Below are 57,671 nucleotides of genomic sequence, written 5' to 3'. Positions count from 1 at the left end.
TCACCCTGGAGCACCTGCTCGTCCGCCCCTTGCGGCTGCTGCCCATCGCGGTCGACGGCGAGCTGCGCCCGCAGGCGGGCGGGACGCGGCTCACGCTGCGGCTGCGCGAGCTGTACGGACGGGTGGCGGACGCCGGTCCCGCCACGGTCGACGTCGAGCTGATCCACCGCCACGGCGACCGGCCGAGCCTGCGCAGGACGGCCGCGTTCAGCGCCGAGCGCCCCGGCGAGACCTGGGTCGCGACGGTCCTGCTCGACCTCGGCTCGCTGGACGGCGGCGTGTGGGACGTACGGCTGCGGCTCCACTTCGACGACGGGACGGCCCGCGACACGACCGCGCAGGCCGTCGCAGGGCCCGGCCTCCTTCGCCGCACGGTGGTGCCGAGCAGGCGGCGCGGGCTGCTCCTCGTCCAGCCGTACCGCACCCAGGCCGGGAACCTCTCGGTGCGGCTCGCCCCCGGTGTGCGGGGCGTGGCCGGGGTCGCGAAGCGGCGGCTGACCCGGCTGATCCGCTGACGCGACCCTCACGCCGCCTCTGCGACACTGCACGTCCACGAACACACTCGCGACAAGACGGGACAAGACGACCCATGACCTGGCTGATCACCGGCGGCGCCGGATACATCGGGGCGCATGTCGTCCGTGCCATGACGCAGGCGGGCGAGCAGGTGGTGGTCTACGACGACCTGTCCAGCGGCATCGTCGAACGCCTCCCCGAGGGCGTACCGCTGGTCGTCGGCTCGGTCCTGGACGGCGACCTGCTCGCGCGCACCTTCGAGGAGCACGCGGTCACCGGCATCGTGCACCTGGCCGGCAAGAAGCAGGTCGGCGAGTCGGTGGAGCGCCCGCTGCACTACTACCGCGAGAACGTGGAGGGCCTGCGCGTCCTGCTCGACGCGGCGGTCGCCTCGGGCATCGCCCACGTCGTCTTCTCCTCCTCCGCCTCGGTGTACGGCATGCCCGACGTCGACCTCGTCACCGAGGAGACGCCGTGCCTGCCCATGAGCCCGTACGGCGAGACGAAGCTGGCCGGCGAGTGGCTGATCCGCGCGGTGGGCCGGGCGCACGGCGTGTCCACGGCGTCCCTGCGCTACTTCAACGTGGCGGGCGCCGCCTCGCCCGAGCTCGCGGACACCGGCGTCTTCAACCTCGTCCCGATGGTCTTCGAGAAGCTCACCGCCGGCGAGGCCCCCCGCATCTTCGGCGCGGACTACGACACCCCCGACGGCACCTGCGTACGCGACTACATCCACGTCGTCGACATCGCCGAGGCCCATGTGGCGACGGCCCGCAGGCTCGCGTCCGCCGCGCCCGGCACCGACCTGACCCTCAACATCGGCCGCGGCGAGGGCGTTTCGGTCCGCGAGATGACGGACCTGATCAACGAGGTCACGGGGTACGACATCCCCGCCGAGGTCACGGACCGCCGCCCCGGCGACCCGGCCCGTGTGGTGGCCGCCGCCGACCGCATCGCCACGGAGCTCGGCTGGTCCGCCAAGCACGACGTGCGCGAGATGGTCGCGTCGGCGTGGGCGGGCTGGGTGCGGCTGCATCCGGAGGCGGCGCGCGTCTGAGGTCCTTCGTGCGCGGCCTCCTGGGGGTGCAGCAGGCTCCACCCCCCGTTCGGGACCGTACTCCCTCGCCCCTGTGACCTGGCATTTCTAGCGTTCTCAGGGACAGTCACCGCGGGTGTGACGGCCACGGAGAGGGCGTACGGATGTTCAGGCGACGGGGTTCAGGGGCGGTGACCGCCGAGCGGGTGGCCACGCCCGACGCGCTCACGCTCGACGGGGTCGGCAGGTCCTACCGGCGGGGCGTGACCGCGCTCGAACCCGTCGACCTCGCCGTGGAGCGCGGCCGGTTCCTTGCCGTCATGGGTCCCTCCGGATCCGGCAAGTCGACACCGCTGCGGTGCGCGGCGGGCCTCGACAGGCCGACGACCGGGGCCGTGCGGATCGGCGGCGTCGACATCGGCCCGCTCGGCGAGGCGGCCCTGACCCGGCTGCGCCGCGAGCGCGTCGGCTTCGTGTTCCAGGCGCACAATCTCGTGCCCTCGCTGAGCGTCCTGGAGAACGTCTCGCTGCCGCTGCTCCTCGCGGGCACCCCGGGCGAGGAGCGGGCGCGTCACGCCCTGGCCGCCGTGGGGCTCGCGGAGCGCGCGGGCGACCGCCCCGCGGAACTCTCCGGAGGCCAGCAGCAGGGGGTCCCCCCAGGCCCTTCAGGCACTGGGGGAGCGTCGCCGTCGCCCGTGCCCTGGTCACCTCGCCCGAGGTCGTCTTCGCCGACGAGCCGACCGGCGCCCTCGACCCGGCCACCGCGCAGGACGTGCTCGCCCTGCTGCGGCAGGCCGTCGACCGGGACGGGCACACCGTGGTGATGGTGACCCACGACCCGGCCGCGGCGGCCTGGGCGGACGAGGCGCTGCTCCTCGCCGTGGGCCGGATCGCCACCCGCCTCCTCCATCCCGACGCCGCTCAAGTGCACGACATCATGCGGACGTTGGGGCGGCGAGCGGCATGAGCGACGCCCGCGTGAACGTCATGAAGCTGCTCGCCGCGCGCGCCGCGCGGACGCACCGCAAGGCCTGGGCGGCGGTCTTCGCCGCGCTCACACTGACCTCCCTCCTGCTCGGCGCGTTCGGCCTGGCGCTCTCCTCGGCCGGGCTCGGGCACGCGCGCGTGGAGCGCTACGCCGCCGCCGACCTCGTCGTCTCCGGCGACCAGAACACCCGCTACACGGCCAAGCCGTGGGGCAGCGAACCCGAGACGGCGACGGCGGGGCTCACCGAGCGCGTACGGGTCCCGCGGGCCGCGCTGAAGACCGTGCGCGAGGTCCCCGGGGTCCTCGCGGCGGTCGCCGACGAGGTGTTCACGGTGGGTGTCGGGGACGACGGGGGCGACGCGGCGACCGGACGCCCTTGGGAGGCGGCCCGGTTAGGCTCGTACGCCCTCCGGGACGGGACCGCGCCCGAGCGGTCGTCCGAGGTCGTGGTGGGCGAGGGCACGGCGCGCGTCGGGGACCGGATCGCTCTGCGCGTGGCCGGCGCAACGGCGACGTACAGGGTGACCGGAGTGCCCCAAGGCCCGCGCGCCGCCGCCTACTTCACCTCCACGGAGGCACAGCGCCTGGCCGGCCGCCCCGGCTCGGTGGCGGCGATCGGCGTGACGGCGGACCCCGGAACGAGCACGGCGACCCTGTACGCGCGCGTGCGGCAGGCCTTGGACAAGGCGGGCCACCGCAGCGTGGGACACCGCGCGGACGGGGACGGCGCGCGGCTTCGCGTCCTCACCGGAGACGGGCGCGGCGACGCCGAGTTCCTCGCCGCGGCTCCCGCGCGGGCGGGCATGCTGGCGCTGCTCGGCTCCGTGACCGCGACGGTCGTGCTGATCGCCCTGCTCGTCGTGGCGTCGACGGTGGTGCAGGCGCTCCAGCAACGCTCCCGCGAGCTGGGCCTGTTGCGGGCGGTCGGCGCGACGCCGCGGCAGTTGCGGAGCGCGGTGGGACGCGAGGTCGGCAGGGTCGCCGCGGCGGCCGCGCTGACGGGGGCGGTGGCTGCGGTCCCCGCCTTCCTGGGCCTGCGCGCACTGCTCGACGCCCGGGGCGCGCTGCCGCCGGGCCTTGAACTCCCGCTCCCCACCTGGCTGTTGCCGACGCCGTCGGTCACGGCGGGCCTGACCCTCCTGATCGCCCGCGCGGCCGCGCTGATCGCGTGCGCGCGGACGGCGAAGGTGCGTCCCTCGGAGGCGCTGCGCGAGTCCGCCCCCGGCAAGGGCCGCCGGATCACGGGGCTGGTACTGCTGTTCATCGGCGCGAGCTCGGCGGGCACCGCCACCCTCCAGAACGGCCAGGCGGCGGCTGCCGCGGCCGGTGCGGCCGCGGTGGTCCTGGTGATCGGCTGCGCGCTCCTCGGCCCGTGGATCGCCGAGGGCGCGATGCGGGTGCTCGGCGCGCCGCTGCGCAGGTTCGGCGGCGCGGGCGGCCATCTGGCGGCGGCCAACTGCACGGCGTCCGCCCGCCGTCTGGGGGCGGCGCTCACCCCGATCATCCTGGTCACGGCGTTCATCGCGGTGCAGCTCTCCGCGGGGGCGACGATGACGCACGCCGCGGGCGACCAGGCGCGCGATGCGGCACGGGCGGACTATGCGGTGACGGCGTCCGGCGGCCTGCCCGCGGGCACCCTCGAACGCATCAGGAGGTCCCCCGGAGTTCAGGCAGCGACGGCCATCACCCACAGCACGGTGGTCCTGGCCCGACGGGAGACGGGCTCGCCCCGCCTGGACCGCCTGCCGGTGCTCGGAGTCACCCCCGAGGGCCTGGCGAAGACGCTGGACCCCGGCGTCCGCGAGGGCGACATCGACGAACTGCGCCCCGGCACGGTGGCGTTGGGCCGGGACCAGGCGCGCTCCCTGGACGCCGGCCCCGGCTCGACGGTGACGGTGCGCTTCGGGGACGGAGTGGAGTCACGGCTCAGGGTCGTGGCCACGTACGACCGCGAACTGGCCCTGGGCCCCCTCCTGTTCGCGCAGAGCGAGCTCCTGCGGCACACGTCCTCACCCACAGCGAACCGCATCCTGGTGGCCGCGACCGGCACCACATCCCGGGCCCTGCGCGACGCCGCCCCCGGAGCGAGGGTGACGGCGGACCCGCCTCCCGAGCGGCTCGAACCGGAGGACCAGGCGCTGGGCGAGGTGGTGACCGTGGCGGCACTGGGCGCGGTCGGCGGCTTCACGGTGATCGCCGTCCTGAGCACGCTGACCCTCATCACCATCGGGCGGCGCCCCGAGCTCTGCCTGCTCCGCCTCGCCGGGGCGGGCCGACGCCAACTGCGGCACATGCTGCGCCTGGAGGCGGCGGCCACGGCACTGACGGGCCTGGTGGTCGGCGCGGCGGTCGCGGCACTGCCGCTGCTCGCCTTCAGCCTGGCGATGGCGCACTCCTTGCCGCACCTCGCGGCGGGGCAGGCGGCACTGATCGTGACGGTGGTCGCGGCGACGACGGCGGCGGGAACGGTGATACCGGCCCGGCGGGTGCTGCGGGGCCGCCATCCGCTGCGGTTCAGCGCGTAAAGACGCGCAAAGAGAGGTCAGCCCTTGCTCTCGACACCCGACCCCGACCCCGAACCCGGCCCCAGCCCCGAGAACAGGGACTGACTGACCATGTCGGCGCCCTGGGCCGGGCTCAGCTCCGGCATCTCGTGCGAGGCGAGGTTGGTGAGGTGGATCAGCAGGGAGCGGGCCCAGCGGTCCGGGAGCCCGGGACGCAGGGCATCCTCGCGCACCGCGCGGGCCATGAAGGCGTCGAGCCGCTCGATCAGCAGGCGCAGCCGTTCGACCCCTGCCTCGTCCCGCACCTGCCCCACGTCCACCGGCCACCGGCGGCTGATGGCGATGATGCCCTCCGCGTACCGGTGCAGGGCCACGGCCACCGGCGCCTCGTCGAGCCGCGCCTCGGCGACGACCGCCTCGCAGGCGTCGAGCTTGGCCACGTAGACGGCGGCCATCAGGGCCTCGCGGGTCTCGAAGCGGCGGTACACGGTGCGCCGGTCGACGCCGGCGGCGGCCGCGATCGCCGCGATGCTCGTGGCGGGGTCCCGCGCCAGAAGGCGTGCGCCGGTCTGCAGGACGGCGTCCAGATTGCGTGCGGCGTCGGCTCTCATCGTGCCGGGAGCATACGCGGGACGCGACACCCCGAGCCACCACCCGCCACACACCTATTGCATCTCACCATGCAAATGTCACAGACTTGGTGCACTTAATTGAAATCCCCCAGGGAGGCCGTGCGATGAGCAGCACCCCCAGCCCCACAGCGACACCCCTGTCGCCCAAGCTGAAAGACGCCCTCGACGCGAAGATCTTCGTGACCGTGGCGACCCTGCGCCCTGACGGCAGTCCGCACCAGTCGGTGGTGTGGGTGGGGCGGGACGGCGACGACCTGTTCTTCGTGACGGGCGTGGACAAGGTCAAGATCCGCAACCTGCGGCGCGACCCGCGTCTGAGCGTGACGGTCAACCCGCCGGACGAGCCGTACGGATACGCGGTGATCACGGGAACGGCGCGCCTGGAGAGCGCGGGCAGCCGGGCCCGCATGGACGAACTGTCCCTCAAGTACACGGACTTGACGTACGCGGAGCACAACCCCGAAGTGGCGGCCGTGCTCCCCGAACTCGTCACCGTCCACGTCACCCCCGAGAAGATCGCGTCGAGGTTCCTGTGACCACCAAGACCGCGACCACCACAACTACGACCACTACGACTGCGACCACCACAACCAAGAAGACATACGTCATCACCGGCGGAACGGACGGCCTGGGCAAGGCCGTTGCCCGCACGTACCTGGAGCGGGGTCAGGAGGTGGCGGTCGTGGGACGCAACGCGGAGAAGGGCGAGGCATGGCTGACCCATGCCCGGCGGCACGGCGCGGCGGACCGGGCGCACTTCGTCCGGGCGGACCTGAGCCTGCTGTCGGAGACGAGAGCGGTGATGGACACGCTCAGCGCCACCCTCACGAAGATCGACGCACTGGTGCTGTGCGCCCGGCACTTCCGCTCGACGCGCCTCGTCACGGCGGAGGGTTTCGAGAACACGCTCGCGCACTTCTACCTGAGCCGCTTCGTCCTGAGCCACGGCCTGACGGACCTGCTGGAGGCCGCCGACACCCCGGTCGTCCTCAACGTCGCCGGGCCCGGGGGCGGAGGCCGGATCTTCTGGGAGGACCTGCAACTCGCCCGGCACTACGACGGGGGCCTCGCGCTCGGGCAGGGCGGCCGCCTCAACGACCTGCTCGGGGTCGGCTACGCGGCGGGGCGGCCCGGCTCGAAGGTGCGGTACGTGCTGCACAACCCGGGGACGGTCAGCACGAGCTTCTCCGGGGAGTACGCACCCGATGTCCTCGCCCATGTCGAGGCGATGCGGCGCTCGGCACCGCCGGTGAGCGAGGCGGTCCTCCCCCTCCTCCACGTCCTGGACGCCCCGCCTGCGCCAGGACTCAGCGCGTACGCCCTGGACACCCCGCTGGACGTCACCGGCCCGGACTTCGCACTCCCGGAGGCAAGGCGCCTCCACGCCCTGACGAACGCCCTCCTGACGGGAGGCTGAGACGGCCCGCAGCCGCGTACGCACCTGAGGGGACGTGGGGGTATGTGCGCACGGAGCACCGAGCACAACGCTTGCCCCAGCCGCAGCAACAAAGCCCCGCAACAAAGATGGCGAGTACGGACATACCCCCGCGGCCCCGCCCCACAACCGCCCTACAGCCGCCCCACAGCCGCCCCCAGCCGCAGACCTCAGCGCAGCACCGCCCTAGCCCCGGTTCAAGTACGCCAGCACCGCCAGCACCCTCCGATGCCCGCTGTCGCTCGGCGGCAGCCCCAGCTTCACGAAGACGTTGCCGATGTGTTTGCTGACCGCGCGGTCCGAGACCACCAGCGTCGAGGCGATCGTCGCGTTGTCGCGGCCCTCCGCCATCAGTTGCAGCACCTCCCGCTCGCGCGGCGTCAGCGAGTCCAGCGGATCGTCCCGCCGCCGCGTCAGCAGCTCCGTCACGACCTCCGGGTCCAGCGCCGTGCCGCCCGCGGCCACCCGCTCCAGCGCGTCCAGGAACTCGTCGACGCGCCCCACCCGGTCCTTGAGCAGATAACCGACGCCGCTCGCACCCCCGCCCAACAGCTCGGCGGCGTACGTCTCCTCGACGTATTGCGACAGGACGAGCACCGGAAGACCCGGAATCTCCGCCCGCGCCGCAAGCGCCGCCCGCAGCCCCTCGTCCCTGAACCCCGGCGGCATCCGCACGTCCAACACCGCGGCGTCCGGCCGATGTTCGAGCAGCGCGGGCAGCACCTCGGGCCCGCTGGCGGCGACCGCCACCACCTCGTGCCCCGCGGAGGTGAGCAGCAGCACCACCCCTTCCCGCAGCAAGGCGTTGTCCTCGGCGATCACCACGCGCACGGCAGCTCCACTTCGATCACGGTCGGCCCTCCGGCAGGGCTCGACACCTCCACGGTCCCGTCGAGCGCCGCGACCCGGCGCCGCATGCCGAGCAGCCCGCTGCCACCCGCGTCATCGGCCCCGCCCCGCCCCTCGTCACGTACCGCGACCCTCAACACCCTTCCCACCCGGGAAAGTTCCACGAAGGCCCGCTCGGACCCGCTGTGCTTGGCGGCGTTGGTCAAGGCCTCGGCCACGACGAAGTACGCGGCGGCCTCCACGGCGGCCGGAGCCCGCGGCCCCGAATCCGACTCCACCCCGTCCTCGCGCACCGTCACATCGAGCCCGCTGCTGGCGGCCAACGCCCGCACGGCCCCCACGAGTCCGCGGTCGGTGAGGATCGGCGGATGGATGCCGCGCACGACGTGGCGTAGCTCGGTCAGCGCCTCCTCGACCTGGTCCTGCGCGTCGTCGAGCAGCTTCTTCGCGGCCTCGGGATCCTTGTCGTACGCACGCCGCGCGAGCCCGACCCGCATCGAGAGGGAGACGAGCCGCGCCTGCGTGCCGTCGTGCAAGTCACGCTCGATGCGCCGCAGTTCGGCACCGTGCGCGGCGACGGCGCCGGCCCGCGTGACGGTGAGCTCCTCGACGCGCTCGGCGAGATCCGCGGTGCGCTGCGCCTCAGGCGAGGGCAGCAGCAGCGGGCGGGACCAGCGGGCGTCGAGGTCGGCGAGGCGGCCGATCAGAGGAAGGACCACGGCACGGCGCCCGAGCAGCCCGCACCACACCCCGTCGACGAGCACGCCCACGGCCCACAGCGGCAGCGCCACGTACAGAAGGATCCAGCCGTAGACGAAGTGGACGAAGAGCCACCGCAGATCGCGCCACGTGCTCGGGTCCTGGACGGCGGCGCTCACGCGGTCGCGGACGCCCCCGGTGAGCGGCAGATACGCCTCGGGCACCGGCTCGCCCGTCCAGCCCGCGACGAGCCGCCGTTTGCAGCCGGCGGTCCTGCGCAGCAGCAGCACGGTCTCGGGCAGCACGGAGGCGCCGACCACGAGGAGGGTGACGACGGCGGTGAACAGGATCAGCCCCATGAAGAGGTACGAGAGGAGAGCGAGCCCGGCGCCCTTACCCAACTGCGCCGTGGCGAGCCCCGCGCGCCGCACCGTCTCCTTCATGCGGAAAGGCTAGGTCACGGCGCGGACGGCCGAGAGCGGGCGGCCTCCCGGACCCATGGTGGAGTGCGCTACACCCTCGCCCGGGGAGAGAGCTCTCTCGTACGCGCCGGAAGACGATGACATCGTTGATCACACGGAACGGAGACACCGGACCGTCATCCCGATCGGACATCTCGTCCGCCCGACCCGAAAGGCCCCTGTCATGAAGGCCCTGCTCTGGACCGTGCTTCTCATAGCCCTCGCCGTCAATGTCTCCACGAGCTTCGTCTTCGACGGCGCGCAGCAGGCCCTGATCAGCGTCGGCACGGGCGTCCTGGCGCTCGGCACGGGCGTGACGATTTACCTGACACGCCGCCGCGACGCCTGACCCGCCGCCCGCCGCCGCCCGACCGCCCACCCCAGAGCGCCTCAGAGCGCCCGAAGCCCCGCAGCCGTAGCCGCCGCGAGCCTGCCCAGGTACCCCTTGGGCAGCTCGGCCCGCACCACCACGGAGCGCCAGTAGAGCGGCCCCGACACCAGGTCGAGCGCGAGGTCCTCGTCGGCGCCCTCCCGCATCTCACCGCGCGCGACGGCGGCCCGCACGATGCCGCTGGCCACCCCGTACTGCCCCTCGCGCAGCGCCTTCTGCAGGGCTTCGGCGATCTCGGGGTTGCGGGCCGCCTCGGCCTGCAGATCGGGGATCACCTGCGAGGCCACGGGGTGCCGAAGCGCCCGTGACGTCACCTCGTACAGCAGCCGCAGGTCGCCCTCCAGGGACCCGGTGTCCGGCGCCGGCAGCCCCTGCACCGCTATCGCCGACACCAGGTCGAGCACGAGCTGCAGCTTGGAGCGCCAGCGGCGGTAGACCGCGGTCTTGCCGACACCCGCGCGGCGGGCGATGCCCTCGATGGACATGCGGGCGTAGCCGACGGAGGCGAGCTCTTCGAAGACGGCTGCCCGGATGGCCTCGGTCACGTCCTCGCGGAGCACGGCGGCTCCGGCGGGGGCCCTGCGGTGCGGCTGTCCGCCCGAGGACCGGCTCGCCTGTTCACCCTGTGGCCTGCTCGTCGTCATGCGGACAGCATAGAACGTCACGACGATACGGTTGCGTTCCGACGTAACGACGTCCTACTCTCGGCGTTGCGACGATACGGGTCCGTCCCGACGTACCTGATCCGGGTCCGTCCCGACATGCCCGACGTGCGCCCCAGCTTCCCCGAGCGAAAGCAACGGACGTGAGCCAGGTCCTCGACGACGCACCGCCCCACCAGGCATCCCCTGCCGCCCCGGCCGTACCCCCGGCCGAACTCGCCGCCCGGTACGGCCTGTCCGTCAGCGGCGCCCGCCCCTCCCTGCCCGCCTACGTCCGGCAGCTGTGGCAGCGCCGCCACTTCATCACCGCCTTCGCGACCGCCAAGCTGACGGCGCAGTACAGCCAGGCGAAGCTCGGCCAGGTCTGGCAGGTGATGACGCCGCTGCTGAACGCGGCGGTCTATTACTTCATCTTCGGCGTCCTGATGAACACCAAGCGGGACGTCGAGGATTACGTCCCGTTCCTGGTCACCGGCGTCTTCGTCTTCACCTTCACGCAGCAGTCCGTGATGGCCGGCACCCGCGCCATCTCCGGCAGCCTCGGCCTGGTCCGCGCCCTGCACTTCCCCCGGGCCTCGCTGCCCATCTCGTACTGCCTGCAGCAGCTGCAGCAGCTGCTCTTCTCGATGGCCGCACTGCTCGTGATCCTGCTCTGCTTCGGCGTCCCGCCGACGGCGTCCTGGCTCCTGGTGGCCCCGGTCCTCGCGCTGCAGTTCACGTTCAACACCGGCCTCGCGCTGGTCATGGCGCGGCTCGGCAGCAAGACCCCGGACATCGCGCAGCTGATGCCGTTCGTGCTGCGCACCTGGATGTACGTGTCCGGGGTGATGTGGAGCATCGACGCGGTCCTCAAGGACCAGCACCTGCCGCACGCCGTGCAGGTCCTCCTGGAGTGCAATCCGGCCGCCGTCTACATCGACCTGATGCGGTTCGCGCTGATCGACAGCTTCCACGCGGACCAGCTCCCGCACCACGTGTGGGCCTGGGCCCTGGGCTGGGCGCTGCTCGCCGGGATCGGCGGGTTCATCTACTTCTGGAAGGCAGAGGAGACGTACGGCCGTGGCTGAGACCGAGACGACCCCCACCGCGAAGGTGCCCGCGCAGGCGCAGGCACTCGCCCCCACCGTCATCGTCGACCAGGTCGACATCGTCTACCGCGTACACGGCACCGGCGCGGGCCGGGGCACCGCCACCGCCGCCCTCAACCGCATCCTCGGGGGCCGCAAGAAGGCCGAGGCACGGTCGGGCGTACGCAAGGTGCACGCCGTCAAGAAGGTGTCGTTCACCGCGTACAAGGGCGAGGCCATCGGCCTGATCGGCACGAACGGCTCCGGGAAGTCGACGCTGCTCAAGGCCGTCGCGGGGCTCCTGCCCGTCGAGAGCGGCCGCATCTTCACCGACGGTCAGCCGTCCCTGCTCGGCGTGAACGCGGCGATGATGAACGACCTGACGGGCGAGCGCAACGTACGCCTCGGCGGTCTCGCGATGGGCATGAGCCGCGAGCAGGTCCAGGAGCGCTACGACGACATCGTCGAGTTCTCCGGCATCAACGAGAAGGGCGACTTCATCACGCTCCCGATGCGGACCTACTCCTCCGGCATGGCCGCCCGCCTGCGCTTCTCCATCGCCGCCGCCAAGGACCACGACGTGCTGCTCATCGACGAGGCCCTGGCCACCGGCGACCGCTCCTTCCAGAAGCGCTCCGAGGCCCGCATCCGGGAGCTGCGCAAGCGCGCGGGCACGGTCTTCCTGGTCAGCCACAACAACAAGTCGATCCGCGACACCTGCGACCGCGTGCTGTGGCTGGAGCGCGGCGAGCTGCGGATGGACGGCGCCACCGAGGACGTGATGAAGGAGTACGAGCGCTTCACGGGAGGCAAGGGCTGACCTCGGGGCTCCCCCCCTGAGCACCAGGCTGACCTCGGGGCTCCACCCCTGAGCACCAGGCTGACCTCGGGCTCCGCCCCTGAGCACCCACGAGGCTGTATCCCTTTTGTCGCATCAATACGCAGATCCTTACACTATGGGAGCGTTTAGCAACAGAAGGAGTACGCGTGCAGCCACGGCTGAGTGTTGTCGTCCCCGTCTACAACGTCGAGCTCTACCTCGACGAGTGCCTGGAGTCCCTGGCCGCACAGACGTACCAGGACTTCGAAGTGATCATGGTCGACGACGGGTCGACGGACGGCAGTGCTGCCATCGCCGAGACCTTCGCGGCGGCCGACCCGCGGTTCCGCCTGATATCCCAGGAGAACAAGGGCCTGGGCGCGGCGCGCAACACCGGTGTGCGGGAGATGTCCCCCGACAGCGAGTACCTCGCGTTCGTGGACAGCGACGACACCCTGCCGACCACGGCGTACGCGCTGATGATCGAGACGCTCGACGAGACCGGCTCCGACTTCGTGGCGGGCAACGTGACCCGCTTCCGCTCCGCCGGGCACGTCCAGTCGCCCGTGCACCGCGTGCCCTTCGCGGCGACCCGGCTGCGTACGCACGTCTCGAAGTTCCGCCCGCTGCTGACCGACCGCACCGCGTGGAACAAGGTCTACCGCCGCTCCTTCTGGGAGAAGCACCAGCTCGCCTACCCCGAGGCGATGCTCTACGAGGACGCCCCCGTCAGCGTCCCCGCGCACTACCTCGCCGAGTCCGTCGACGTCCTGAGCGAGCCGATCTACAACTGGCGCGAGCGCGAGATCGGCGAGCGCTCGATCACGCAGAACCGCACCAACCCGCAGGGCCTGATCGACCGCGTGAAGTCGATCCGCATGGTCCGCGAGTTCATGCTCGACCACATCGACGACGACCCGATGTACGCCGAGCACCTGAAGGTCTACGACAACAACGCCCTCGCCGAGGAGATCCCGCTCTTCTGGCGGGTCCTGCCGGGCTCGGACGCCGCGTACCAGGAGGCCTTCCTGGAGCACGTGGGCCGCCTGGTCCGCGAGATCGGCCAGGACGCGGTCCGCGCGCTGCACGTGCCGCACAAGCTGAAGCTGTACCTGACCGTGCACCGGCGCCTGGACGAGCTGATCGGCCAGCTGGAGTTCGAGAAGGAGCACCCCGGCTCGATCCCCGTGACCGGCACGCTGCACCCGAAGGCGGACTACCCCTTCCTCGACCCGACCGTCCCCGTCCCGGACGCGGTCCTGCGCCTGGACCCGGAGCTGCGCCTGCGCAGCCGCCTCGACGAGGCCACCTGGCACGACGACAAGCTGTGGCTGTCCGGCTGGGCCTTCGCTCGCCAGCTCGGCGCCGAGTCGCGGAGCAAGGCGCTGAAGTCGCTGATCCTCAAGGAGAAGGGCAGCCGCCGCACGGTCCTCGTGCCCGCCCGCAGCCATCTGGACCCGGAGGCGACGGTCGCCTCCGGCGCCGAGTTCAAGCACGCCGACTGGGCCGGCTTCGGCGCCCTGGTGAACCCCTCGCGCCTGCGCCACCGCGGCAAGTGGGTCGACGGTCTGTGGTACGTGCGGGTCGCCGTGGCCGGCACCGGCTCGACGCCGCGCCGCGGCCCGCTGTACGGCGCGGGCACGGGCTCCGGCCAGACCCCGCCCGCGCACTGGGTCACCCAGGACGTCCGCGTGGCCCCGCAGATCCAGGACGGCGAGCTGGCCATCCGCGTCGAGACCGCGCACGCCCGTGCCCTCGAGGTCCGCGCCGAGGGCGCCCACCTCGTCGTACGCGGCGTCCTGCGCACGGCGCCCGACGGCGAGCCCCGCCTGCGCATGCGCCACCGCGAGTCCGGCACGCTCCTCAACGTCCCGCTGGACCTGGGCGCCCCCGAGGAGGGCCGCGTCCCGTTCACGGCGCGGGTCGCCACGGCGGAGCTGACCGAGGTCCGCGAGGACCACGAGCGGCTGCGCCCGACGCAGGCCGAGCGGTCCATCGCCCGCTGGGACATGTCCGTCGAGGTCGTCGACTCCTCCGGCGCCGAGCCCAAGTCGACCCGCCTCGCCCTGATCCTGGACGACCGCGAGGGCTTCTCCGGCGCCCAGTTCGCGCAGGAGGACGCCGGTCGCACGGTCTACGCCCGGCGCAGCCCCGGCGGCTACCTCCAGCTGTGCGACCAGCCCGTGCAGCCGCTGGTCGACCACGTCTCCGTCCACCCCGACGGCACCGTCACGCTCACCGGCAGCTACCCGGCGGGCGGCACCCACGACCTCGAACTGGTCCTTCGCCAGACCTGGTCGGGCCACGAGTACACGTTCCCCGCGAAGGCGCACGACGGCCGCTTCGAGGCGAACTTCGTGCCCGCCCCCACCCACCGCTACGCGGGCGAGACGCCGCTGCGCGCCGGATTCTGGTGGCCCTCCATCCAGAAGCCCGACGGCTCCCGCACCGCCGTCCAGCTCGCCCCGCCCGTCCACGGCAACCTCCCCCTGGAGGTCGAGGCGCACGGCAAGCGCGTCGAGCTGCAGGCCCGCCAGTACGACCAGCTGGCCCTGATGGCCCACTCCGAGCTGCGCCCCGACGAGCGCAGCCGCTACCGCCAGACCCGCCTGCGCACCGAGGCCTACCCGGCCGCCCGCCACGAGCCGCTGCGCGAGGCCGTCCTGTACGACGTCTTCGGCGGCCGCATGTACGGCGACTCCCCGCGCGCCGTCCACGAGGAGATGGTCCGCCGCGGCCTGCCCCTGGAGCACCTGTGGGTCGTCAAGGACGGCCAGTGCGAGGTGCCCGCCACCGCGAAGGCGGTGCGCGTGCACAGCCCCGAGTACTACGAGGCGATGGCCCGCTCCCGCTACATCGTCGGCAACACGCACTTCCCGCGCTGGCTGGAACGGCGCGAGGGCCAGCAGATCATCCAGACCTGGCACGGCACCCCGCTCAAGCGGATCGGCTTCGACTTCGACAACGACCACTTCGCGAGCACGCAGTACCTCCAGGACCTGGACCGCGAGCGCCACCAGTGGACGATGCTGCTCTCGCCGAACAAGTTCAGTACGCCGATCATGCGCAGCGCCTTCCGGTTCGGCGGCGACGTGGACGGCGAGCTCCTTGAGGCCGGCTACCCGCGCAACGACGTGCTGCTCGCCCCCGACCGCGCCAAGCGCGCGGAGAAGGTGCGCCGCGCCCTCGGCCTGCCCGAGGGCAAGAAGGTCGTCCTGTACGCCCCGACCTGGCGCGAGGACAAGCAGCGCCACCGCGGCGGCTTCCTGCTCGACCTGCGCCTGGACCTGGCGAAGGCGCGCGAGGAGCTGGGCGAGGACCACGTCCTGCTCGTGCGGCCGCACGCCCACATCGTGGAGCCCGTGCCGGGCGCGGGCGACGGCTTCGTGTGGGACGTCGCGAGCTACCCGGACATCATGGACCTGCTCCTGATCGCGGACGTCATGATCACCGACTACTCCTCGGTGATGTTCGACTTCGCCGTCACGGGCCGTCCGATGCTGTTCTTCACGTACGACCTGGAGCACTACCGCGACCGGCTGCGCGGCTTCTACTTCGACTTCGAGAAGCGCGCGCCGGGCCCGCTGCTCCCCACGTCCGACGAGCTGATCGCCGCGCTGAAGGACCTCGACGCGACGAGTGAGCCGTACCAGAAGGCGTACGACGAGTTCCGCGCCGAGTTCTGCGACCTGGACGACGGGCAGGCCGCGCGCCGCGTGGTCGACCGGATGCTCGCCCACCGAGGAACGGCCACCGCATGAGCACACAAGAGGGGGGCACTGCCATGCCCGAGCCGAGCGTCACCGCGGCGGACGTCACCGCGGCGAGCGAGCTGAGCGTCGTCGTGTACGGCCGCAACGTCCAGGGCCACCTCGGCGCCTGCCTGGACGAGCTCACCGCGCAGTCCTCGCCCGGCGTCGAGGTGATCGTCGCGGCGGTGGGCGCCTCCGCGCAGGCCGCCGCGGCGAACAGGAGCGGCGTCACCGTCGTCCCGCTGCCCGAGGGCACGGGGGACGGCGCGGCACGGGCCGCGGGCGCCGAGCGCGCGGGCGGCCGGTGGCTGCACTTCGTGCACAGCAAGGACGGCGTGCCCACGGGCGCGCCGCGCGCCGTCGCGGACCGCGCCGCCGAGTTGCCGGACGGCGTCGACGTCCTCGTCGTGGACCACGTCCGCTCGACGTGGCGGCACCAGGGCATGCCGAGCCCGGACGGGAAGCACCTGGCCAAGCAGGGCCGCCGCGACCTGCCGCTCGCGGACTGCCCCGACCTGATGAAGGTCACGCCCCTGCTCGGCACCCGCGTGCTGCTCGCCGACTTCTGGCGCGCCCACCGCGCCGAACTGGCCGTGGACGACGAGACGTTCGCCGCGTACGCCGCGCTGCTCGCCGCAGGTCGGCTCGCGACGCTCGACCAAGTTGCCCTGAACGTAAGAGAGTTGCGCGCGGAGAGCCTCCCCAAGGGTGCGCCCGAGGAGCGGTACGGCGTCATCGAGCGCTACGAATCGCTGCTGCGCCTCGCCTCCGACCTCGGTCTGCCGACGGCGCCCCGCGCCGCGCTCTACGACGTGATGGTCGGCGACTGCCTGCGCGTCGTCGCCCGCGAGAAGCTGCCCGACGCGGTGCGCAAGGAGTTCTTCCACCGCGCGTCGAAGGCCGCCGTCGCCTGGCGGCCCAAGGGGCACCAGCACCCCGGCGGCCTTGAGGGCGTGCGGCGCCGCATCCTCGAAGAGGACGCGTACACCAAGTACCGCACGTTCCAGACCGCCAACCAGCAGCGGCGCAAGCTCAGGTCGGCCGTCGTCTCGCGCAAGCACAAGGTGGGCGTGAAGGTACGCGACCTGCGCTACCGCAGGGCCCTTGAACGGCCCGTCGACCCCAACCTCGCGGTCTTCACGGCCTATTGGGACCGGGGCGTGGCCTGCAACCCCGCGGCCATCGCGGCGAAGCTCGGCGAACTCGCCCCGCACATCCACCCGGTGTGGGTCGTCTCGGCAGCGAACGTGCCGCTCCTTCCGCCCGGCACGGACCACGTGGTGCCCGGCACGCGCCGCTACTGGGAGGTGATGGCCCGCGCCAAGTACCTGGTGAACAACGCCAACTTCCCCAACGCGATCGTCAAGCGCCCGGACGCGATCCACCTCCAGACGCACCACGGCACGCCGCTCAAGCGCATGGGCCTGGACCAGCTCGACTACCCGGCCGCCGCCAAGGGCCTGAACTTCCACAGCCTGCTCGCACGCGTGGACCGGTGGGACTACAGCGTCTCGGCGAACGGCCACTCCACGGAGATGTGGGAGCGCGCGTACCCCTCGCACTACACCTCCCTCGACTACGGCTATCCGCGCAACGACGTCTTCTACGGCGCGACGGCGGCCGACATCCGGGCGATCCGCGAGCGGCTCGGCATCGCGCCGGGCAAGCGGGCGATCCTGTACGCGCCCACCCACCGCGACTACGAGGCGGCCTGGACTCCGCGCCTTGACCTGGCGACGCTCGCCGAGCGCCTCGGCGAGGACACGGTGCTGCTCGTCCGCGGCCACTACTTCTACGGCGGTGCGGCCTCGCCGCTGGCCGGCCTGCGCAAGAGCGGCCGCGTCATCGACGTCTCGTCGTACGACCCGGTGGAGGAGCTGTCGCTCGCGGCGGACGCGATGATCACGGACTACTCGTCGATCATGTTCGACTACGCCAACCTCGACCGGCCGATCGTCATCTACGCCGACGACTGGGAGACGTACGCGAAGACGCGCGGCGTCTACTTCGACCTGATGGCGGAGGCGCCGGGGCATGTGGCGCGCACGCAGGAGGAGTTGACGTCGCTGTTCACCTCGGGCGCCTGGCGCGACGAGGAGTCGGCCAAGGCGCGCAAGGTGTTCCGCCACCGCTTCTGCGAGTACGACGACGGGCGCGCCGCCGAGCGGGTCGTGCGCCGCGTCTTCCTCGGCGAGAGCGAGGAGTCCCTGCCGCCCGTGACCCCGGTCGACGAGCGCACCCCGGCCCCGACGCCCGAGGAGGCGACCCGATGACGACCACCTCTGGGGGCGTGACCACGCCCGACGTCACCGTCACGGTGATCGTCTACAACGACGCGGAGCGGCTTCCGCGCGCGGTGGCCTCGCTGCGGCGCCAGACGCACGCGAACATCGAGATCATCATCAGCGACGACCACTCGACGGACAACACCCCCGAGGTGGCCCGGCAGTTGGCGGCGCAGGACGAGCGCGTCTCCTACCTCCGCCTGCCGGAGAACAGCGGCGGCTGCAGCGCGCCGCGCAACCGCGCGCTCGACATCGCGCGGGCCCCGTTCCTGATGTTCCTGGACAGCGACGACGAACTCCCGGAGCGGGCGGTGGAGTTGCTCCTCACCGCACACCGGGAGCGAGACGTGGACTTCGCGATGGGAGCGGTGGAGCGGGTCCGGGTGGACACGGGCCGTACGTCGACGTGGATGCCGCATCTGGTGGCGGAGCGCCGCACGGTGGAGGGCATTGCGTCGGAACCGGCCCTGTTCTTCGAGCATCTCTCGACAAGCAAGATGTACCGTCGCGAGTTCCTGGACAGGAACAACCTCCGCTTCCCGGAGGGAATCCACTACGAGGACCAGCTGTTCTCGGCGCAGGCGTACTGCCTGGCGAAGTCGTTCACGGTGATCCCGGAGCCGGTGTACCGCTGGTACATCGCCCCCTACGAGGCGGCCGAGTCGGCGTCGATCTCGAACCAGCGGCACAAGCTGACGAACGTCCGCGACCGCATTCACGTCCAGGGCCTGATCGACGAGTTCCTGGAGTCGAGCGGCCACGCGGACGTCCGGGAGGCCAAGGACTACAAGTTCCTCAAGCACGACTTCCGCATGTACGCGGGCGATCTCCCCTTCCGCGACGAGGAGTGGCTGTCGGGCTTCGCGGACATCGTGAACCCGTACCTGGCGCGGCTGTCTCCGGGCGCGTACGCCCGCCTCCCCCGCGCCGAACGCGTGGTCATCCAACTGGTACGCGACGGGCGCCTGGCCGAGGCGCAGTTGGCGGCGCGGGGCCTTGGCCACGGTGTCGCACCGCGCGAGACGTCGGTGGGCTCCTCGGGCCACGTGTACTGGGGCGCGCGGGTCCCGGAAACGGTCTCGTCCCGCACGGAACTCGACCTGACGGACCAGGGGTTGGACTCCCGCCCCTTCCCGAGCGCGCAGTTCCGCCACGAGATCACGCGGGTGGAGCGGGGCCCGGGAGCGTCGGTGGACCTCACGATCCGCACGTACGACCCGGGCCTGCGGCTGCCGGTGGGCCCGCAGGTGGCCACGCTCCTCCTTGCCCCCGGCCGCCGCCGCATGAAGGTCCCGTTCCGCCTGGACCCGGTGCGCCCCGGCGTCTTCGAGGGCAGCGCCCGCCTGGACCTGACGGCGGCCCCGCTCCCCCTGAACGGCTTCGAGGGCGCCCGCCACCCGGTCCTGCAACTGACGCAAGGCGGGCTCCGCAACACGTCCCTGCTCCTGGCCCCTCTGACCTTCCCGACCCTCACGGCTCGGGTGGACTACCGGGGCGGCGCGCTCCCGCACGAGGTCACGGTGGAACCGGAGGGCCGAGCCTCGGGCCGCCTCCAACTCCGCTGGACCCCGGTGGGCGTGACGTCGAAGGTCATACGCCCCTTGGCCCGCAAGGCAGGAGCAAAGGCGGGCACGAAGCTCCGCAAGGCGGCCCGCCTGGCATCAAGCCTGGCCCGCTGAACGGACGGGGCGGCCACCTCACGGGGCGGCCGCCCTGAGTTCCCCAAGCACCCCGCGGACCCACCCACCACCCCCGCCCACCCAGTTCGGTCGTCACGCCCACAGCCACTGCCCGGCCAGCCGCCGCCACTGACGCAATAGACCGAAGCGCCCCCATCGCAACGCCCTCACCACCACGCGCCCTGCGGACCCACCCACCACCCCCCGCCCACCCGGCCCAGCCGTCACACGCCCGGCACCGCCCGCCACGCTCACGCACCCGTGCCGCCAGCAAGCTCCTAGCCCTGCCTCGCCCGCCCGTCGACCGGGCCCGTCTTGAAGACCAACCAAACGGTCTTGCCGGGGATATGAGCCACAACACCGAAGTCGTCCCCCAAGGCCATCGCGAGAAGGAGCCCCCGGCCGCCCTCCTCATCGGCGTCCCGACTCGGCACCTCAGGAAACCCGCCCCCACTGTCACGCACCTCGATACGGACGACTGGCCCATCGGCGAGAAGCCGCAGGCAGAAGTCCCGTCCCGGCGGAACACCGTGCAGCACAGCATTGGTCGCGAGTTCGGAGACACAGACCCGTATGTCGTCCAGCCGATCGGTGATGCCCCACTCCGTGAGTGTCTCGACGGCAAAGGAGCGCGCGGCACCCACAGATCTGTGAGCGCGGGGAAATCGTCGTTGCCGTGACAGGGGCACGGTGAACCACCGCCTCGTTCCTGGGCTGTACGATCGCGAGGAACGTATCGCTATTTACAAAAAGCAGCAAGGTTAGGCCAAGGTGGCCACCCCGTGTGATTCGCTTAACGTGTAAAGCGGCAAAGTCGCCGCCACCCGCCCCGCAGGAGGACACCGTGACCGACAGCACGTGGGTCAGCACCTCGATGCCGTACCTGAAGCCCAGGGAGAAAGGGCAGTCCGATGCCTGGGGCGAAGAGGCCGCTGCCCGAGGCGGCAAGGGCAGCCAACGTATCGCTCACGCCGGCGAGGTACCCGCGCCGGACGACGTCGCCGCCCTGCTCAGCGTAGCCGCCGAGGCTCCGGTCGTCGTGCGCCGTCGAATCATCGAACTCGACGGCGAACCCTGCGAGTTGACGGACACGTACTACCCCGTCGACATCGCCCGCGGCACACCCCTCGCCGAGACGGGCAAGATCCGCGGCGGCGCCGTGACGCTCCTCGCCGCGCTCGGTCACATCGGCGTACGCGTCCGTGAGGACGTCACCGCCCGCATGCCCGACTCCGATGAGCGGGAAGCCTTGCGCCTGGGGCACGACGAGCCGGTTCTCCGGCTGAACAGGGTGACGCTGGACGGTGAGGACAAGCCGATCCAGGTCGACATGATGGTCATGCCCGCACACCGGCAGCAGCTGCGCTACGAGATCAGGATCTGATGACTGTGCCCCAGACCGACGACGGCACGACAGACCGGCGCTCCCTCCACGAGCGGATCGCCGCCGACATCCGTGACGAGATCATGAGCGGCGACCTCGCCCCGGGCGCGAAGCTGCCTTCCACGAACCAGCTGAAGGAGCGGTTCGAGGCCTCCAACGCCACCATCCAGAAGGCACTCCAACTACTCAAGGACGAGCGGCTCGTCGTAGGGCGGGCTGGGGCGGCGGTCACCGTGCGCGAACACCGCCAGCGGACCATGCGCCCTGCCTCGTACATGGCTCCGGCCCCACCAGGCGAGCCCTACCGCTGGCTCACCGAGGCCACGAAGCACGGCACTCAGGCGCACAGCACACTGCTGGAGGTGGCCGAGGCGCAGCCTCCCGCCGACATCGCGGCCGCCCTGGACCTCACCGCGGACGAGACCGCCCTGCTCCGGCGCCAGATCCTCTCCATCGACGGCGAGCCGGTGGAACTGGTCGCCTCCTACTACCCGTTGGGGATCGCTCAAGGCACCGCCATCGCCGGCAAGCGGAAGATCAAGGGCGGCACCCCGGCCCTCCTCGCCGAGCGAGGATTCCCGCCCCGGCTGAGCGTGGACCGCGTATCAGCGAGAGTCCCCACCCAAGAGCAGTTCCAGGCCCTGAAACTCCCCAGCGACCTGCCCGTACTCCGCACTCTCCGCGTCGTCTACAGCGACGGCGACCGCCCGATCGAAGCCACCGTCATGGTCAAAGCAGGCCATCTCTACGAGCTGCAGTACGAGTTCACGCCGGAGTGACAGCGGGACCCGGGCAGGCTGCCCGGGATCAGCCCACGACCTCGTACAGCACTTGCCCCTTCGGCCCCGTCTCCACCTTCCGTAGCGCCGGGTCGTCGGGGCGCAGGCCGCCGTCCCCCGGGTACTCCACGATCCACCGCACCCCGTAGCGGTGCAGAACGGACAAGCGCTCGGCCCGGGATGTTCCCTCGGCGAAGTAGTCCTTCGTCGCCGCCAGGCGCTCCTCCTGGTCCGGCAGGAAGAAGTCCGGGTATCCGGGGGCCACCGTGCGGGGGCCGTACGCGGGGATCTGGCGGGCCGGGAACGTCTTCGCCATCACCACGTCGCCGTAACCGACATGCGGGGTCAGCCACTTGTAGCCCGGCCACGGGGCCTTGTACTTCGCGGCGACCGGCGACGGCAGGGCGTCGCGCGGGATCACGTAGCCGAGTGTGCCCGCCTGGGTCCACGCGCCGAGGAGCAGGGCCGCCCCCAGCAGCGCGGCGAACGCTCGGCGCAGCCCGCGGGTGCCGAGCTCGAAGACCTCCAGCGCCGCCGCCAGCTGCGCCGGGACCAGGGCCGCCGGCAGCACCCTGCCCCACGAGTAGTGGCCGGTCAGGCCGCCCGCCGCGAACATCGCCGCGCCGAGGAGGAAGAAGAGGACCAGAGGGTCGCGGCGGTCCCTGCGCCAGCGGAGCACCAGCGCCAGGACGCCGATCAGCGCGAAGCCGTAGTGCGGCAGCAGATGCCGGTACAGCGAGCGGTGGATCTCCTCCAGGCCGCCCGCGCCGAAGAGGCCGAAGAAGGAGTAATACGGCCAGGAGGCAAGGACGGCGAATCCCAGCGCCAGGGCTCCGCCCAGCCGCACGAACACCGCCCACGACGGCCACGGCCGTGCGCCCGCCACCATCGCAAGCGCACCGAACGACGCCACCACGCCGGTGAATTGATGGCTCAGCAGAATGACCGACCAGAGCGCCCCGAGCCCCAGGAAGACCGGCCACCCCGCGCCGCCGTCACCGTCTTCGCTCGCCCTCCGCAGCGCCTTCCTCAGCAGTGCCCAGAAGTGGAAGGAGAGCCCGAGCGCGAACGTACTGGGGTAGGAGATCGTCAGGGCAAGGGAGTTGAGGCCGAGGAAGCCGCTCCAGTTGAAGAGGCGCGGGCCCCAGAGGAGGAGCAGGCAGAGCAGGGCGAGCGGCGGCGCCGCGCGGCGCGCGCTCTGCGTACGCGCGAAGGTACGTACGAAGTGCCATACGCCCGTGGCCAACAGGGAGAGGCCCACCACCGCGGCCCCCCTCAGCACCACGAACGTCCCGAGCCCCGTCCCCTTCGCGAGGCCGCCGAGCAGCACCATCCAGGGGGAGTAGTACGGGCTCGGGGTGTCCGCGTCGACCAGCGGGTTGCCCGGGTCGACGAGGTCGTGCCGCAGGCGTTCGATCGTCGCCGCGTGGATGCCGAGGTCGCCCGCCCACGGCAGGCGGACGATCACGAGGAGGAGCAGGACGACGGTGAGCAGGGCCGCGGCCCAGGTGAGGGGCCGTATGACCGCGTTACTTGCGACGCGCATCGTGCTGGAAGACCCACGTCCGGTAGACCAGGAAGCGGAACGCCGAGGCCAGGACGATCGACAGGGCCTTGGCGATGTTCGAGCCGAGCGGTCCGCTCATGCCCGCGCCGTGGTACGCCGCGTAGAACAGGATGCTCTCCATCGCCACGCCGATCCCGCTGAAGACGAAGAAGAGGGCGATCTGGCGCTTGGTGCGCGAGGCCCGGTCGCGGTAGGCGAAGAAGCGGAAGCCCAGGTAATTCGTGCCCATGGCGACACAGCTCGCGACGACCGTCGCCGTCATGGGGCCCGAACTCATGCCGTGCAGAAGGAGGTTGAAGACGACGAGGTTCACGGCCACGCCGCTGCCGCCGACCAGGCCGAACTTCACGAGCTCCAGGAACAGCCTGCGCAGCCGCGCGAGGCCGAACCGGGGCGCGGGCGGTGCGGGCGCGGGCGGTGCGGCGACCGCCGGCGCCTCGTGCAGGGTGGGCGTACTCATCCCCGCTCCCCCGCACCGCGACCGTGCTCCCCCGCACCGCGGCCCCGCTCCCCGGCACCGCGGCCGCGCGCCTTCGCGTCGAGCCGCAGCTTCCACGGCATGACGACCGACTCCAGCTGCACCATCAGGTTCATCTTCGACTCGCCGACCGTGCGGTCCTCGAAGTGGATCGGCACCTCCATGACACCGAAGCCGCGGCGCAGCGCGCGGTACTTCATCTCGACCTGGAAGCTGTAGCCCGCGCTGTCCACGGAGGCCAGGTCGATGGCGCGCAGGGCGTCGGCGCGCCACAGGTTGAAGCCGCCGGTGATGTCGCGGACGCGGGTGCCGAGGATGGTCCCCGCGTACGCGTTGGCCCAGCGGGAGAGCAGCTTGCGGTGCGCGCCCCACGCGTCGGAGAGGGTGCCGCCCTGGACGTACCGGCTGCCGATGACGACGCCCGCGTCCGTGGCGAGGGCGACGCCGAGCAGTTCGGCGACCTTCTCGACGGGGTGGCTGCCGTCGGCGTCCATCTGCAGGACGTAGTGCGCGCCCTCGGCGACGGCCTGCGCCATGCCCGCCGCGTAGGCCCGGCCGAGGCCGTCCTTCTCGGTGCGGTGCAGGACGCTCATGCGGGCACTGCCGTACCGCTCGGCGAAGCGCTCGGCGATCTGCCCCGTGCCGTCCGGGCTGGAGTCGTCGACGACGAGGAGCCGCAGGCCGGGCAGCGGCAGCGCCATCAGGGCCTCGGCCATGCCGGGCAGGTTCCCCGCTTCGTTGTACGTCGGCATGACGACGGTCAGCGGGGTCGCGGCCCACGCCTCGGGCAGCCGGGCGGCAAGCTCTTCGGAGAGGTCGTTCTGGGGAAGGTTCACGGTCACAGCTCTTGCCCTTCGGAGGTACGGGGACCGGTGGGTACGTCGGGTACGTCGGGCGAGAACCGCAGCGCCGCGTCGGGCAGCACCGCCTCGCACCACACCCGCGCCCCGGTCCGCAGTTCGTTGTCGGCCCCCACCTGTGCGCCGTCCCCCACGACCGCGCCGTGCAGGACGGTGCGGCGGCCGATGCGGGCGCCCGCGCCGACCAGGCTCTTCCTGATGTCGGTACCGGCACCGACAACCGCCCCGTCGAGCACGACCGAGCCGTGCACGACCGCCCCCGCGCCGATGCGGGCACCGGCGCCCACGACGGTCCCGGCGGCGAGGCTGGCGTCCGCCGCGACCTCGGCGCCGGGCAGGACGAGCGCCTCGCCCCGCTCCCCCGGCAGCGCGGGCGAGGAGATGACGCCGCGTACGAGATCGGCCGATGCCTGGACGAGGGCCTCGGGGCGGCCGAGGTCCAGCCAGTAGGTGTTCTCGACCTGCCCGTGCAGATACGCGCCGGAGGCGAGCAGCTCGGGGAAGGTCTCCCTCTCCACGGAGACGACGCGCCCCTCGGGGATGGCGTCGATGACGGACCGCCGGAAGACGTACGCGCCCGCGTTGATCTGGTCGGTCACGATCTCCTCGGGGGTCTGCGGCTTCTCGGTGAAGGCCAGCACACGCCCGTCGGCGTCGGTCGGCACGAGCCCGAAGGCGCGGGGGTCGTCGACGCGGGCGAGGTGGAGCGTGACGTCGGCGCCGCGGTCCACGTGCGTGGCGACCAGGCCGCGGATGTCGAGGCCGCTGAGGATGTCGCCGTTGAAGACGAGTACGGGTTCGTCCGCGCCGCTCCTCAGCCGCCGCGCGGCATGGCGGATGGCGCCGCCGGTGCCGAGGGGCCGGTCCTCGACGACGTACTCCAGTTCCAGGCCGTACGCGGATCCGTCGCCGAAGTGCGGTTCGAAGACCTCGGCGAGATAGCAGGTGGCCATGACGACGTGGTCGACGCCGGCGGCCGCGAGGCGCGCGAGCTGGTGCGCGAGGAAGGGCACCCCGGCCGCGGGGACCATCGGCTTCGGCGTGTGGACGGTGACCGGCCGCAGCCGGGTGCCCTGCCCGCCGACCAGCAGAACGGCTTCCGTCATCGCCTTACCCGCGACCTTTCCTGCGCCTTCGGATCGCGTGGCCGTGCGCCACGGATCTCGTACCTCCGTCAGACAATCTCACCCACCTTAGACCAAATGCCCGAATTGAAGGCATATGGCGAATCTCATCACCCATTCCGCGCCACAGAGGCAACCAATCGCCTCGCGATACGCTCCGCGTCGGTACACCGGCCGGGCTGCTCGGCAAGAACGACGACGAGGGCGCCAAGGGCGGCAAGGACAAGCCGTTCACGATCCGCACCCCCGGCTCCCTGGAGACGACGTACGTCGACCTGGCGGAGACGGACGCCCTCCCGTCCTCCGTCCCCGGCGACTCCTTCGGCGAGCGCAAACTGATCAACAGCGGCGACCGCCTCTGCATGATCACCGCCGACAACAACCTGGTGATGTACGAGGTCACGAATCTGGTTCCCGGCGAATACGACTTCAAGGTCCCCGGAGTGAACGGCAAGCTGACCCTCTGGAAGATCAGCTAGAACCGGTGGAACGAACGGGGGCGCCCCGAGCCGCAAGGCCCGGGGCGCCCCCGTTCACGTACGACGCGACGCGACGTCGACTACGAATGCGTACGCAGCAGCGTCCGCATCGTCCGCATCGCCACGGACAGATTCGCGAGGTCGAACGCGTCCGAGCTCTGGATCTCCTCCAGCGTCGTCCGCGCCCGGGTCAGGATCGGCGCGTTCTTCTCCTCCCACGCCTTGAACCGCTGCTCCGGCGTGGACGCGCCGTTGCCCGCGGCGAGGACGTCCGCGGTGAGCGCGGCGTGCGCCGCGTACAGGTCCTCGCGGATCGAGGCGCGCGCCATGGACTGCCAGCGGTCGGCCCGCGGCAGCTCGATGATGCGGTCCATGAGCTGGGTGATGCGGAGCCGGTCGGCGAGGTCGTAGTACACCTCGGCGACGGCCATCGGCTCCTTGCCCACCCGGTCGGCGACCGCGACGATGTCGAGCGCCGGGAAGGCGGACGAGAACCCGGCGACGCGGCGCGCGAGGTCCTCGGGCACGCCCGCCTCGGTCAGCTCGTCGCGGATGCCCTCGTACCACTCCAGGTCGGAGCCGCGAAGGAGCTGCGGCAGCTCGTCCCAGACCTCGGTGACGCCCTTGCTGAAGAAGGCGATGGTCTCGGCGAGCTGCAGCGGCTGCGGCCGGTTGTTGAGCAGCCAGCGCGAGCCGCGCTCCACCAGGCGGCGCGAGTGGAGCCGGATGCGGGTCTGCACATCGGCGGCGACGACATTGTCGAGCGCCTCGACCGCGTCCCACACCTCGCTCAGACCGAAGATCTCACGCGCGGCCATCTGCGCCCGCACGATCTCCTCCAGCGAGGCGCCGGTCTCCTCCCGCAGCCTGTGCAGGAAGGTCGAACCGCCGCTGTTCACCGTGTCGTTGACGAGGATGGTCGTGACGATCTCGCGGCGCAGCGCGTGCCCGTCGACCTGCTCGGGGAACTTCTCGTGCAGCGCCTTGGGGAAGTACGCGTGCAGGAGCCGCTGCAGGTACGGGTCGTCGGGCAGCGTCGTCTGGATCAGCTCGTCCGCGGCCGTGATCTTCGTGTACGCGAGGAGGACGGCGAGCTCGGGCTGCGACAGGCCGCGCCCGGAGTTGAGCAGCTCACGGATCTGCCGGTCGTTCGGCAGGAACTCCAGGCCCCGGTCGAGGTGGCCCTGCTTGCCGAGCCTGCGCATGAAGCGCTGGTGGGCGTGGAGCAGGGACGGCGACTGGGCGACGGCGTTGGCCAGGGCGGTGTTCTGCGCGTAGTTGTTGCGCAGCACCAACCGGCCGACCTCGTCGGTCATTTCGGCGAGCAGCAGGTTGCGCTGCTTGACCGTCATGTCGCCGTTGGCGACGACCGCGTTGAGCAGGATCTTGATGTTCACCTCGTGGTCGGAGGTGTCCACGCCCGCGCTGTTGTCGATGGCGTCGGTGTTGATGCGGCCACCGGCGCGCGCGAACTCGATGCGCCCCAGCTGTGTGAGACCCAGGTTGCCGCCCTCGCCGACGACCTTGACGCGCAGCTCCTGGCCGTCCACGCGGATCGCGTCGTTGGCCTTGTCGCCGACGTCCGCGTTCGACTCGGCCGACGACTTCACGTACGTACCGATGCCGCCGTTCCACAGCAGGTCGACAGGCGCCTGCAGGATGGCCTTCATCAGGTCGGCCGGGGTCATCTTGGCGACGCCGGTCTCGATGCCGAGTACCTCGCGGATGTGGGCGTTGAGCTGGATCGCCTTGGCGGAGCGGGGGAAGATCCCGCCGCCCGCGGACATCAGGTCCTTGTTGTAGTCGGCCCAGGAGGAGCGCGGCAGCTCGAACAGGCGGCGGCGCTCGGCGTACGAGGTGGCCGCGTCCGGGTTCGGGTCGATGAAGATGTGCCGGTGGTCGAAGGCGGCGACCAGGCGGATGTGCTCGGAGAGCAGCATGCCGTTGCCGAACACGTCGCCGCTCATGTCGCCCACGCCGACGACCGTGAAGTCCTCGGACTGGGTGTCGGTGCCCAGCTCACGGAAGTGCCGCTTGACGGACTCCCAGGCGCCGCGCGCGGTGATGCCCATGCCCTTGTGGTCGTATCCGGCGGAGCCGCCGGAGGCGAAGGCGTCGCCGAGCCAGAAGTTGTAGTCCTCGGCGACCTTGTTGGCGATGTCCGAGAAGGTCGCGGTGCCCTTGTCGGCGGCGACGACGAGGTACGTGTCGTCCTCGTCGTGGCGCACGACGTCGGCCGGCGGCACGACCTCGCCCGCCACCAGGTTGTCGGTGATGTCGAGCAGCGCGGAGATGAAGGTCTTGTAGCAGGCGACGCCCTCCGCCAGCCACGCGTCGCGGTCCACCGACGGGTCGGGCAGCTGCTTGGCGACGAAACCGCCCTTGGCGCCGACGGGCACGATGACGGTGTTCTTCACCATCTGCGCCTTCACGAGCCCCAGGATCTCGGTCCGGAAGTCTTCCTTCCGGTCGGACCAGCGCAGACCGCCGCGCGCGACCTTGCCGAAGCGCAGGTGCACGCCCTCGACTCGGGGCGAGTACACCCAGATCTCGTACGCGGGACGGGGCGCGGGCAGGTCGGGGATGGCCTGCGGGTCGAACTTCATGGAGACGTAGTTGTGCGGCTTGCCGCCCGCCGCCTCCTGGAAGAAGTTGGTCCGCAGCGTCGCCTTGATGACGGTGAGGAAGGACCGCAGGATCCGGTCCTCGTCGAGCGACGCCACCTGGTCGAGGGCGCCGTCGAGCTCTTCGAGGAGCCCGTCGATCAGCTCGGTCCCGGCCCGCTGGCGCTCCGGCGACATCCGCGCCTCGAAGAGCGAGACGAGCAGCCGCGTGGTGTGGACGTTGTTGCGGAGGGTGTCCTCCATGTAGTCCTGGCTGAACGTCGAACCGGCCTGGCGCAGGTACTTGGCGTAGGCCCGCAGGACCATCGCCTGACGCCAGTTGAGCCCGGCGCGAAGCACCAGCGAGTTGAACCCGTCGACCTCGGCGGCACCGGTCCAGGCGGCGGCGAAGGCCTCCTGGAAGCGCTCGCGGCCGTCGTCGCCGAGGTAGTCGCCGTTGCCGTTCGGGGACTTGGGCATGCGCAGCCCGAAGTCGTAGATCCACGCGTGCGTACGGTCCGTGCAGCGCAGCTCGTAGGGGCGCTCGTCGGTGACCTCGACGCCGAGCCGCTGCAGGACGGGCAGCACGGCGGAGAGGGAGACCTGCGCACCGGTGCGGTAGATCTTGAAGCGGCGCTCACCGGGGGCGGCGCCCACCGGCTCGTACAGCGAGAGGGCGAAGTCCTTGTGTCCGTGGGTCAGTTGCTCCAGGTGCTGGAGGTCGGCGACGGCGGCGCGCGGCGTGTGGTCGGCCTTGTACCCCTCGGGGAAGGCGCCCGCGTACCGGCGCAGGAGCTCGGCGGCGCGCTCCTCGCCGCACTCGGCGGTCAGCGCCTCGGCGAAGCCGTCGGCCCAGGAGCGGGCGGCCTCGACGAGCCGTCCCTCGATGCGCTCGATGTCGGCGTCGGAGAGGTCGGGGACCTCGGCGCCCTTGGGCACCCTCACCACGAAGTGGATACGGGAGAGGATCGACTCCGTGTTCCAGGCGGTGAAGTCGACGCTCGCGCCGTTCAGCTCCTCCTTGAGGATGTCGATGATCCGCAGCCGGACGCCGGTGGTGTAGCGGTCGCGCGGCAGGTAGACGAGGGCGGAGTAGTAGCGCCCGTACTCGTCCTTGCGCAGGTAGAGCCGCAGCCTGCGGCGCTCCTGCAGATAGAGGACGGACGTCACGATGGACCGCAGCTCGTCGGCGGGCGTCTGGAAGAGCTCGTCGCGCGGGTAGGTCTCCAGGATCTGGAGCAGGTCACGCCCGTCGTGGCTGTTGGCGGAGAACCCGGCGCCCTTGAGCACCTCGGCGACCTTGCGCCGGATGACGGGCACGCGCCGCACCGACTCGGTGTACGCGGCGGACGAGAAGAGCCCGAGGAAGCGCCGCTCACCGACGACATTGCCCTCGGCATCGAACTTCTTCACCCCGACGTAGTCGAGGTAGGACGGCCGGTGGACGGTCGCCCGGCTGTTGGCCTTGGTCAGCACGAGGAGCTTGTGCTCACGGGCCTTGGCGCGCGCGTCGGCGGGCAGCCGGTTGAAGGACGGGCTGACGGGGTGGTGGTCGTCGCCGTCGTGCTGCGGGTCGGCGCGCAGGATGCCGAGGCCGGTGCCGGGGACGGCGGTGAGGGAGTCGTCGTCCATGAGGTCGTACTCACGGAAGCCCAGGAAGGTGAAGTGGTTGTCGGCGAGCCAGCGCAGCAGCTCGCGGGCCTCCTCGACCTCCTGGTCGCGCAGGTCGTTCGCGGTGGGCTCGGTGGGGAGCTCGTCGGCGATGCGCAGCGCGGCATCGCGCATCTTCTCCCAGTCCTCGACGGTCTCGCGTACGTCGCTGAGGATCCGGAGCAGATCGGCGGTGATCTGCTTCAGGTCGGCGCGGTCGGTTTCGCGGTCCATCTCGACGTGGATCCACGACTCGACGAGCGCGTCGTGCGGCCGCTCGGCGCCGGCGTCACCGCTGAGCACCTCCAGGAGCTTGCCGGTCAGGTCACGGCGCACGACGACCTGGGGGTGGATCACCACATGGATGCCGCGCCCCTGCCGGGACAGCTCGTTCGTGACGGAGTCGACGAGGAAGGGCATGTCGTCGGTGACCACCTCGACGACGGAGTGGCTGCAGGTCCAGCCGTTCTCCTCGACGGTCGGGGTGTGCACCCGCACATTGGCCGTTCCCTGGGGCCGGTTCTCGGCCAGCCGGTAGTGGGAGAAGGCCGCTCCGAAGACGTCGACCGGGTCGCGGTCGGCGAGGTCCTCGGGAGCCGTGTGCAGGTAGTAGCGCTGGAGGAACGCGAGAGCCATGTCCTGGTCCGGCGTCGCCTCGCTCGTCGTCCCGGTCGGTGCACCGCTCGGTAGGCGCCCCCCGACCGGGCTGTTCTCAGCTACCCGCGCGGCCCGCATGAGCAGCTCGGCCTTGGCTTCGTCCAGCTTGGTCTGCATGATCCTCTGACTCCTGTCGCGCGCCGTTGCGTGACGTAGAAGGAAGTGATGTGACGTAACGCCGCGACGCGGGGTCTCCGGCCGGATTCGACGTTATGCCGCGGTGAGAGATGGGCGGGCGGTTATCCGCCATTTTCAGCGGTTTCGCTGACCGATGACTTGCTCGGCCCGGTGTTCCGCACCGCGAAGAAGCGTCAGCGAGTTCCGCCCGGACACGGATGTCCTCCGTGGTCCCCGGGCGCAGGGCGGAGGCGTCCATGCCCCCGCGGGATATCGCGCTGATCACGGGACAAGGCTATCGCTCCCCACCGGGAACCCGTCATGAGCCGTATGTGTACAAAAGCAGGGGTCGAACTTTGACACTCTGCACAGTCACCGCGCCGGTCGGCCCCCTTGGCAAAGAGGCAGCGCAGAGGCACGTTGGCCCCAGGGTCCGGCCGACGGAGGCGGCACCCACTCGAGGGGAGCGCAGCAAGATGGCAGCCAAGATCCTGTTAGTGACCGGCGACGCCGCCGAGTCGCTCGAGGTCCTCTACCCCTACCAGCGCCTGCGCGAGGAGGGATACGACGTCCACATCGCCGCCCCGGCCCGCAAGAAGCTGCAGTTCGTGGTGCACGACTTCGAGCCGGGCTTCGACACGTACACGGAGAAGCCGGGCTACACCTGGCCCGCGGATCTCGCCTTCTCGGAAGTGGATCCCGGCCAGTACGCCGCTCTGGTGATCCCGGGCGGCCGTGCCCCGGAGTACCTGCGCAACGACCCGGAGCTCCGCAAGATCCTCAAGTCCTTCTTCGACGCGGACAAGCCGGTCGCCCAGATCTGCCACGGCCCGCTCCTGACTGCGGCGATCGGCGGCCTGAGCGGGCGCAGGGTCACGGCGTACCCGGCGCTGGAGATGGACATGCAGGCGGCGGGCGCGACCTTCCAGGACGCGGAGGCCGTCGTGGACGGCACCCTGGTCTCGGCGCGGGCCTGGCCGGACCACTCCGGCTGGATGCGCGAGTTCCTCACGGTGCTGCGGGCGAAGGCCCCGGTGACGTAAGCGGTCGGACCCACGCGCTCCGCTAGGTATACGGAGCGCGTCGTACCCCGCCCCACATAGGTATGCCGATCCTTTCGCATACCGATGCCGGGAGACGGACGCACCGGGCAGGCTCTGTTCTGCGCCGCCTCGCCTGGGGCCGCGGAAAGGGCGGGCGGAGTGCCGGCAGTGCCTGGTCAACTCCCCCACGGCTTGTCGTGGCAAGGCCCCCGCCCGCCCCACCGCACCCGCGAGCGGCCGACGCGGCAGCCTGCCCTTGTCGGCGAGGGCAGGCCTCCGCAGCCCCGGCACAGGACGAGTCCATGGCCGGGGGGTTCCCTTGCTCCTACGCGCACAAATCCACTGCGGGGCAACGGGCGGGCGGGCGGGTGGGAGAGACCCGCCGCTGGGTGGGAGACACCCGCCGCGAAGCGGCGGCCAAGGAGATACCCCCGAGCCACGGAGACACTCCCGAGCCACAAACACTCCCCGTCACGCCCCAGCGATCTCCGTGGCGCCCGCAATCTCCGTCCGAGACCCCACCCCCAACTTCGCCAAAATATGCTCGACATGCGCATCGGCGGTCCGCTTCGAGATGACGAGCCGCTCGGCGATCTCCCGGTTGGACAACCCCGCGGCCACCAGAACGGCAACCTCCCGCTCGCGCCGCGTCAGCACATCACCGCCCCGCCGCCCGGCCCGCTGCGCCGGCGCCCGCCCCGGCGCATCCGCATCGGCTCGCACCGCCTCCAGCACCTGCCGCCCCGACAGCCGCGCCCCCACCGCATGCCAGCGCTCGAACTGCCTGCCGCCCAACGCCTCCCGCACCGACTTCCGCGCCGCCTCCTGCTGTTCGAAGAGCGAGGGCAGCATGCCGATCGGATCACCGCCGAGCCGCCGCGCGTTCTCCGCATACCCGAACAGCCACGCCGCCCGCACCTGCCGCCCCTCCTGCGCGGCCGCCCACGCGAGACCGTGGCAGCACATCGCGGCGACCAGGATCTCGTCGACCTCACCGGCCGCCTCTATCCCCCGGCACAGCGAGGAGACGCCCGCCGCCCGCTCGCCCGCGAGCCACCGCACCAGGCCCTGCGCCATCAACGTGGACCCGTAGATCTGCCGCTCCCCGGTGCCTTCCAGCAGCTCAAGCCCTTGCGCGCACAGCTCCAGGGCACCCTCCGTGTCCCCGAGGACGGCCCGCAGCAGCGCGGCCTCGTACCCCATGACGACCAGCCCCAGCAGGTTGCCGCTCTCGACCATCCGCCGCCGCACCGCCACGAGCCCGTCCAGCCCCGACTCGTCGCCGCACAGCGCCGCGAGCCCACTGGCGTACGCCGCGGCGAACTGCTCGACCTGCTCGTCACCCGCCCGCGCCGCGCACTCCCTGGCCAGCGCCATCCGCTCGACGGCCGTCGCGAGATCCGCGGTCCAGACCCCGATGACACCGGTCCCGAGCAGTCCCCACGCCCGCGCCGAGCAGTCGTCGGGGACCCGCTCCAGGCCCTTCTCGATCCAGTACCCGCCCTCGGAGAGCGTCCCGGAGGCCCGCCAGTGCGGCCACAGCCGCGCCGCGAGACGGAGCCCTTCCTCGGCCCGCCCCTCGGTCTCGTACGCGTACTCCAGAGCGGCCCGCAGGTCGGCGATCTCCGCCCGCACGGCACGGTGCAGCTCCGGCTGCGCGGCACCGAGGAAGCCCTCCTCGAAGCGCCGCCCCAGATCCCGGTAGTACGCGAAGTGCCGCGCCCGCAGCGCCGCGCCCCCGTCCCCTTCCACCGCACCGAGCCGCTCGGCCCCGTACTCCCGGAGGGTGTCGAGCAGCCGGTAGCGGTTCCCGGACTCCCCGAGCCGCTGCACCACGGACTTGTCGACGAGCCCGATCAACTGCTCAAGCACCTCGCCCACGGGCAACTCACCGCCCCCGCAGACCTGCTCGGCGGCAGCCAGCTCAAAAGAACCGACGAAAACAGACAACCGCGCCCACAGCAACTGCTCGGCGGGAGTGCACAGTTCATGCGACCAGTCGATGGCGGTACGCAGTGTCTGATGCCGCGAAAGCGCAGTCCTGCGCCCCCCGGTGAGCAACTGGAACCGGTCGTCGAGCCGCGCGACGAGCTCCTCCATCGACACGGCCCGCAACCGCACCGCGGCGAGCTCCAGCGCGAGCGGAATGCAGTCGAGCCGATGGACCAGCGCCGACAACTGCTCCCGATTCCCGTCCCCCACCGCGAACCCGGGCACAACAGCAGCGGCCCGCTGCGCGAAAAGCTCCACAGCATCGTCCGGCGCAAGCGGCGAAACGGAACAGCAGTGCTCCCCGGGCACGTCCAGCGGCTGCCGACTGGTGGCGAGCACGCACACGTCCGCGGCCTCGCGCAGCAGAATGTCGGAGAGCATCGCGCACGCGTCGACGAGATGCTCACAGGTGTCGAGCACGATCAGCAGCCGTCGCCCCTGAAGATGCGCCACGACCGCGTCCAGCGGCGCCATCCCCGACTGCTCGGGCAGTTCGAGGACCGCGGCGAGCGTGGCGGGGATCAACTCCGGGTCCCGCAAGGCGGACAGCTCGGCCAGCCACACCCCGTCCGGGAACCGCTCCCCGAGCCCGGCGGCGGCCCGCAGCGCGGTACGGCTCTTGCCGACACCGCCGGGACCGACCAGCGTGACGAGCCGCGCGTACTCGAACGCCGCCCGCACCTGTGCCAGTTCATCCACGCGCCCGACGAACGAGGTCAACTCGGCGGGCAGTTGCCCACCCCGCCGCTGTCCGAAGCCGAAACCCATCGCGTTACCGCCCCCCGTTCGCGTCGTCCCGCAAGGCTCATCCCGCCGAGGATGTCACCTCAGCGTACGCAGAACGACGCGGAGCGTGAACGAAAACCCCGCAACCGCTCTCAGGCAGCGAGCCGTTCCGCCACGTCGACGGCCTCCTCCAGGCTGTCGACGACGGGCACCCCGGCGACCTCCAGACTGGCCCGGCTGTGCGATCCCCCGGTGTAGAGCACGGCCTTGGCCCCCACATGCGCGGCCGCGAGCGCGTCATCGACGGCGTCCCCGATCACGACGACCCGGTCGGTGCCGATGCCCTCGATCTCGGCGAGGTGCCGCACCATCCGCTCGGCCTTGCCGGCATGGGAGTCGTCGGTGCGCCCGTCGATCCGTATGAAGTGCTCCTGGATCCCGTGCCTGCGCACGATCGGCACCAGATGCTCGTGCGGAGCCAGCGACAACAACGACTGCGTACGCCCGTCCGCGCGCCGCGCGGCCAACAGCTCCGCGGCCCCCTCGGCAAGCCCGCAGGTCTCCGCCCGCGCCCAGTAGTGCTTGTGGAACACGGCGTCCATGACCCGCCACTCGGCCTCGGTGGGCAGCCTCCCCAACAGCCGCTCGTAGAACCGAGGCACCGGAACGCAGTACAGATCGCGATACCGCTCCAACGTGATCGACTCGAGCCCGATCTCCGCGAAGGACGCGTTCGTGGCCTCGATCACGGCATGAATGTCATGCAGGAGCGTTCCGTTCCAGTCCCACACGATATGCGCCCCGCGCAGCAGCTTCCCCATACGAAGACGCTACCCGCCCCCACTGACACCCGACCCTGCCGCCTCGAAGGCAAGGCTGTCACCCACCCCAGCCCCGCACCCGCGCACGAGACGCGAGGGGACGTGGGGGTATGTCCGAACGGAGCACTGCGCACAACGCCAACCCGAGCCGCAGCAACAAGACCCCGCAACAAAGATGGCGAGTACGGACATACCCCCGCGGCCCCGCCCCACAACGAACCCAAGGCGCAGACGCCCGCCACAAACAGACGCCCACAGCAGAGCAAACGCCCGCCACGAACCAGCAGAGCCCGCCACGGCCGAAGGTCAGCCGATCAACCCGGGAATCTCCTGCGTGGCGAACCACAGCAGCTCATGGTCCTCCGCCCCGTCCACGACGAACCGCGCGTCGTCGTCCCCCTGATCCGCCGCCCCCAGCGCAGCGGCAGCCGCACCCACGTCCCCCTCGGCATCCCCGGCATCCACATGCACGGCCGCCGCCTTCCCCAACGGCAGAGCCGCGGCGATCCGCACCTCACCGAGCGCCCCCTGGTCCAGCGCCCGGTCGGGATCGGCCACCGCCGCCCCGTCCGGCACGTCGGCCGCGAGCACGACCCGCCGCCGCGCCGCCGCGGGATCCCCCGCCACCAGCCGCAGCGACGCCAGCGCCGCCCGGTTCAGCGCCGCGTACTCCAGCTCTTCGATGTCGTCGGAGACGTACCACTCCCGCAGCGCGGGCGTCACGGCGTAGGCGACCAGCGGACCGGGCCCCAGCTCCCCCGCCTTGTACGCCTCAGCGAGCCGGGGCAGGGTCAGGGGAACGTAGACGCGCATGGCTGACCGCTTTCGTTCGTGTCCGCACGCGGGCGGACCTTCGTGGTCGTGGAAGACCTTCAGGATACGTGCGGGAGTCCCCCATCGAGCTCCCCCCACCACCCACGAAGCCGTCAGCACGCGTCCCGGAATTCACCCGCCCCCACCCCACGGCCACGGCACTCCCAGCCCCCGAACCCCCCTGATAGGTGAACCCGACGGCCCCCTCCCCCACGCCCGGGGAACCCTTGCACCCTCCACCCCCACCCCCGTACAAGATCCCCCAACGAAAAGTTACTCCCCGGTACTGGAGGCACCGCATGCGCAAGGTGATGACACGACCCCGCCCGCGCCGATCCGCCACCCGTCCCCCCGCAGGCCGCCCCCCGACCCGCAAGGACTCCCGCCGCCCCGCGGAACGCCCCGGCACGCCCCCACCCAGGGCCGTCCCGCCGAACCCACCCCCGCACCCCACGGAACTCTTCGCGGAACGCCTCGTCCTGGTCCTCAGCGGCCAGCGCCCGATGCACTGGGTGGCCCGCCACATCGCCAACACGGCGTTCGACGAGCTGGCCCGCCTGGCCGAGCACCGCCCCCTCTGCACGGACGGCCACCGCCCCACGATCCACCGGATCGGCCACTACCAGCCGCACCCCGACGCGTACGAGGTGTTCGCCCGCATCGCGACGGGCCCAAGACTGCGCGCGCTGGCGTTCCGCCTGTCACTGGGCGCGGACAGAAGGTGGCGCTGCACAGCGGTGGAGATGGAGCCACGCCCCTGACGCCAACACGACGCCGACGACAAAGGGGCCGGACAAAAGCCCGGCCCCTCCGCCTACGTCAGTCACGTCACGTCACAGCGACAGCGACACGTCACTTCTTGCGACGCCGCCCACCCTTCTGAGCCTTGCGCCGCTCCGCACGGGTCATCCCGTCCGCCTCGGACCGCACGCCCGCGCCGTCCGTGGTGAAGTCGCCCTCGTCGACCCCGCCCTCGGCGTTCGGCGCCTGGAAGTGCAGCCGGTCGGGCCGCTGCGGAGCCTCGAGCCCCTTGGCGTGGATCTCGGGACGAGAAGCCCCGGCCGGAACGGCGTCCTGCGCCCCGTCCTTCGACAGCGAAGGCGCCGCGTCCTCGACGGGGACCTCCTCGACCTGCTGCTCGACCTGGACCTCCAGGTTGAACAGGTAGCCGACGGACTCCTCCTTGATGCCGTCCATCATGGCGTTGAACATGTCGAAGCCCTCGCGCTGGTACTCGACCAGCGGGTCCTTCTGCGCCATGGCACGGAGGCCGATGCCCTCCTGGAGGTAGTCCATCTCGTAGAGGTGCTCGCGCCACTTGCGGTCGAGCACCGAGAGAACGACCCGCCGCTCGAGCTCCCGCATGATGTCGGAGCCGAGCTGCCCCTCACGCGCCTCGTACTGCTCGTGGATGTCGTCCTTGATGGACTCGGAGATGAACTCGGCGGTGAGTCCGGCGCGGTCGCCCGCGGCCTCCTCCAGCTCGTCGACCGTGACCTTGACGGGGTAGAGCTGCTTGAAGGCGCTCCACAGCCGGTCCAGGTCCCACTCCTCGGCGAAGCCCTCGGCGGTCTCCGCGGCGATGTACGCGTCGATGGTGTCGTCCATGAAGTGCGTGATCTGGTCCTGCAGATCCTCGCCCTTCAGGACGCGGCGGCGCTCGCCGTAGATGACCTCGCGCTGGCGGTTGAGGACCTCGTCGTACTTGAGGACGTTCTTGCGGGTCTCGAAGTTCTGCTGTTCGACCTGCGACTGGGCGGAGGCGATGGCGCGGGTCACCATCTTGTTCTCGATCGGCACGTCGTCCGGAACGTTCGCCATGGACATCACGCGCTCGACCATCTGCGCCTTGAACAGGCGCATCAGGTCATCGCCCAGCGACAGGTAGAACCGCGACTCACCGGGGTCGCCCTGACGTCCGGAACGACCGCGCAGCTGGTTGTCGATACGACGCGACTCGTGCCGCTCCGTACCGAGGACGTACAGCCCGCCCAGTTCCTTGACCTCTTCGAACTCGGCCTTGACGGCCCGCTCGGCCTTCTCCATGGCGGCGGGCAGCGCCGCGGCCCACTCCTCGACGTGCTCGACGGGGTCGAGACCGCGCTGACGCAGCTCCGCCTCGGCGAGGTCGTCGGGGTTGCCGCCGAGCTTGATGTCCGTACCACGACCGGCCATGTTCGTGGCGACCGTGACGGCGCCCTTGCGGCCGGCCTGGGCGACGATGGTCGCCTCACGGTCGTGCTGCTTGGCGTTCAGCACTTCGTGCTGAACCCCGCGCTTGGAGAGCTGCTGCGAGAGGTACTCCGACTTCTCGACGGAGGTGGTGCCGACGAGGATCGGCTGCCCCTTCTCGTGCTTCTCCGCGATGTCGTCGACGACCGCGGCGAACTTCGCGACCTCGGTGCGGTAGATCAGGTCGGACTGGTCGGCGCGGACCATGGGCCGGTTCGTCGGGATCGGCACGACGCCCAGCTTGTAGATCTGGTGGAACTCGGCGGCCTCGGTCATGGCCGTACCGGTCATGCCGGACAGGCCGCTGTCGTAGCCCTCGCGCTTGTAGAGGCGGAAGAAGTTCTGAAGGGTGATGGTCGCAAGGGTCTGGTTCTCGTCCTTGATGTCCACCCCTTCCTTCGCCTCGATCGCCTGGTGCATGCCCTCGTTGTAGCGGCGGCCGGCGAGGATACGGCCGGTGTGCTCGTCGACGATCATGACTTCGCCGTCGATGACGACGTAGTCCTTGTCCTTCTTGAAGAGTTCCTTGGCCTTGATGGCGTTGTTGAGGTAGCCGACGAGGGGCGTGTTCACCGACTCGTAGAGGTTGTCGATGCCCAGCCAGTCCTCGACCTTGGCTACGCCGGACTCGTGGATGCCGACGGTGCGCTTCTTCTCGTCGACCTCGTAGTCCCCGGTCTCCTCGATGCCCTTGAGGGGGTTGCCGGGCTCACCCTTGGTGAGGCGGGTGACCAGCTTGGCGAAGTCGCCGTACCACTTGGTGGCCTGGTCGGCGGGGCCGGAGATGATCAGCGGCGTACGCGCTTCGTCCACGAGGATCGAGTCGACCTCGTCGACGATCGCGAAGTTGTGGCCGCGCTGGACCAGCTCGTCCTGCGACCACGCCATGTTGTCGCGGAGGTAGTCGAAGCCGAACTCGTTGTTCGTGCCGTACGTGATGTCGCAGTTGTACTGCTCACGGCGCTGGGCCGGCGTCATGTTGGCCAGGATGCAGCCGACGCTCAGGCCCAGGAACTTGTGGACGCGGCCCATCATCTCGGAGTCGCGCTCGGCCAGGTAGTCGTTGACCGTGATGAGGTGCACACCCTTGCCGGACAGGGCGTTCAGGTACGCGGGCAGGGTGCCGACGAGGGTCTTGCCCTCACCGGTCTTCATCTCGGCGACATAGCCCATGTGCAGCGCGGCGCCACCCATCATCTGGACGTCGTAGTGACGCTGGCCCAGGACGCGCTTGGCGGCCTCACGGACCGTCGCGAAGGCCTCGGGCAGGAGGTCGTCGAGCGTCTCGCCGTCGGCGTAACGCTCCTTGTACTCCTCGGTCAGCGCGCGCAGCTCGGCGTCGGAGAGGCTGACGAAGTCCTCTTCGATGGAGTTGACCTGGTCCGCGATGCGGTGCAGCTTGCGCAGGATCTTGCCTTCGCCTGCACGCATGATCTTCGAGAGGACGGACACGGGGGTTGGTCTCCTTGCCGGTCGGGCCTGGCATGGTCGGTTTTACTCGTCGGGCAACGGCCATCGTATGCGAGGACCCGGCTGCGCCGGGAGGTCTGCCATGAGGTCAACGGGCGAGGAGCGCCGAAGGTGCCGGGTTGCGCCCACGAGTACCTCTCGGGTGGCGCTTGCCCCTCACCCCCGTGATCAGTGATCAAGCCCCGCGATCAGTGATCAAGAAGGCACGGCAAAAGCACTGGCCCCTGGGCGGACGCACCAGCAGAATCGCTTGATGGAGCCCGTCACACTCTTCACCGAACGTCTGTGCCTGAGCGTCTTCACGCCCGAGGACATCGACGAGACCTATCTGGCCTGCCAGGACCCGGACATCCAGCGCTGGGTCCCGATCCCCTCGCCGTACGCGCGCGTGGACGCCGAGAACTTCATCGGCCGCGTGGTCCCGGACGGCTGGCGCAACGACCTGGAGTACACCTTCGCCGTACGCCCCCGGGAAGGCGGCCCGCTGCTCGCCGCCACCAGCCTGCACCACCCGCGCTCGGGCACCTGGGAGGTCGGCTACTGGACGGCCAAGGAGCACCGGGGCCGCGGCTATATGACGGAGACCGTGCTCGGCCTCGCCCGCTGGGCCTTCACGGATCTGCGCTGCACCCGCCTGGAGTGGCGCGCGGAGGTCGGCAACACCGGCTCGCGCGCGGTCGTGGAGAAGGCTGGTTTCACCGTCGAGAGCGTGCTCCGCGCGGGCCTGCTGAACAAGGGCACGCTGCGTGACGCCTGGGTCGGCGCCCTGCTCCCCTCGGACCTCGGCATGCCGTCGCCGCTCCCGTACCTGCCCGCGAAGGCGTGAGGTGTGAGACCCATGAGGCCTGCGAGGCCAATGAGATCCGTGAAGTCCATGGGACCTGTGAAGTCCGTGAGGTCCGTGAAGTCCGTGAGGCCCACGAAGCCTGAGCCGGGCTTCCCGCCGGATTGTCAGTGCCGCGCTCTATCGTTCGATCCATGACGAGCCTGCCGAGTCCCGCCACCGAACTCTCCGCCGACGAGGCCCGCCGGATCGCCCTGCGCGCCCAGGGCTTCCTCGGCGCCCCCGACCGCAAGTCCGGTGTGCGGGGCGTCCTGCGGCACCTCGGCGCGGTCCAGCTCGACACGATCTCGGTCCTGGCCCGCTCGCACGAACTCATTCCGTACGCACGCCTGGGCGCCGTCGGCCGCGACCGTGTCGAGGCGGCGTACTGGGACGGCACATCGGGCCCCGGCCCCACCCGTCCGCACGCCTTCGAGTACTGGTCGCACGCCGCGTGCATCCTCCCCATCGAGGAGTGGCCGCACTTCGCCTTCCGCCGCCGCGCCTACCGCGCCCGCCCCCACTGGCACCACGACCTGCCCGACGGGGCGTACGACCAGGTCATCAAGCAGCTCCGCGCCGAAGGCCCGCTCACCGCCACGGAGTTGGGCGGCGCGAAGAACAAGGGCGAGTGGTGGGACTGGTCCGAGTCGAAGATCGCCGTCGAGCGCGCGCTGATGCACGGCGAGGTGGTGTGCACGGAGCGCCGCTCCTGGAAGCGGGTGTACGACCTCGCGGAGCGCGCCATCCCGGACCCGCTGCTCCATGACGATCTGGACGACGCGGAGTGCCTGCGCCGCCTGGTCCGTCTGGCCGGCGAGGCGCTGGGCGTCGGCACGCGCGCGGACATCGCCGACTACCACCGCCTCAAGGGCGAGCAGTTCGACGCGGTGGTCGCGGACTCGGGTCTGGTGCCCGTGAAGGTCCAGGGCTGGGACAAGCCCGCCTGGGCGGACCCCAGGGCCCTGGAGACGACACCCCGCGGCCGGCACCGCACGACGCTCCTGTCCCCCTTCGACTCCCTGATCTGGGAGCGGGCGCGCACGGAGCGGATCTTCGGCTTCACGCACCGCCTGGAGGCGTATGTGCCCAAGCCGAAGCGGATCCACGGCTATTTCGCGATGCCCCTGCTCGCGGGCGGCAAGCTCCTCGGCCGGGTCGACCCCGCGCGCGAAGGCAGCACACTGGTGGCCAAGCAGATCTCGCTGGACACCCCGAAGGCGGTGGCCCCGATGGCGCAGGCCCTGCTCGAAGCGGCGTCCTGGGTCGGCTGCGACTCCGTACGCGTGGAGCGGGTGAACCGCCCCGAGCTGACGGCGGAGTTGGTGCGCGCCCTCACCTGATCTCGAGGATCTTCTCCCGCATCGCGTAGACGACGGCCTCCATCCTGGAGTGCAGCTGCAGCTTCTCCAGGATGTTGCGCACGTGGTTCTTCACGGTGTTCTCGGAGATGAACAACTCCTTGGCGATGTCGCGGTTGTTCATGCCGGTGGCCACCAGCTTGAGCACCTCGAGTTCCCGGTCGGTCAGCCGGGGCGCGGGAACGAGCCGCCGCTCGTCGGTGCGCTGGATCATCGACTTGAACTCCGTGAGCAGCTTGGACGCCATCGAGGGGCTGATCTGCGACTGCCCGTCGGCCACCGCGCGAATCGCCGTGGCCACCTCGTCCGTGGAGATCTCCTTGAGGAGATAGCCGGTCGCGCCCGCCTTGATGGCGTCGTAGAGATCGGCTTCCTCGTCGCTGATCGTCAGCATGATGATCTTGGCGCTGGGCGCCACCTCCTTGATGGAGGTGCACGCCTCGATGCCACCGCGCTTGGGCATACGGACGTCCATGAGCACGATGTCGGGCAGCAGATCGGCGGCCTTGTCCACCGCCTCGGCGCCGTCGCCCGCTTCCCCGACGACCTGGATGTCCTCCTCGGCGGCGAGGACGATCTCCAGGCCGCGACGGAAGAGGGCGTGGTCATCCACCACAAGGACCCTGATGGGCTCCTTGCGTGGGGCGCCCGCGTCCGTGCCGATGCCGATGCCGTCGTCGGCATCGTCGCGTCGCATCGGTCCGAAGCTGTCCGCCATCGTTCCTCCCCCATGAAGGCCGTGGCCTGTTGTGCCTCTGCTGCGCCAACCCGAGGCGGCAGCACACCGGTTGGCCGGCCCGCCCATGATTTCATGCCCGGCGCCAGTGCGGTGCGCGCACTGGGCGCACGGTGATGCCCCTGGGGGCGCACACGCGCTCCAGGGGCACCACCTCAGCGGTCACGGGGCAGGGTCAGCCGCCGAGCGCTCCGCCTCCGCCGGCCGATTCGACCTTGGTGACCATGGGGTCGGTGTTGAGGCGGATGACGCCGTAGTCGTAGGCGTGCCGTCGGTAGACGACGCTGGGTTCCTTGGATTCGGAGTCGACGAACAAGTAGAAGTCGTGTCCGACCAGTTCCATCTCGTAGAGCGCCTGGTCGAGCGACATGGGGGCAGCGACGTGCGTCTTCTCGCGGACCACGAGCGGACCTTCGCCCTGGATCTCCAGGGAACCGATCTTCTTGACCGGCACACCGTCCGGCTCCTCGTCGCGTGCGACGGTGCCGTCTCCGTTGAGGTACGCCGCGTCCGGGACCCGCTCGGCCACTTCGGCGGCGGAGAGCCTGCCGTTGCCTCGCCGGTTGTGACGCTTCTCGTGCTGCTTGCGCAGTCGTGCGTCGAGCTTGGCCGTGGCCAGGTCGAGCGCCGCGTACGGATCTGCTGCCGAGGCCTCCGCGCGAATCACGGGCCCACGCCCGCGGACGGTGATCTCCACGCGGTCGGAACGGTCGGCCTGACGCGGGTTGGTTTCCTTGGACACCTCGACGTCGAGGCTGATCACCTTGCCGTCGAGCTTCTGGATCTTGTCCAGCTTCAGCTTCTCGGCCACGTGCTTGCGGAACCGCTCGGGCACCTCGGTCTTGCGGCCCTTGACGACGATGTCCACGCAGAACTCCGTTCCCGGATCGCTCCGCTTCGACTGCGGAGCATCTCCCTTTTGCACCAGGCCCCGGTGAATCCCGGAGCCTCGGACTCGGTGACTTCCACCTCCTCCTCCCCCGCGGACAAGATCTCCACCCCACCGGCCCGGGTGATTGCGGATAACCCACAGACCGGCATTCCGATATGTGAGGGACGGCGTCCGCCATTCCTCACAACCGAACATATCTCGCCCGGACGGATGTCGTCACCCTCTACTGCCGCGTACCTCCATTCAGGTGTATCCACCCTCTCATCACCTGCAACGATGCAAGTTCTCAATCAGTTCCGGTTTATTTCGAAAGAATCCGGTGGGGCGGCGACAACGGCCGCGCTGATCTCGTTCTCACGGCCCAATACCGACCTCCGCAGGACCCCCGTTCCCGGTTCTCGTACGGCCTCCGCTCGCGCGTTCTCTTCCGTGTGCACGTCACGTATTGCCCGGGCGGCCTCCGCCAATGAGGCGCCGGTGGTCATCAGGTCGTCCACGACCACCACCCGGCCACCGCCCGCGAGCAGTCGGCCGCCCCCGGCGGTCACTTCCAGGGCGCCCGCCAGATTGGCCTGCCGCTGCCGGGAGTCGAGCCCCGACTGGTCGGCCACCGCACGCCGCTGGCGCAGCACCGCGAGCACCCGGGCCGGGATCCCCGCCCGCCGCAGCTCGCCCGCCGCGGCGAGCGCGATCCGCCGCGCCGGGTCGTGACCACGCGCCCGCACGGCGGCCCGCGCCGAGGGCACAGGAACGAGCGACAACGGCATCACACGCCCCTGTGGACCGCCTTGTGTGCCGCCTACCCACGATGGGGCGCCCCTATGACCCCGAGCCTGCGGTTCGCCCAGCAGACCGGCGCGCACGGCCGCGGCCAACGCGGCGCCCAGCGGCCCCGCGAGCCCCAGGGCGCCGCGCTCCTTGTGCGCGAGCAGGGTGGCCCGCACCGCGTCCTCGTACGGCGCCGCGGCATGCACCACGGGCAGCCCGGACAGCTCCGGCACCGGTCGCACCCGGCACGGCACGGCCCCGATCAGGGCGGCACGGCACTCGTCGCAGAGTGCCGTCCGAGGCTTCCCGCAGCCTCCGCACTCGGCCGGCAGCACCAGGTCGGTGAGGTCCTGCCACCACCCCCGCATGTCCACCACTGTGCCAAGCCACGGACCACCCGGCCACCCCTGTGGATAACCCCCTGTGGACAACTCCCCACCACCGGGGACCTGTTGCGTCTCGAGCCTTCGACGTCATGCGTGTGGGGCCCCACGCGTCCCCCCGCGTCGAGCCCCACACGCCACAGACAGCTCACGCCCACCCCGGACGGAGCTCCCCCCCCTGGCCAGAGCTCACCCCCGGCCAGAGCTCACCCCGGATAGACCGGAGCCATCCCTTCCTTCACCACTGTCTGCCACTGCGAGCCCGTCGGCAGCCGCACGATCCCGTCGTCCGAGTGCGCCACCAGCGGCTGCCGCTCGTCCTCGGACGCCGCGATCTCCATGACACCGGTCAGACCGGGCAGCGCGGTGCCCGGAAGCACCGAGCCGTCGGACTGGACGTACCGGATCTGCTGCACCCCACCGGTCTCCCGGCCGACGACGACGAGCCGGCCGCCGCCCGCCCACGACATGGCCGTGACCTCTTCCATCTGCGGTGCCGCGGGAGTGGCGTCGAGGACCGAAATCTCCGGTCGCTCCCCCTTGCCGCCGCCCCGCTCGGCCCTGCCGATCCACAGCGACGTCTTGCCGTCCTTCTTCACCAGCAGCGCGATGCGCACACCGTCGGCCGACACCCGCACCGCCTCGACGCGCCCGTCCAGAGCGGGGATCTCGACCTCGACCGGATCGCCCTCCCCCTGCTCGAGCCAGAGCAGCCGGGGCCTCTTCGGGTCGCGGTCGGCCACCCACAGATTGCCCCTGCCGTCCCAACTCGGCGTGGACAGACGCTGATCCTCCGACTTGGCCTTGCTGCGCAGCCGCGCCTTGCCGAGCGTGTCGTCGGTGAGCAGCGAGCCCGTGTACAGCGACTTGCCGTCGAGCGACACCCCGGCCGCGTGCTTCTCGTCGCGCGAGACCGCCGCCGAACGCAGCGGCTGGTCACCGGTGCCGAGCACACCGCCCACCGGCTCGGGAGTCACGCTCCCCGCGCCGGCCGACATCTTCACCAGCCGGTGCTTCTCGTCGACAAAGTACTGGTAGTCGGGACGGTCCGCGCTGCGGTACGACGCCACGGTCTCGGCCCGTTCCTGACTGAGGACACAGAGCATCGAGCCGTTGGACCGCTCCAGCGTCACCTGCTCGACGCCCGAGGGCGTCAAGTCCCGCAAGGTGAAGAGCAGTTGCGCCGCCATCTCCTTGCACTTCGGCTGCCCGGTGTTGTCGGACCGGCTGTTCAGCCGCACGGTCAACCTGTTCTGGTCGTCCAGCGTCAGCGGCTTGTTCGGGTCCTTGAGCCGCGTACCGGTCGGGAAGCTCGAACGCACCACCTGCCGCAGCCAGTTGGTCGGGCCCTCCAGCAGCGTCTTCACCGTCTGTGTCAGCGGGTCGATCCGCTGGCGTATGTAGACGGGATCCGCGACGAGCCCCGTCTGCCCGCTCACACCGGCCCCCGAAGGCCCGGCGAAGTAGTACTTGTTGACGGACCGGTAGATCCGCTGGAAGTCCGACTCCCCGAGCACCACACCCGACGGCGGCTTGTCGATGCGCCATTCGCCCCCGCCCGGACCGCCCACCCGGCTCAGGTGGACGGCCTGGCTGTACGACGTCTCCTCCGGCCGGTACGCGTGCTGGTCGTCCACCCTCGCGACCTGCTGGCCGGTGAGCGTGAAACGACGGCTGTCGTCGGCTTCGTTGCCCGCGTTGCCCGCGTCCGTGTTCGGGCCGTCGGCGAGCACCGTCGTGGACTCCTCCGGGTGCCAGTCCTTCGACGCCTGCTTGGTCAGATACTTGCGTGCCATCGCGAACTGCGGGTCGTCACTGGTCAGCGCTTCCAAGAAGCCCTGCACGATCTCCACGGGCTTGGCGCCCTCGCGCGGCGGCATCGCATAGACCCGTACCTGCGACTGCGAGTCCGGCCGCTGCGAGGCGTCGACGGCCTTCAGATTCCCGCTGTCGGGCATCGAGGCACAGCCGGCCAGGAGCGCGCCGCAACTGCCCAGCAGCAGCCCGGTGCGCAGCGGACGCCTACGGCCCGGTCGGCGGCCGCGCCCGTCGCGGTCAGCGCCCACGAGTGCTCTCCTCTTCCCTGTCCGCATCCGTCCCCGGCACCGCGTCGGCGTGCCCGGCAGCGCCCGCCCCGGATTCACCGGTCCCGGACATCGCGTCGTCCGACGCCCCGTCGCTCTGCGGCTCCCCCTCCAGCGGTCTGCGCGGTACGACCCGCGCCCCGTTGCCGGGCAGCGCCGTCGGATCCACGGTCGCGGCCCGGGCGAGCCGGGGCGGTATCGGCCCCTTCGCGGGCACGGGCGGCGACACCTTCTCGGGCGACGACACGGACGTCTGCGCGGGCACCGTGGCGAGCTTGCTGACGCCGCCGAGCGGCAGCCCCGCGTCGTTGAGACCGCGGTGACGGCGCGAGTCGTCGGGCTCCAGCGGTATCGGCGAACCCCGCAGCGGCTCGTCCGCCGTCCTCGGCAACGTCAACCTGAACTGCGAACCGCCCCCCGGCTCACCCCACGCCTGCAGCCAGCCGCCGTGCAGCCGCGCGTCCTCAAGGGCGATGGAGAGGCCGAGTCCCGTACCACCAGTGGTTCGCGCGCGTGCCGGGTCCGCCCGCCAGAAGCGGCTGAACACCCGGGTCGCCTCACCGGGCTTGAGGCCCACTCCGTAGTCCCGCACCGCGACGGCGACCGCGCCACCCGCGGCGGCCAGCCGCACCACGACGTCCTTGCCCTCGCCGTGCTCCACGGCGTTGACGACGAGGTTGCGCAGCACCCGCTCCACACGCCGGGCATCCGCCTCGGCGACCACGGGCTGCTGGTCCCCGACGATCCGTATGTGCGTTCCCTTGCGCTCGGCGAGCATCTCCGCGCCGCCGACGACCCGGCGCACGACCTCACGGAGGTCTATCGGCTCGGCCTCCAGCGCCGCCGCACCCGCGTCGAACCGGCTGATCTCCAGCAGATCCGCGAGCAGCGACTCGAACCGGTCCAGCTGATCGGCGAGCAACTCGGCCGACCGCGCGGTCACCGGATCGAAGTCCACCCGCGCCTCATGGATGACGTCAGCGGCCATCCGTACGGTCGTCAGCGGCGTCCGCAACTCGTGCGACACGTCGGACACGAACCGCCGCTGCATCCGCGACAGCTCCTCCAGCTGCTGGATCTTCAGCTGCAGGTTCTGCGCCATCTTGTTGAAGGCCTCACCGAGCCGCGCGATGTCGTCCTCACCGGTGACCTTCATACGTTCCTGAAGGCGCCCGGCGGACAGCCGCTCGGCGATGCCCGCCGCCATGCGCACGGGCGTGACGACCTGGCGCACCACCAGCCACGCGATGGCGCCGAGCAGCACCACGACGAAGAGCCCCGCGGTCGCGAGCGTCGTCCTGACGAGGTTGAGCGACTCCTCCTCCTGCGTCAGCGGGAAGAGGTAGTACAGCTGGTACGGGTCGCCGTTGAGGTCGTTGAGCCGCTTGCCGATGACCAGGCCCGACTGCGGCTCACGCCCGTCGTCGTAGACGATGCGCGTATTGGCCTGGTAGACGCCCGTGCCGTCGTCGACCTGGAGGCGCAGCTCCTCGGGCACGCTCAGGATCGGCTCCACGCCGCCCGAGGCCCGCGAGCCCCGCACGCTTCCCGCGTCACCCGCGGAGGTGGGGCTCAGCGTCACCACCGCGAAGGCGTTCTGACCACCGCTGGAGAGCTGCTCGACGAGGTCGGACATCCACACCGCGGCGTTGCGCCCGTCGGCCGTGCTGCCCTCCTGGCCCTGCCCCTGGGCACTCTGCCGCGCGGCGTTGACGCTGTCCTGCGCGGCCCTGAACCCGCCGTCGGCCTGGCTCTGCGAAGCCTTCACCTTGGCCTTGAGCAGGCCGTTGTTCACCGAGCTCATGACGGCGAAGCCGAGCATGAGCACCACACCGAGCGACATCAGCAAGGTCGTGACGACGACCTTCAGCTGGATGTTGCGCCGCCACAGCCGCACGGCGGGCAGCAGCGGACGGCGCACCCAGCGCACGAAGAGCCGCACGACAGGGCTGCCCTGCATGCCGCCCTGCAACAGCAGCCCGCCGTCGACGAGGCGCCCGAACCGGGACGCGCGACGCGCCGGTCCAGTCCGCCCCGAGCGTGCCCCCGGACCTGCGGGCGCCGAGGAGGAACTGTCCCGGGACACGTCAGCTCGGTCCGGCCTTGTAACCGACACCACGGACGGTCACCACGATCTCCGGCCGCTCCGGGTCCCGCTCGACCTTGGACCGCAGCCGCTGGACGTGGACGTTCACCAGACGGGTGTCCGCCGCGTGCCGGTAGCCCCAGACCTGCTCGAGCAGCACCTCACGCGTGAACACCTGCCACGGCTTGCGCGCCAGCGCGACCAGCAGGTCGAACTCCAGCGGCGTCAGCGCGATCGACTGCCCGTCCCGCTTCACGGAGTGCCCCGCCACGTCGATGACCAGGTCACCGATGGCCAGCTGCTCCGGCGCGGGCTCCTCCGACCTCCGCAGCCGCGCCCTGATCCGGGCCACGAGCTCCTTCGGCTTGAACGGCTTGACGATGTAGTCGTCGGCCCCCGACTCCAGACCGACCACCACATCCACGGTGTCGCTCTTTGCGGTGAGCATGACGATCGGCACCCCGGACTCCGCCCTGATCAGGCGGCACACCTCGATGCCGTCCCGCCCCGGCAGCATGAGGTCGAGCAGCACAAGATCGGGCTTGGCCTCCCGAAAAGCGGCCAGCGCCTTGTCGCCATCAGCTACGAACGACGGCTCAAAACCTTCACCACGCAGCACAATCCCGAGCATCTCGGCCAGTGCGGTGTCGTCGTCGACGACAAGGACTCGTCCCTTCATGCCTGACATCATCCCATTAGCTAATCGTTACCTGGCGTGACCTGGCACACAGCTCGGCAAGGCCCTCTGCTGTCACAGGTGACAGAACGCCCTCTTCCGTGACGATGGCCGTCACCAACTCGGGTGGCGTCACATCGAACGCGGGGTTGTACGCCTGGGTCCCCAGGGGTGCCACCGGAATACCGCCTCCCGCTTCCATCCCGATCGCCGGCACATGCGGTGCCGTGACCTCCGTCACTTCATGCCCGCCCCGCAGCTCCACCTCGATGGACGCTCCGTCCGGAGTGTCCGGGTCCACGGTCGTCACCGGCGCCACCACGATGAACGGCACATGGTGATAACGCGCCAGCACCGCGAGCGGATAGCTCCCCACCTTGTTGGCCACCGAACCGTCGGCCGCGATGCGGTCGGCACCGATCAGCACCACGTCCACCTCACCCGCCGCGAACAGCGAACCCGCCGCGTTGTCCGTGAGCAAGGTGTACGCCATGCCGTTCCGCGCCGCTTCGTACGCGGTGAGCCTCGCCCCCTGCAGCAAGGGCCGCGTCTCGTCCACCCACAGCCTGCGCAGACTCCCCTCCCTGTGCGCCTTGAGAGCCACCGCGAACGCCGTGCCCTCCCCACCGGAGACCAGCGCCCCCGTGTTGCAGTGCGTGAGGACGCGATGCCCACCGCCCGGCAGCAGCTCGTCGAGCAGCGCCAGACCGTGCGCCGCCATCCTGGCACTGGCCTCGGCGTCCTCGGCGTGCAACGCCCGCGCCGCTTCGAGCGCCGCACCCGCCGCACCCCGAAGACCGGCGCCGCCCACGACCGCGGTGCGATACGCCGCCTGGGCCCTGCGTACTCCGTACGCGAGGTTGACCGCGGTGGGCCGCGCCCCCGCCAACGAATCCGCAGCCTCATCCACATCGAACCCACGGGCAGCGGCGAGCGCGACGCCATAGGCCCCCGCGATGCCCAGGAGCGGCGCCCCGCGCACCGCGAGCGTCCGTATCGCCTCCACCAGGGCCGGCGCGTCGGTGCACACCAGCTCGATCTCCTCACCCGGCAGCCTGGTCTGGTCGAGGAGGACCAGCACAGGGCCTTCAGGTGGGTCGTCCCATCGGATCGCGGGAATCGTCGTCGGGGTCTCGGTCGGCCGTTTGTCCTCGCTGGATTGCGCGTACTGATCAGCCATCCGCCCAGTCTGCCCCGTACCCGGCGGACAATTGAAGGTGTACAGCCCCTACGGCGCCCGGTCACCTGGCCGGTGCCCCGTGGCACGATGGCTGGCAACCTGCCGCCGCACCCGCGGACGGGCACCATGAAGGAGCGACGATGAACGACACTCCGGGCTGGGCCTCGCCCGGATCTGCCCCCTCCGAAGGACAGGACTCCGGCAAGCCGGACGCCGCCGAGCCTGCGGACGCCGGCCAGCAGGGCGGCGCGTCCAAGTGGTCCAAGGAGCAGCCGCCGCCCGCCCAGTGGTCCCCGCCCAGCAACTCGGGCCCGGGCCAGACACCGCCTCCACCGCCCCCTCCGCCCGGCCAGGGCGGCGGCTGGGGCTGGGGCGGCCAGCCCCCCGGCGGAGGTCCCGGCGGCCCCGGAGGCCCGGGAGGTCCCGGCGGCTACCGCGGCTGGGGCGCCTGGCAAGGACCCCCGCCCGCGGCCAAGCCCGGCGTCATCCCGCTCCGCCCGCTCGGCGTGGGCGAGATCCTCGACGGCGCGGTGTCGACCATGCGCGCCCACTGGCGCACGGTGCTCGGCATCTCCCTGACGGTGGCCGTCCTCACGGAGATCGTGGTCGTCCTCCTTCAGGGACTCGTCCTGAACGACTCCGTCGACACCGAAGCCCTCAACGACCCGAGCGCGACCGTCGGCGAACTCACCCGCGCCATGGGCGACACGATGCTGAGCTCCGGAACGGTCCTCGTGATCACCCTGCTCGGCACGATCATCGCGACGGCCCTGCTCACGATGGTCACCAGCCGCGCGGTGCTCGGTAAGTCGGTGACCACCAAGGAGGCCTGGCAGGACTCCCGCCCCCAGCTGGCGAAGCTGTTCGGCCTGACGCTGCTCATCCCGCTCATCGGCGCGGCGATCGTCGCCGTCGGCATCCTGCCCGGCGTCCTCATCGCCCTCGCCGGCGCGTCCGACGCAGGCGCCAGCCTGGCCATCCTCGGCGGCCTCGCCGCGAGTATCGCCGCCATCTGGATCGTGATCCGCTTCTCCCTCGCCTCCCCCGCGCTCATGCTGGAGAAGCAAAGCGTCAAGAAGTCCCTCACCCGCTCCGTCAAGCTGGTCCGCGGCTCCTGGTGGCGCGTCTTCGGCATCCAGCTGCTCGCCGCGATCATCGCGAACGTCGTGGCGTCGATCATCGTCATCCCGTTCACGTTCATCGCCGGTGCCCTCAGCGGCGACGGCGTCACCGGCTTCCTCAACAACACTGGCGAACTGGGCTGGACCTTCCTGATCGTCAGCGGCGTCGGCTCGGTGATCGGCTCCATGCTGACGTTCCCGATCACCGCGGGAGTCACCGTGCTCCTCTACATCGACCAGCGGATCCGCCGCGAGGCCCTCGACCTCGAACTGGCCCGCGCCGCAGGCCTCCCCGGCCACGGCACCACCCCGCCCGGCACCCCGGGGAGCTGATGCGATGACCGCGGCAGGGGCAGTGCTCACAAGGCTCGGAGCGGCACCGCTCCTGCCGCGCACCGGCGACGACCCACCGGTGACGATCCCGCGCGACCCCGCACGGGAGGCGGCCGAACGCGAACTGTCCAAGCCGATGTACCACGAGAACGACCCCAGCCTCTTCCAGCGCGCCCTGAACCGCTTCTGGGGCTGGGTCGACGACCTGTTCTCCGCCGCCTCGGGGGCCACCCCGGGCGGCGGGCTCGGCCTCCTGGTCATCGTGCTGGCAGTCGTCCTCCTGGCCATCGCCCTGTGGTGGCGCCTGGGCACCCCCCGACGCTCCCCCGCCTCCGCACCGGCCCTCTTCGACGACCGCCCCCGCAGCGCCGCGGAACACCGCGCGGCCTCCGAGGCACACGCCGCCCAGGCCCACTGGAACCAGGCCGTCCAGGAACGCATGCGCGCCATCGTCCGCGCCCTGGAAGAACGCGCACTCCTGGACCCCCGCCCCGGACGCACCGCCGACGAGGCGGCAGCGGAAGCAGGCCGCACCCTCCCCTCCCACACCGACCGACTGCGCACCGCCGCCCACGAGTTCGACGACGTGACATACGGCGGCCGCACCACCGACGAGCCCACATACCTCCGCCTGGCCGAGCTCGACCGCGACCTGGAACGCACCAAGCCGGTCCTGGCCAGCACCGCCCACACCACGCCGAGCAGCGGCTCCCAGGGAGCCGCCGAATGACCGGCCCCACCCCTTCCACGGAGCCGCTCCAGCCCTCCGCGCCACCCACCACCACGCAGCAGCCCGGCACACCGTCCGGCCCGGCCTCGACCTCGCTCTCGTCCACCCCCCGCCAGCTCTGGACCCGCTCCCGAGGCATCGCCCTCGCCCTGCTCGTCCTCCTGGCCGCGGCCGTCGCCATCGCCGCCGTCCGCTCCGGCACCCAGCACGGCCGCCTCGACCCGCGCTCCGCCGACCCCTACGGCAGCAGGGCCGTCGCCGAACTCCTCGCCGACCGAAGCGTGTCCACCCGCGTGGTCACCAGCACCGAAGAGGCCCGCTCCGCAGCCGGCCCGGACACGACCCTCCTCGTGGCCAACCCGGACGTGCTCACCGACCGCCAGCGCTCCCGGCTCCACGCGGCCACCAAGGACTCCGACGGCCGCACCGTCCTCGTCACCCCGGGCGCCCCGTCGATCGGCACCCTCGCCCCCGGGGTCACCGCGGACGCCACCCCCAGCACCGACTCCACGCTCTCCCCCGGCTGCTCCTTCCCCGCCGCCCGCCGCGCGGGCACCGCCGACATGGGCGGCATCCGCTACGACACCCTCACCCCGGACGCCGAGGCCTGCTACCTCAGCGACGGTCTGCCCAGCCTCCTGCATCTCCCCGCCCCCCGCAAAACCGGCGACACCGTCGTCCTCGGCGCACCCGACATCCTCTACAACGACCGTCTCGACGAGCAGGGCAACGCCTCACTCGCCCTTCAACTCCTCGGCTCCCGGCCCCACTTGGTCTGGTACCTCCCCTCTCGCTCCGACGACCAGGCGGCCACCGAATCCGAACGCCGCAGCTTCTTCGACCTGATCCCCTCCGGCTGGCTCTGGGGCACCCTGCAGCTCACCATCGCCGCCGCACTCGCCGCCCTGTGGCGAGCCCGCCGCCTCGGCCCCCTCGTCGCCGAATGCCTCCCCGTGGCGATCCGCGCCTCAGAGACCGTCGAAGGCCGTGCCCGCCTCTATCGCAAGGCGAACGCCCGCGACCGCGCGGCAGCGGCCCTGCGCACCGCCACCCGCACCCGCCTCGCCCCTCTCGTCGGCGTACCCCCCGCACAAGCGCACGCCCCCGAGACCCTGATCCCCGCGCTGTCCACCCGCGTCAGCACCCCCGGCCAAGACCTTCACCCCCTTCTCTTCGGGCCGCCTCCCGGCAACGACGCGGCACTCATCGCCCTCGCCGACCAACTCGACGCCCTCGAAAGAGAGGTACGCCACTCATGATGGACCCGACCACTGACACCGGGCCCACCGGAGATCCCCGCGGCTCACGCGCTTCCCTCGAAGCTCTGCGCGCCGAGATCTCCAAGGCCGTGGTCGGCCAGGACCCCGCCGTCACCGGCCTCGTCGTCGCCCTCCTCTGCCGCGGCCATGTCCTACTAGAAGGAGTCCCTGGGGTAGCCAAAACGTTGCTCGTCCGCGCCCTCGCATCGAGCCTCGAACTCGACACCAAGCGCGTCCAGTTCACCCCCGATCTGATGCCGAGCGACGTCACGGGCTCCCTCGTCTACGACGCCCGCACCACCGAGTTCTCCTTCCAGCCCGGCCCGGTCTTCACGAACCTCCTCCTGGCCGACGAAATCAACCGCACCCCACCCAAGACCCAGTCCTCGCTCCTCGAAGCGATGGAAGAACGCCAGGTCACGGTCGACGGCACACCGCGCCCGCTCCCCGAGCCCTTCCTCGTCGCGGCCACCCAGAACCCGGTCGAGTACGAAGGCACGTACCCCCTCCCCGAAGCCCAACTGGACCGCTTCCTCCTCAAACTGACGGTCCCCCTCCCGTCCCGCCAGGACGAGATCGACGTCCTCACCCGCCACGCCCAAGGCTTCAACCCCCGCGACCTCCGCGCCGCCGGCGTGCGCCCCGTGGCAGGCCCCGCCGACCTCGAAGCCGCCCGAGCCGCTGTCGCCAAGACCTCCGTCTCCCCCGAGATCACCGCGTACGTAGTGGACGTGTGCCGCGCCACCCGCGAATCCCCGTCCCTCACCCTCGGCGTATCCCCACGAGGCGCCACGGCCCTGCTCTCCACGTCCCGTGCCTGGGCCTGGCTCACCGGCCGCGACTACGTCATCCCCGACGACGTCAAAGCCCTCGCTCTCCCCACGCTCCGCCACCGCGTCCAACTCCGCCCCGAAGCCGAGATGGAAGGCGTGACGGCCGACTCCGTCATCAACGCGATCCTCGCCCAGGTCCCGGTCCCCCGCTGATGGCCCTCACCGGACGCACCGCCCTCCTAGCGGCGCTGGGCACCCTCCCCGTCGGCCTCTGGGAACCGAGCTGGACCGGCATCCTCGCCGTCAACGCCCCCTTGGCCCTGGCCTGCGCCTGCGACTTCGCCCTGGCTGCCCCCGTACGCCGCCTCGGCCTGACCCGCTCAGGCGACACCTCCGTACGTCTGGGCGAAACCGCCGACGTCGAACTCACCGTCACGAACCCCTCCGGTCGCCCCCTGCGCGCCGACCTCCGCGACGCCTGGCCCCCAAGCAGTTGGCAACCCGGCACCGAAGTCGCCGCATCCCGCAACCACTTGACCATCCCGGCCGGCGAACGCCGCCGCGTCACGACCCGCCTGCACCCCACCCGCCGAGGCGACCACCAGGCAGACCGCGTGACCATCCGCTCGTACGGCCCCCTGGGCCTCTTCACCCGCCAGGGCAGCCACAAAGTCCCGTGGTCCCTACGTGTCCTGCCGCCCTTCGCCAGCCGGAAGCACCTCCCCTCCAAGCTGGCCCGCCTCCGCGAACTCGACGGCCGCACCAGTGTGTTGACACGCGGCCAGGGCACCGAATTCGACAGCCTCCGCGACTACGTTCCCGGGGACGACACCCGCTCCATCGACTGGCGCGCCACCGCCCGACAGTCCCGCGTCGCCATCCGCACCTGGCGCCCGGAACGCGACCGTCACATCCTCTTGGTCCTCGACACCGGCCGCACCTCCGCCGGCCGAGTGGGCGACGCCCCTCGCCTCGATTCCTCCATGGACGCGGCCTTGCTCCTCGCCACCCTCGCCTCCCGCGCCGGCGACCGCGTGGACCTACTCGCCTACGACCGCCGAGTACGCGCCCTGGTCCAGGGCCGCTCAGCAGGCGACGTTCTCCCCTCTCTGGTCAACGCCCTGGCCACGCTGGAACCCGAACTCATCGAGACGGACGCCCGAGGCCTGACCTCGACGGCCCTCCGCACGGCCCCTCGCAGCTCTCTGATCGTGCTGCTCACCAGCCTCGACACAGCTCCCATCGAAGAGGGCCTGCTCCCCGTACTCTCCCGCCTCACCAAGCGCCACAAGGTCCTGGTCGCATCAGTGGCCGACCCGCACATCGAGGAAATGGCAACTTCCCGCGGCACAACAGAAGCGGTCTACGACGCAGCAGCAGCCGCCCAAGCCCAGTCGGAACGCCACCGCACAGCGGAACAACTCACCCGCCGTGGCGTCACAGTCGTGGACGCCACCCCCAAGGACCTCGCACCCGCATTGGCGGACGCGTACCTCTCGCTCAAGGCCACCGGCCGTCTCTAAAGAAGAAGGGGGGCGGTCGACAGACCGCCCCCCTATCAAGAAATATCCCTGGAACGCAGAAAACCCCCGCACCATACGGTGCGGGGGTTTCCCGTTCAAAATTAGTTCGGCGGCGTCCTACTCTCCCACAGGGTCCCCCCTGCAGTACCATCGGCGCTGTGAGGCTTAGCTTCCGGGTTCGGAATGTAACCGGGCGTTTCCCTCACGCTATGACCACCGAAACACTATGAAACTGACAACCGCACCACACGCTGTGACCCGTGCGGGGTTGTTCGTGGTTTCAGAACCAACACAGTGGACGCGAGCAACTGAGGACAAGCCCTCGGCCTATTAGTACCAGTCACCTCCACCCGTTACCGGGCTTCCAGATCT

General features: G+C 71.0%; 43 protein-coding genes, 1 rRNA gene and 1 pseudogene (1 of these 45 running past the window's edge). 23 read left to right on the top strand and 22 right to left on the bottom strand.

Annotated features, from left to right (window positions below):
* The 4 genes and pseudogenes from AB0B50_RS34565 to AB0B50_RS34550 all read left to right on the top strand — a co-directional run.
* Positions 1–515: the end of a glycosyltransferase family A protein gene (locus AB0B50_RS34565; protein WP_362339780.1), read on the top strand. The gene continues 1,099 nt to the left of window position 1, outside the view; the window shows 515 of its 1,614 coding nt (coding positions 1,100–1,614); the start codon falls outside the window, past its left edge; the stop codon is at positions 513–515.
* A 74-nt stretch (positions 516–589) separates the two neighbouring features.
* Positions 590–1,573 carry a UDP-glucose 4-epimerase GalE gene (gene galE / locus AB0B50_RS34560; RefSeq protein WP_362339779.1) on the top strand — a complete coding sequence of 328 codons (984 nt, stop codon included), beginning with the start codon at positions 590–592 and terminating at the stop codon, positions 1,571–1,573.
* 143 nt (positions 1,574–1,716) lie between these two features.
* A pseudogene (locus tag AB0B50_RS34555) lies at positions 1,717–2,519 on the top strand (ABC transporter ATP-binding protein).
* A complete protein-coding gene (locus AB0B50_RS34550) occupies positions 2,516–5,065 on the top strand; it encodes an FtsX-like permease family protein (RefSeq protein WP_362339778.1) in 2,550 nt (849 codons plus the stop codon). Before AB0B50_RS34555 ends, AB0B50_RS34550 begins: the two are co-directional and overlap by 4 nt.
* A gap of 17 nt (positions 5,066–5,082) precedes the next feature.
* Here AB0B50_RS34550 and AB0B50_RS34545 read toward each other — a convergent pair whose 3' ends face one another.
* Positions 5,083–5,655: a TetR family transcriptional regulator gene (locus tag AB0B50_RS34545; RefSeq protein ID WP_362339777.1), complete on the bottom strand. Its 573-nt coding sequence runs from the start codon at positions 5,653–5,655 to the stop codon at positions 5,083–5,085.
* 125 nt (positions 5,656–5,780) lie between these two features.
* Between AB0B50_RS34545 and AB0B50_RS34540 the strand changes: the two genes are divergently transcribed.
* Both AB0B50_RS34540 and AB0B50_RS34535 read left to right on the top strand, forming a co-directional pair.
* Positions 5,781–6,212: a PPOX class F420-dependent oxidoreductase gene (locus AB0B50_RS34540; protein ID WP_362339776.1), complete on the top strand. Its 432-nt coding sequence runs from the start codon at positions 5,781–5,783 to the stop codon at positions 6,210–6,212.
* Positions 6,209–7,093: an SDR family NAD(P)-dependent oxidoreductase gene (locus AB0B50_RS34535; protein WP_362339775.1), complete on the top strand. Its 885-nt coding sequence runs from the start codon at positions 6,209–6,211 to the stop codon at positions 7,091–7,093. Before AB0B50_RS34540 ends, AB0B50_RS34535 begins: the two co-directional genes overlap by 4 nt.
* 204 nt (positions 7,094–7,297) lie before the next feature.
* Here the strand turns inward: AB0B50_RS34535 and AB0B50_RS34530 are convergent, their stop codons facing one another.
* Positions 7,298–7,942 (bottom strand): response regulator transcription factor, encoded by a 645-nt coding sequence (locus AB0B50_RS34530; protein ID WP_362339774.1) that lies wholly within the window; start codon positions 7,940–7,942, stop codon positions 7,298–7,300.
* The gene (locus tag AB0B50_RS34525; protein WP_362339773.1) at positions 7,930–9,102 is read right to left on the bottom strand and encodes a histidine kinase; all 1,173 of its coding nucleotides are present in this window, start codon (positions 9,100–9,102) and stop codon (positions 7,930–7,932) included. The genes AB0B50_RS34530 and AB0B50_RS34525 overlap by 13 nt, the downstream gene beginning before the upstream one ends.
* Before the next feature lie 202 nt (positions 9,103–9,304).
* Between AB0B50_RS34525 and AB0B50_RS34520 the strand changes: the two genes are divergently transcribed.
* Entirely contained in the window at positions 9,305–9,469 is a 165-nt protein-coding gene (locus AB0B50_RS34520) for a hypothetical protein (RefSeq protein ID WP_362339772.1), read from the top strand.
* 41 nt (positions 9,470–9,510) lie between these two features.
* Here AB0B50_RS34520 and AB0B50_RS34515 read toward each other — a convergent pair whose 3' ends face one another.
* Complete coding sequence (locus AB0B50_RS34515; RefSeq protein WP_362339771.1) at positions 9,511–10,155, bottom strand: TetR/AcrR family transcriptional regulator; 645 nt, start codon at positions 10,153–10,155, stop codon at positions 9,511–9,513.
* 161 nt (positions 10,156–10,316) lie between these two features.
* Between AB0B50_RS34515 and AB0B50_RS34510 the strand changes: the two genes are divergently transcribed.
* From AB0B50_RS34510 to AB0B50_RS34490, 5 genes are all read left to right on the top strand, one after another.
* The gene (locus AB0B50_RS34510; protein WP_362339770.1) at positions 10,317–11,240 is read left to right on the top strand and encodes an ABC transporter permease; all 924 of its coding nucleotides are present in this window, start codon (positions 10,317–10,319) and stop codon (positions 11,238–11,240) included.
* Entirely contained in the window at positions 11,233–12,060 is an 828-nt protein-coding gene (locus AB0B50_RS34505) for an ABC transporter ATP-binding protein (protein ID WP_362339769.1), read from the top strand. The genes AB0B50_RS34510 and AB0B50_RS34505 overlap by 8 nt, the downstream gene beginning before the upstream one ends.
* 167 nt (positions 12,061–12,227) lie before the next feature.
* A complete protein-coding gene (locus AB0B50_RS34500) occupies positions 12,228–15,821 on the top strand; it encodes a bifunctional glycosyltransferase family 2 protein/CDP-glycerol:glycerophosphate glycerophosphotransferase (RefSeq protein ID WP_362339768.1) in 3,594 nt (1,197 codons plus the stop codon).
* 23 nt (positions 15,822–15,844) lie between these two features.
* A complete protein-coding gene (locus AB0B50_RS34495; RefSeq protein WP_362339915.1) occupies positions 15,845–18,085 on the top strand; it encodes a CDP-glycerol glycerophosphotransferase family protein in 2,241 nt (746 codons plus the stop codon).
* Positions 18,082–19,776, top strand: coding sequence for a glycosyltransferase family 2 protein (locus tag AB0B50_RS34490; RefSeq protein WP_362339767.1), 1,695 nt, complete (start codon positions 18,082–18,084; stop codon positions 19,774–19,776). Before AB0B50_RS34495 ends, AB0B50_RS34490 begins: the two co-directional genes overlap by 4 nt.
* 278 nt (positions 19,777–20,054) lie before the next feature.
* Here the strand turns inward: AB0B50_RS34490 and AB0B50_RS34485 are convergent, their stop codons facing one another.
* On the bottom strand, positions 20,055–20,465 hold the full coding sequence (locus tag AB0B50_RS34485) for an ATP-binding protein (protein ID WP_362339766.1): 411 nt from the start codon (positions 20,463–20,465) through the stop codon (positions 20,055–20,057).
* Positions 20,466–20,620: 155 nt separating this feature from the next.
* Between AB0B50_RS34485 and AB0B50_RS34480 the strand changes: the two genes are divergently transcribed.
* Both AB0B50_RS34480 and AB0B50_RS34475 read left to right on the top strand, forming a co-directional pair.
* Positions 20,621–21,160, top strand: a complete 540-nt coding sequence (locus AB0B50_RS34480; protein ID WP_362339765.1) for a UTRA domain-containing protein — start codon at positions 20,621–20,623, stop codon at positions 21,158–21,160.
* The gene (locus AB0B50_RS34475) at positions 21,160–21,939 is read left to right on the top strand and encodes a GntR family transcriptional regulator (protein ID WP_362339764.1); all 780 of its coding nucleotides are present in this window, start codon (positions 21,160–21,162) and stop codon (positions 21,937–21,939) included. Before AB0B50_RS34480 ends, AB0B50_RS34475 begins: the two co-directional genes overlap by 1 nt.
* Positions 21,940–21,967: 28 nt before the next feature.
* Here AB0B50_RS34475 and AB0B50_RS34470 read toward each other — a convergent pair whose 3' ends face one another.
* The 5 genes from AB0B50_RS34470 to AB0B50_RS34450 all read right to left on the bottom strand — a co-directional run bounded on the left by AB0B50_RS34470 (position 21,968) and on the right by AB0B50_RS34450 (position 31,474).
* Positions 21,968–23,485 (bottom strand): hypothetical protein, encoded by a 1,518-nt coding sequence (locus AB0B50_RS34470; protein WP_362339763.1) that lies wholly within the window; start codon positions 23,483–23,485, stop codon positions 21,968–21,970.
* Positions 23,469–23,966, bottom strand: a complete 498-nt coding sequence (locus tag AB0B50_RS34465; RefSeq protein ID WP_362339762.1) for a GtrA family protein — start codon at positions 23,964–23,966, stop codon at positions 23,469–23,471. Before AB0B50_RS34465 ends, AB0B50_RS34470 begins: the two co-directional genes overlap by 17 nt.
* Positions 23,963–24,736 (bottom strand): polyprenol monophosphomannose synthase, encoded by a 774-nt coding sequence (locus AB0B50_RS34460; RefSeq protein WP_362339914.1) that lies wholly within the window; start codon positions 24,734–24,736, stop codon positions 23,963–23,965. The genes AB0B50_RS34465 and AB0B50_RS34460 overlap by 4 nt, the downstream gene beginning before the upstream one ends.
* A gap of 86 nt (positions 24,737–24,822) precedes the next feature.
* Positions 24,823–25,950: an NDP-sugar synthase gene (locus tag AB0B50_RS34455; protein WP_362339761.1), complete on the bottom strand. Its 1,128-nt coding sequence runs from the start codon at positions 25,948–25,950 to the stop codon at positions 24,823–24,825.
* A gap of 577 nt (positions 25,951–26,527) precedes the next feature.
* Complete coding sequence (locus AB0B50_RS34450; protein WP_362339760.1) at positions 26,528–31,474, bottom strand: NAD-glutamate dehydrogenase; 4,947 nt, start codon at positions 31,472–31,474, stop codon at positions 26,528–26,530.
* Between the two features lie 476 nt (positions 31,475–31,950).
* Between AB0B50_RS34450 and AB0B50_RS34445 the strand changes: the two genes are divergently transcribed.
* Complete coding sequence (locus tag AB0B50_RS34445) at positions 31,951–32,517, top strand: DJ-1/PfpI family protein (RefSeq protein ID WP_362339759.1); 567 nt, start codon at positions 31,951–31,953, stop codon at positions 32,515–32,517.
* Between the two features lie 471 nt (positions 32,518–32,988).
* Here AB0B50_RS34445 and AB0B50_RS34440 read toward each other — a convergent pair whose 3' ends face one another.
* The 3 genes from AB0B50_RS34440 to AB0B50_RS34430 form a co-directional block, all read right to left on the bottom strand.
* Positions 32,989–35,277, bottom strand: coding sequence for a LuxR C-terminal-related transcriptional regulator (locus AB0B50_RS34440; RefSeq protein WP_362339758.1), 2,289 nt, complete (start codon positions 35,275–35,277; stop codon positions 32,989–32,991).
* A 110-nt stretch (positions 35,278–35,387) separates the two neighbouring features.
* Positions 35,388–36,056, bottom strand: a complete 669-nt coding sequence (locus AB0B50_RS34435; RefSeq protein WP_362339757.1) for an HAD family hydrolase — start codon at positions 36,054–36,056, stop codon at positions 35,388–35,390.
* 306 nt (positions 36,057–36,362) lie between these two features.
* Positions 36,363–36,869 (bottom strand): hypothetical protein, encoded by a 507-nt coding sequence (locus tag AB0B50_RS34430; protein WP_362339756.1) that lies wholly within the window; start codon positions 36,867–36,869, stop codon positions 36,363–36,365.
* Between the two features lie 311 nt (positions 36,870–37,180).
* Between AB0B50_RS34430 and AB0B50_RS34425 the strand changes: the two genes are divergently transcribed.
* Entirely contained in the window at positions 37,181–37,630 is a 450-nt protein-coding gene (locus tag AB0B50_RS34425; protein ID WP_362339755.1) for an Rv3235 family protein, read from the top strand.
* 91 nt (positions 37,631–37,721) lie between these two features.
* On the opposite strand, the gene secA is transcribed toward AB0B50_RS34425, so the two are convergent.
* Positions 37,722–40,553: a preprotein translocase subunit SecA gene (gene secA, locus AB0B50_RS34420; RefSeq protein ID WP_362339754.1), complete on the bottom strand. Its 2,832-nt coding sequence runs from the start codon at positions 40,551–40,553 to the stop codon at positions 37,722–37,724.
* Between the two features lie 271 nt (positions 40,554–40,824).
* Between secA and AB0B50_RS34415 the strand changes: the two genes are divergently transcribed.
* Positions 40,825–41,397: a GNAT family N-acetyltransferase gene (locus AB0B50_RS34415; protein ID WP_362339753.1), complete on the top strand. Its 573-nt coding sequence runs from the start codon at positions 40,825–40,827 to the stop codon at positions 41,395–41,397.
* Between the two features lie 152 nt (positions 41,398–41,549).
* Positions 41,550–42,737: a crosslink repair DNA glycosylase YcaQ family protein gene (locus AB0B50_RS34410; protein ID WP_362339752.1), complete on the top strand. Its 1,188-nt coding sequence runs from the start codon at positions 41,550–41,552 to the stop codon at positions 42,735–42,737.
* On the opposite strand, the gene AB0B50_RS34405 is transcribed toward AB0B50_RS34410, so the two are convergent.
* The 7 genes from AB0B50_RS34405 to mtnA all read right to left on the bottom strand — a co-directional run bounded on the left by AB0B50_RS34405 (position 42,730) and on the right by mtnA (position 51,560).
* Positions 42,730–43,473: a response regulator transcription factor gene (locus AB0B50_RS34405; protein WP_362339751.1), complete on the bottom strand. Its 744-nt coding sequence runs from the start codon at positions 43,471–43,473 to the stop codon at positions 42,730–42,732. The two genes, AB0B50_RS34410 and AB0B50_RS34405, sit on opposite strands and share 8 nt — an antisense overlap.
* A gap of 193 nt (positions 43,474–43,666) precedes the next feature.
* Positions 43,667–44,416 carry a ribosome-associated translation inhibitor RaiA gene (gene raiA, locus AB0B50_RS34400; protein WP_362339750.1) on the bottom strand — a complete coding sequence of 250 codons (750 nt, stop codon included), beginning with the start codon at positions 44,414–44,416 and terminating at the stop codon, positions 43,667–43,669.
* A gap of 257 nt (positions 44,417–44,673) precedes the next feature.
* Positions 44,674–45,519, bottom strand: coding sequence for a ComF family protein (locus AB0B50_RS34395; protein ID WP_362339749.1), 846 nt, complete (start codon positions 45,517–45,519; stop codon positions 44,674–44,676).
* Between the two features lie 221 nt (positions 45,520–45,740).
* On the bottom strand, positions 45,741–47,492 hold the full coding sequence (locus AB0B50_RS34390) for an LpqB family beta-propeller domain-containing protein (RefSeq protein WP_362339913.1): 1,752 nt from the start codon (positions 47,490–47,492) through the stop codon (positions 45,741–45,743).
* A 97-nt stretch (positions 47,493–47,589) separates the two neighbouring features.
* Positions 47,590–49,704 (bottom strand): MtrAB system histidine kinase MtrB, encoded by a 2,115-nt coding sequence (mtrB, locus tag AB0B50_RS34385; RefSeq protein WP_362339748.1) that lies wholly within the window; start codon positions 49,702–49,704, stop codon positions 47,590–47,592.
* Between the two features lies 1 nt (position 49,705).
* Entirely contained in the window at positions 49,706–50,395 is a 690-nt protein-coding gene (gene mtrA, locus AB0B50_RS34380) for a two-component system response regulator MtrA (protein ID WP_189176211.1), read from the bottom strand.
* A 4-nt stretch (positions 50,396–50,399) separates the two neighbouring features.
* A complete protein-coding gene (gene mtnA / locus AB0B50_RS34375; RefSeq protein WP_362339747.1) occupies positions 50,400–51,560 on the bottom strand; it encodes an S-methyl-5-thioribose-1-phosphate isomerase in 1,161 nt (386 codons plus the stop codon).
* Positions 51,561–51,700: 140 nt separating this feature from the next.
* Here mtnA and AB0B50_RS34370 point away from each other — a divergent pair, with 140 nt between their 5' ends.
* The 5 genes from AB0B50_RS34370 to AB0B50_RS34350 are packed head-to-tail and all read left to right on the top strand — an operon-like array spanning position 51,701 to position 57,299.
* Positions 51,701–53,014 carry a glycerophosphoryl diester phosphodiesterase membrane domain-containing protein gene (locus AB0B50_RS34370; protein WP_362339746.1) on the top strand — a complete coding sequence of 438 codons (1,314 nt, stop codon included), beginning with the start codon at positions 51,701–51,703 and terminating at the stop codon, positions 53,012–53,014.
* A gap of 4 nt (positions 53,015–53,018) precedes the next feature.
* On the top strand, positions 53,019–53,744 hold the full coding sequence (locus AB0B50_RS34365; protein ID WP_362339745.1) for a DUF4129 domain-containing protein: 726 nt from the start codon (positions 53,019–53,021) through the stop codon (positions 53,742–53,744).
* On the top strand, positions 53,741–55,003 hold the full coding sequence (locus AB0B50_RS34360; protein ID WP_362339744.1) for a DUF4350 domain-containing protein: 1,263 nt from the start codon (positions 53,741–53,743) through the stop codon (positions 55,001–55,003). The genes AB0B50_RS34365 and AB0B50_RS34360 overlap by 4 nt, the downstream gene beginning before the upstream one ends.
* Positions 55,000–55,989, top strand: a complete 990-nt coding sequence (locus AB0B50_RS34355) for a MoxR family ATPase (RefSeq protein WP_362339743.1) — start codon at positions 55,000–55,002, stop codon at positions 55,987–55,989. The genes AB0B50_RS34360 and AB0B50_RS34355 overlap by 4 nt, the downstream gene beginning before the upstream one ends.
* Positions 55,989–57,299: a DUF58 domain-containing protein gene (locus tag AB0B50_RS34350; protein WP_362339742.1), complete on the top strand. Its 1,311-nt coding sequence runs from the start codon at positions 55,989–55,991 to the stop codon at positions 57,297–57,299. The genes AB0B50_RS34355 and AB0B50_RS34350 overlap by 1 nt, the downstream gene beginning before the upstream one ends.
* 104 nt (positions 57,300–57,403) lie before the next feature.
* Here the strand turns inward: AB0B50_RS34350 and rrf are convergent.
* A 5S ribosomal RNA gene (gene rrf / locus AB0B50_RS34345) occupies positions 57,404–57,520 on the bottom strand.
* Positions 57,521–57,671 lie beyond the last annotated feature (151 nt).

This window comes from Streptomyces sp. NPDC041068 (genome assembly GCF_040647455.1).
Lineage (GTDB): Bacteria > Actinomycetota > Actinomycetes > Streptomycetales > Streptomycetaceae > Streptomyces.
The sequence above is the reverse complement of the archived record's forward strand: the minus strand, read 5'-3'. Positions and strand labels throughout refer to the sequence as shown.

Excerpts from the sequence above, each read along its gene's own strand:
- AB0B50_RS34525 (WP_362339773.1), bottom strand. The coding sequence starts at position 9,102 with ATGAAGGAGACGGTGCGGCGCGCGGGGCTCGCCACGGCGCAGTTGGGT.
- AB0B50_RS34445 (WP_362339759.1), top strand. The coding sequence starts at position 31,951 with ATGGCAGCCAAGATCCTGTTAGTGACCGGCGACGCCGCCGAGTCGCTC.
- AB0B50_RS34430 (WP_362339756.1), bottom strand. The coding sequence starts at position 36,869 with ATGCGCGTCTACGTTCCCCTGACCCTGCCCCGGCTCGCTGAGGCGTAC.
- AB0B50_RS34515 (WP_362339771.1), bottom strand. The coding sequence starts at position 10,155 with ATGACGACGAGCAGGCCACAGGGTGAACAGGCGAGCCGGTCCTCGGGC.
- AB0B50_RS34475 (WP_362339764.1), top strand. The coding sequence starts at position 21,160 with ATGACTGTGCCCCAGACCGACGACGGCACGACAGACCGGCGCTCCCTC.
- galE (WP_362339779.1), top strand. The coding sequence starts at position 590 with ATGACCTGGCTGATCACCGGCGGCGCCGGATACATCGGGGCGCATGTC.
- AB0B50_RS34395 (WP_362339749.1), bottom strand. The coding sequence starts at position 45,519 with ATGCGGGGGTGGTGGCAGGACCTCACCGACCTGGTGCTGCCGGCCGAG.
- AB0B50_RS34470 (WP_362339763.1), bottom strand. The coding sequence starts at position 23,485 with ATGCGCGTCGCAAGTAACGCGGTCATACGGCCCCTCACCTGGGCCGCG.
- AB0B50_RS34405 (WP_362339751.1), bottom strand. The coding sequence starts at position 43,473 with ATGGCGGACAGCTTCGGACCGATGCGACGCGACGATGCCGACGACGGC.
- AB0B50_RS34550 (WP_362339778.1), top strand. The coding sequence starts at position 2,516 with ATGAGCGACGCCCGCGTGAACGTCATGAAGCTGCTCGCCGCGCGCGCC.
- AB0B50_RS34355 (WP_362339743.1), top strand. The coding sequence starts at position 55,000 with ATGATGGACCCGACCACTGACACCGGGCCCACCGGAGATCCCCGCGGC.
- AB0B50_RS34455 (WP_362339761.1), bottom strand. The coding sequence starts at position 25,950 with ATGACGGAAGCCGTTCTGCTGGTCGGCGGGCAGGGCACCCGGCTGCGG.
- AB0B50_RS34520 (WP_362339772.1), top strand. The coding sequence starts at position 9,305 with ATGAAGGCCCTGCTCTGGACCGTGCTTCTCATAGCCCTCGCCGTCAAT.
- AB0B50_RS34360 (WP_362339744.1), top strand. The coding sequence starts at position 53,741 with ATGACCGGCCCCACCCCTTCCACGGAGCCGCTCCAGCCCTCCGCGCCA.
- AB0B50_RS34410 (WP_362339752.1), top strand. The coding sequence starts at position 41,550 with ATGACGAGCCTGCCGAGTCCCGCCACCGAACTCTCCGCCGACGAGGCC.
- AB0B50_RS34435 (WP_362339757.1), bottom strand. The coding sequence starts at position 36,056 with ATGGGGAAGCTGCTGCGCGGGGCGCATATCGTGTGGGACTGGAACGGA.
- AB0B50_RS34370 (WP_362339746.1), top strand. The coding sequence starts at position 51,701 with ATGAACGACACTCCGGGCTGGGCCTCGCCCGGATCTGCCCCCTCCGAA.
- AB0B50_RS34350 (WP_362339742.1), top strand. The coding sequence starts at position 55,989 with ATGGCCCTCACCGGACGCACCGCCCTCCTAGCGGCGCTGGGCACCCTC.
- AB0B50_RS34425 (WP_362339755.1), top strand. The coding sequence starts at position 37,181 with ATGACACGACCCCGCCCGCGCCGATCCGCCACCCGTCCCCCCGCAGGC.
- AB0B50_RS34415 (WP_362339753.1), top strand. The coding sequence starts at position 40,825 with ATGGAGCCCGTCACACTCTTCACCGAACGTCTGTGCCTGAGCGTCTTC.
- mtrA (WP_189176211.1), bottom strand. The coding sequence starts at position 50,395 with ATGATGTCAGGCATGAAGGGACGAGTCCTTGTCGTCGACGACGACACC.
- AB0B50_RS34490 (WP_362339767.1), top strand. The coding sequence starts at position 18,082 with ATGACGACCACCTCTGGGGGCGTGACCACGCCCGACGTCACCGTCACG.
- AB0B50_RS34440 (WP_362339758.1), bottom strand. The coding sequence starts at position 35,277 with ATGGGTTTCGGCTTCGGACAGCGGCGGGGTGGGCAACTGCCCGCCGAG.
- AB0B50_RS34540 (WP_362339776.1), top strand. The coding sequence starts at position 5,781 with ATGAGCAGCACCCCCAGCCCCACAGCGACACCCCTGTCGCCCAAGCTG.
- AB0B50_RS34450 (WP_362339760.1), bottom strand. The coding sequence starts at position 31,474 with ATGCAGACCAAGCTGGACGAAGCCAAGGCCGAGCTGCTCATGCGGGCC.
- AB0B50_RS34465 (WP_362339762.1), bottom strand. The coding sequence starts at position 23,966 with ATGAGTACGCCCACCCTGCACGAGGCGCCGGCGGTCGCCGCACCGCCC.
- mtnA (WP_362339747.1), bottom strand. The coding sequence starts at position 51,560 with ATGGCTGATCAGTACGCGCAATCCAGCGAGGACAAACGGCCGACCGAG.
- AB0B50_RS34495 (WP_362339915.1), top strand. The coding sequence starts at position 15,845 with ATGCCCGAGCCGAGCGTCACCGCGGCGGACGTCACCGCGGCGAGCGAG.
- AB0B50_RS34365 (WP_362339745.1), top strand. The coding sequence starts at position 53,019 with ATGACCGCGGCAGGGGCAGTGCTCACAAGGCTCGGAGCGGCACCGCTC.
- AB0B50_RS34545 (WP_362339777.1), bottom strand. The coding sequence starts at position 5,655 with ATGAGAGCCGACGCCGCACGCAATCTGGACGCCGTCCTGCAGACCGGC.
- AB0B50_RS34460 (WP_362339914.1), bottom strand. The coding sequence starts at position 24,736 with ATGCCGACGTACAACGAAGCGGGGAACCTGCCCGGCATGGCCGAGGCC.
- AB0B50_RS34390 (WP_362339913.1), bottom strand. The coding sequence starts at position 47,492 with ATGCCCGACAGCGGGAATCTGAAGGCCGTCGACGCCTCGCAGCGGCCG.